Genomic DNA, 50,817 nt, shown 5'->3' on the forward strand with positions numbered 1-50,817 from the left:
CGTAGGTCGTCGCCCGACGGACCGCAGGCGGCCAGCGTCACAGTCAGGAGGGCGAGCCCGGCGAAGCGCAGTCGAAGTGCCATGTGCGGTCAGGCCCTTTGATCCCGGTGAGGCGCAGTGGCCAGCCGTGCCCATTGGGACGGCTGGCCACCGCTGACCGTCAAGAGTCGAGCAGCTGGTTCATGTGGTCGATCTCGGCCTGCTGTGAGGTCTCAATCGACTCGGCGAGCTTCTGAGCGGGTTCGAACACTCCGTCGGCCTGCACGTCCTTCGCCATCTCGATCGCGCCTTGATGGTGCTCGATCATCATCTTGAGCCACATGGTCTCGAACTCCTGACCCTGGGCGGCCTCGAGCTCGTCCATCTCCTCGTCGGTCATCATCCCCGGCATCTCCGTACCGTCCTCGCCCATGTCATGACCGCTCATGCCGTGGTCCTCAGCGTTGGCGTGATCCCGCAGCGTCTCGGGGACGGGCTCGTCCCAGTCGGTCAGCCAGTCGACCATCTGCTCGATCTCCGGTCCCTGCGCGGCCTGGATGTCGTCGGCCAGCTTCTGAACCTCAGGGGAGAGGTCGCGGCCGCGGGTCAGGTCGACCATCACCAACGCCTGAGCGTGGTGGGGGATCATCCCGGTCGCGAAGTCGATGTCGGCGTCGTTGAAGACGTCACCATTCGGAGCCGTCTGCTCGGCGCGTGCACCACCGGTCGAACCGTCGTCGCCGCACGCGCTGAGACCGAACATCAAGGTCGCGGCCGCAGCTGCAGCGGCCACCGTCTTCAGTTGCTTCATGGGGTTCCTCGTCGAATCTCGTTGTTGTGGGGGCAGGACCAATCGCCCCGTGTGTCACGGACGGCGACACCCGGCGCGCTCGCGCCTCAGCAACGCTGGATCGACAAGGCGAACAGGCAGGGCGGGTCTCGAGGCCGGCGTGCGCGGCTCGATCTCGCTCCTGCTGGTGCAGCCAGGCTGCGGTCGCCCTCGATCGCCGATCCGCGTCCGAGTGCGACCGAAAGGACGACACCAACGAGTAGGACGGCCAGGCACAGCGCACTCAGACGCAGTAGGCGGGGGTCGTGCTCGGGAGCGTCAAGCCTGCTCGAGGCCGCGGCTGTGAACCCATGGTCCATGGTCGGCGTCGCGGCATGGTGATCGGTGGCGACCTGAGGGTCCGCTTCCGAAGGGGGTGCATGATGCGCCGTTCCATGAGCAGAGAGGCCATGCATGGCAAACAGGCCAAGCAGCGCGGCCACGCCGAACACATTTCGGAGCAACGCGGCAGCGAGCTTGAGGGACCGTTCGCTTGACATTGGCTCGAGTCTAGGCAGGAGGTCCGGAGAACCTCTCGTGCCACATCATCGGTGAGCGCTCGCCGGATCACGCGGGCAATAGTCTGGGACTCCGCCGCTGGCTGGAACCGCGCGGAAGCAGATCACTGCCACGAGGATCCGTCAGCCGACGAGGACTGGTCGTTCAGGGCTTCGCGCATGCGCAGGTCGGCCGCCGGATCCGCTGGCGCACAGCAAGAACGGCCTCGAGTCCGTCGAGAGTTGAGTGCGGCAAGCAACGCCACGAAGGCCAGGAAGCCGAGCAGGGCCATCCACGCCATGATGTCAACATCCTCCGCCGTCTGCGCTTGTATGCTCGACCATCATTGTGCCCTCTCGGGCATGGGACACGCATCGGACTACTCGGGTGGGCGGCGTCGTAGGTCGATCCGTTCTCAGCACGTGTCCATCAATGGTCAGAACGACGCGGCACTTCGAGCCGGCGTGTCCATCGTAGGCGCGCGTGCTTGAAGGCGGCGCGACTCGCGGTCGGGTTCGTCGATCAGGGCGTCAGCTGTCCGGGTCCGGCTGCCCAGGGGCAGGCTTGGGGATCCGGTCGAGGGCCGCGAGGTTCTTGTGGTCCGCGTCGGGGAGGGTGTGCAGGTACTTCTGGGTGGTGGTGATCTGGGCGTGGCCCATGCGGTCCATCACGGACTTCAGGTCGGACCCGCCGGCCAGCAGCAAGGAGGCGTGGGCGTGGCGGAGGTCGTGCACGCGGACGTCGAAGTCGATCCCGGACGCGGCCACGGCGGGCCGCCAGACGCGGGTGCGGAAGGTGTGCGCGAGATGGGGGTGCCGTCGCGGGTAGCGAACAGCAGGTCACCAGGCCCAAGGCGGCGGTCGGCGATCCAGTCGGCGAGCTGGGCGACGAGGTCGGCGGGGAGGCCCATGGTGCGGGGTTCGTTGTCCTTGGGGTAGGGCATGGTGAGCATCCGGGCTCCGGTGGGGGAGTTCTTGATCGAGACCTCCACGACTGTCTCTTCGACGCTCAGCGTGCGCTTGATGAGGTCGAGGTGGCGGGGCTTCAGCGCGATCAGCTCACCCCAGCGCTGGCCGGTGTTGATGTCGGTCTCGATCATCAGCCGATGCTGGGCCGGGAGGGAGGCGAGGATGGCGGAGTACTCCTCGGGGGTCAGGGTCCGGGCCCTCTTCTTGACCACCTTCGGGAGCTCGCTGTGGGCGCAGGGGTTGAACGTGACGACCCGGTCGCGCAGGGCTCGTTCGAAGACCGAACCCAGCATGGTGTGGTAATTGCGCACCGATGCGGCCGAGAGGCCTTGTTCGCTGGCGGTGGTGACCCAGCCTTGGACCTCGCTGGTCAGGATCTTGCCCATCGGCCTGGGTCCGAAGGTGGGGCTGCCAGGCACCCTCGCGGACTTTGGACTCTTCTCGGTGGGCGGCGCGTTCGGCGGCGCGGCGCGAGGGGTAGGTGCCGGCGGAGCGTGGCCGTCCCTCGGGGCTGCGGTAGCAGGCCACGAACCGTGTGTCTCCGTCGTCGGTGACCCGGGTCTTGATCCACGCCAGGGCTGCCTCCCGCCAGACTCGAAGATGGTGATGTCCGCACAGTGTCCGCAAACGTTGCCCCGAAAGGCAGCGAACCTCGGGGGAAGGTCGAACAAGGCGACCGCTTTGCCGATGACCCAGAGGTCAGCGACGGGAGGTGGGGAGGCGCCAAGAGGACGGCCGACCTGTGGGCAATCGTGCTCCAGACCCACATGCAGGTCGCTGACGAGAAGCAGAGCCGGCCGCGGACAAGGACTCCACGTGCGTGGTCAGAGGTCGTTGCCTGCGTAGGACTGGTTGAAGCTCTTGTTGGCCAGGGGAAAGTCGGGGACGATCGTGTCCGACAGCGCCACCGGGAGGGCCGGCCAGTTGAAGAACGACGGGTCGACGATCTTGACCCGGCCCAGGCTCCCGGACCCGTCGAGGTCCACCCGGGTCACCAGGGTGCCGCGCCAGGCCTCGACCACGCCCGCGCCGGAGCAGGACGCCGGCTCGGCGGGGCCGGCATCGGGCGACGCCGCGGCCAGGAGTTCAGCGAGCTCTCGTGCCATGGCCACGGAGACCGCTATCTCCTCCGCGCGCACCCGGAACCGGGTCAGTACGTCGCCGGTGCCGTGCAGCACCGGAGCCCAGGACGCCGGCGGGGCAAGGAAGGGGTGGTCGCGCCGGGCGTCGCTGTCGATGCCGGAGGCGCGGGCGACGTAGCCGAGCACGTCGAGCTGGCGGGCGGAGTCCTCGTCGAGGACCGCGGTGCCGGTGAGGCGGTCGCGGACGGTGGGGTGGTCGAGACTGATGTCGACGAGCTCGGCGACCTCGGCGGCGACGGCGTCGAGGAGGTCGAGGTCCGGCGAGGCCCGCAGCGTCGCGCCGCCGAGGGTGATGCCCCCGCGCAGCAGCCGGTGGCCGGTGAGTTGCTCGTGGTGGCGCAGGAGGCTCTCGCGGAGACGCTGGGTGTGGGCGTGGACGATCCCGAAGCCGACGTCGTTGACGATCGCGCCGAGGTCGGCGACGTGGTTGTGGATCCGCTCCAGCTCCAGCAGCAGGGCCCGGGTCGCGCGGGCGCGCGCGGCCACGGGTACGCCGGCCGCCTGCTCGACGGCCATGGCGTAGGCGAGCGCATGTCCCACGGCGGTGTCGCCGCTGATCCGCTCGGCCAGGGCGATCCCGTCGGCGGGGGAGCGGCCCTCGAAGTGCTTCTCCACGCCGCGGTGCACGAACCACAGTCGGGCCTTCATCCGGACGATGGTCTCCCCGACCACGGAGAACCGGAAGTGGCCAGGTTCGATCAGTCCGGCATGCACCGGCCCGACGGGGATTTCATAGACCCCGGGTCCCTCAACGTGCACGAAGGGGTAGGAGCCGACGTCCTCGGGGAAGTCGGGGACCTCGCCGGCGTCACGGCGCATGGGGTACCAACCGGCGGGCCAGTGTCCGTGCCGGACCATGCGCCGGGGGAGCGGATGGTGGCGGGGCTCCACGCCGAACAGGTCGCGGATCTCGCGGTCGAAGCGGCCACCTGCCCAGGAGACCCCGGCCAGGGTGGGCACCCAGGCGTCATGGGTCGAGATGTCGACCTCGATCTCGAGCCGTTGGTTGACCGGGCGCAGCAGCAGGTGGGTGATCCGGATCCGGTCGTCCACCTCACGGGCTGACGTCAGAGCGAGCCGCCAGCCCTCGCCGAGCCGGGCGGCGAGAGTGTCGACCAGGTCGTCCCGCTCGACGAGGACCCGGCTGGTGGCGACATCGGTGGTCACCGCACACCCGCCAGGGCGGTCAGGGCGCTCTCGAGCACGGGTTGGACGGCTGGTGCGAAGCCCACTGCGGAGGCGGCGACCAGGGCCGCTGCCAGGGGCAGGGTTGCGGCCCACCTGCCGGCCTCGGCCACAGCCCGAGGTCCCTTGGCCGCCCTCGTACCACCGCCCAGCGTCATCACCAGCGTGTGCCGGGCGAGGACGGCGAAGATGACGACCAGGAGCCCGGCGGTGGTCAGCGAGACCCACCCCAGCCCCTGCTGCCACCCAGCGAACAGTATCGCCACCTCGGTGAAGAACAACGCGCCGGGCGGGAAGCCCAGCAGGGTGCCCATGCCGGCCAGGAACGGCCACGCCAGGGCCGGCCGGTCGGCCAGCAGACCCTGGACGTGGTCGATCCGCGTACTTCCTCGGTCGGCCAGGATCCGGCCGGCGACCACGAACAGGGTGGACTTGGCCAGACCGTGGCCGAGCATGTGGAGCAGCACCGCTGCCAGCGCAAGCGGGCCGCCGATCCCGGCACCGATCGCGAGGATGCCCATGTGCTCGGTGCTGGAGTAGGCCAGTAGCCGCTTGTAGTCGCGCTGCGCGACCATCAGCGCCGCGGCTACGGTCAGCGAGAGCAGGCCGCCGCCCACGAGCATCACCCGCATCAGCTCCGGCCCCAGCGCCAGGTCGCTGATCGCCTGTAGCCGCAGGATGCCGTAGAAGGCCACCGAGAGCAGCACGCCGGACATCAGCGCAGAAACCTGAGCCGGTGCCTGGCTGTGTGCGTCGGGTAGCCAGCTGTGCATGGGCGCCAGGCCAGCCTTGGTCGCCAGGCCGAGGACGGCCAGGGCAAGGGCCAGCCGCCCAAGCCCAGGGTCGATGAGGTCCGGGTGCGCCATCAACGTCCTCCACGACAGGGTGGGTTCTCCAGTGGCCGCCGTGGCGGCGTACAGGAGCACGAGCCCCAGGAAGGCGATGGCGATTCCGACCGAGCCGAGCACGACGTACTTCCAGGCCGCCTCGACCGCGGCCCGGCCGCCGTGGTGGCCGACCAGGAAGGCCGTCGCGATGGTCGTGCCCTCGATGCCGACCCACATCACACCCAGGTTGTCGGCCAGCAGGGTCAGGGTCATCGCACCCAGGAACAGCACCAGCAGTCCGGAGAACCGGACCTCGGTGTGCGGTTCCCGAGGTGGTCCGAGCCCGCCCCAGGTCGCGGTGAGGGCCACCGCGCCGACCACGAGGAGCAGGTACGCCGACAGCGCGTCGACACGGAGCAGCCCGCCGGCGGCCCAGAGCGTGCGGTCGCCACCGGTGGTGACGGCGACGAGCCCGACACCGGCCGCGAGCAGGGTCGTGGCCGTCGCGGTGGGCGCGATCCGGGCGAGGCGAGCGAGCAGATCCATCAGTCCGCCAGCTCCTGGAGGTCCACGAGGTCGGTGCCGCCGAAGGTGTCCTGGATGCGGTGCACCAGGATCCGCAGGATCAGCACGACCAGGACCACGTCGAGGGTCACCCCGAGCTCCACCACGAGCGGCACTCCGCCCGTGGTCAGGAAGGCGACGGTGGCGATCCCGTTGTCCACGACCACGAACCCGACCAGCTGGGCCAGCGCGTCGCGCCGGCCGAGCATGACCAGGAAGCCGATCAGCACCAGCGACAGGCCCACCGGCACGGCTCCGCCCGTCTCGCCGGATGCCGCGACAATGGGCCGCGACGCGACGAAGGCAACCGTGGTGAGCACGGCGGCCCAGAGCAGGCCCGCTCCCGGCGACCGCCCGGGTGTGGTGCCGGCCGGCAGCCGTGCGCTGGTGCTCGCGATCGCCCACGGCACCAGCAGCGCCTTGACCGCCAGCACCAGCCCAGCAACCGCCACCAGCTCGGCGTCGCCCTCGGCCAGACCCAGGGTCAGCACGAGCACGGCCAGGGCGGCGCCCTGCAGCGCCAACAGGCGGGCCGCGCTGCGCGCCGAGGGCCGCCAGACCAGCAGCACGGCGGTGAGCAGCAGGGCGCCGGCCCCGAGAGCCACCCCCTGAGCGGTTGCACCGGTCATGCCGCCACCACCAGATAGGACGCGGTCACCGCGAGGAACGCCAGCACGAACGACCCCGCCAGCAGCTCGGGCACCCGGAACAGCCGAACCTTGGCCAGGAACACCTCGATCACGGCGATCACCGTGCCCAGCGCCAGCACCTTGAGGACGAGCGCGGCAACCCCCAGAACGATTTCCGCGGCGGAGAACGAGAGGGCGATGCCCCAGGGCGCGGTCAGGTTGGCCAGCAGCCCGAGCAGGACGCTCAGCCGCAGCCACGAGCCCAGCTCGAGCCAGCCCAGGTCGCGTCCGGAGCTCTCCAGCACCATGGCCTCGTGCACCATGGTCAGCTCCAGGTGGGTGCTCGGGTTGTCGACCGGCAGCCGGCCGGTCTCGGCGATGATCACGATCGCCAGCGCGGCAAGGGCCAGGAGTGAGACGGGTGAGATCACGGTGGCCGGCTCCGCCACGCGCAGCTCGACGATGGCGGACAACGCGCTGGTCCCGGCGGGGATGGACAGGGCGTAGACAGCGAGCAGCACGGTGGGCTCGAGCAGGGCGGCGATGGTCATGTGTCGGCTCGACCCCATGCCACCGAAGGCGGTCCCGGCGTCCAGGCCGACCAGCGCAAGCGCGACGCTGCCGAGCAGCAGCACCGACACCACGACGAACAGGTCGTCGGGCACCATGTTGAGGTTGCCGGTGGCGACCAGGGGGAGCAGGGCGGCCAGCACCAGGCTGGAGACCATCAGGCCGATCGGCGCGAGGCGGGAGGCGCGGCCGGTCCCGGTCGCGGACAGCGGCTCCTTGCCGAGCAGCTTGCGGAGGTCCCGCCAGGGCTGCAGCACCCGCCCGCCGGCGCGGCCCTCGGCTCTGGCCCGGACCTCGCGCATCACGCCCACCAGCAGCGGGGTGAGGGTGACGACGACCACGACCTGCACCGTCGCCAGCACTGCCGAGGTCAGCACGTCGCGGGTCACCATGACGCCGCCAGGAGGACGACAACCAGGGCTGTGAACGAGTAGGCCAGGTAGCGGTGGATGCTGCCGTTCTGCAGCCCTCGGGCCCGCTGGCCGACCCAGGCGAGCCCGTCCAGGACGCGGGCGTACAACCGGTCCTCCACGATGTCGGAAACTTCATGGGTGTAGGCGATGCCGTGGATCAGATGCTGCGACTCCTCGTAGTGCTGCACCTCCAGGTCGCGCTTGGGCTCCAGGGCGTGCCCGAAGACGCGCACCAGCGGCTCGGCGTACGACGTGGCGGTGTACTGCATGCGCGGACTCACCCTGGCTCCACCGCAGCCCCAGCCGAGGTCCACCGCGCGCCTTGGGGCACGCCGGCCCAGCAACCGGGCCACCACCAGGACCGGCGCCGCGCACGCGAGCGCAACGAGGCCGAGCGCGGCCGGGTCGAGGGTGGCGTCGACGCCGGGGAGCCCCAGCCCCTGCAGCGTCGTGGACTGCGCGGCCCGCACCGGCAGTGCAGGGGCGATGAGCCCGGCCAGGGAGCCCGGGGCCAGGCCCAGGGTCAGCACCGCGGCGGCTGACACCACCAGGGACACCCGCATCGACAGGGAAACCTCGTGGGCTGCCGCCGCGCCCTGACTTCGGGGCCGGGCCAGGAAGCCGATCCCGAACGCCTTGACGAAGGTCAGCAGGGCCAGGCCGGCGGTCAGCGCGACGACCCCCATCGCGGCCGGCAGCAGCACGGCCAGCACGCGGTCGGTGCTGGCCTCGCCATGGATGAGGGCCTGGAGCAGGACCCACTCCGCCACGAACCCGACCGACAGCGGCAACGCGGCCGCACCCAGCGCGCCGACCCCGAAGGAGGCCGAGGTGACCGGCATCCGAGGTCCGAGGCCACCCAGCCGGTCGAGGTCGCGCTCCCCGCTGGCGTGCAGAATCGCACCGGCGCCGAGGAAGAGGACGGTCTTGAAGGCCGCGTGGCTGACCACGAGCAGCGCGGCGGCGAGCGCCGCGATCGCCCCGATCTCCGGCCGCCCCGACCCGGTGAAGAGCTGAGCGAGGGCGATCGAGGTCACGATCAGCCCGACGTTCTCCGTGGTCGAGTAGGCGAGCAGCCGCTTGAGGTCGCTGGCGACCGAGGCCTGCAGGATGCCGTACAGCGCAGAGGCCAGGCCGATCACCAGCAGCGTGATCGCCCACCACTGGGGTCCCCCGGGCAGCAGACGCCAGCTGACCAGGAGCACGCCGTACACGCCGGTCTTCACCATGGCCGCGCTCATCACGGCGGAGACATGGCTGGGCGCCTCGGGGTGGGCTCGCGGCAGCCAGACGTGGAAAGGGACCGCGCCGGCCTTGGTGAGGAACCCAGCGACCAGGAGCATCCAGGCCACGCTAGCCAGACCACCGGTCGGGGGGTCTGCCCTGATGGCGCCGAGCTCGACCGAGCCCGCATGGGCGGCCAGCACGCCGAAGCCGGAGACGAGAAGCAGGAAGCTGAGGTGGGTCATCGCGGCGTACCAGAGTCCCGCGCCCCGCACCTCCAGTCGCTCGCGATGGTCGGCCAGCACCAGCGCGGTGGACCCCAGGGCCATCACCTCCCACGCCAGCAGGAGGCTCACGACGTCGCCGGCCTGGGGGACCAGCTGCAGCCCCAGTACGAAGAGCGCAAACGCCACCCAGCCTGTGCGCGAGGCCGCCGCTCCGTGGGCATAGCCGATCCCGAAGACGGCCGCGACCAGCGCCACCGCGCTCACCACCAGGAGGAACAGGGCGCCCAGCGCGTCCGGGTCCAGGCTGAGCGAGCCCAGCGGAGCCAGCGGGAGGCCCCCCGGTGCGAGCTCGACGAGTCCGGAGCCTCCGTCGAGCACCAGTACGCCGGTGACCACACCCGCCGCGGCCTGCAGGGCGACCGCGGAGCCTGCGACCGCGGAACGCCACCGCGCCGGCACGGAGACGGCCAGGATGGCCGCGACGCCCGAAAGCGCCACCTGCGCCCAGATCCAGGTCGAGGTCACCGCCTGGTCACCCCACGGAGGGCCTCGACGATCTGCTCGGGCCGAGGGGGGCAGCCGGGCACGGTCATGTCCACGTCGACCACGTCCGCGGCGGCACCCGCCACCCCGTAGGCGCCGCGGAAGACCCCGCAGTCGGCCGCACAGTCACCCAGGGCCAGGACCACCCGGGGTCGTGGCGTGGCCTCCACGGTGCGGCGCAGCGGCTCGGCCATGTTGTGGGTCACCACGCCGGTGACCAGCACGGCGTCGGCGTGCCGCGGCGAGGCGACCAGGCGGGCGCCGTAGCGCTCCGCGTCGTACACCGGTCCGAAGGCCGCAGCCACCTCGATCTCACAGCCGTTGCAGGACCCAGCGTCCACATGCCTCACCTGCACACTCCCAGCGAGTGCCGCCGGAGGCTCGAATCCGGGGTCGGCCGCGGGACCGGGTGCCTCGGGCGCCGCCTCGGCGACCCGTCCCGTGCGCCGAATCAGTCCGGCCAGACTCCACAGACTCACGCCGTGTCCGCCTTCCCGGGCGACTCGGATGCGGCCCTGGTGAGCTCCTCGCCGAGCCCAACCTCCTCCTGGATCCGGTCCCGCAGCACCGCGCGGCCGGCCACCAGCAGCTCCCGCACCGCCGGGACCAGCAGCGAGTAGACGACCTCGCCCCCCGTGCGGGTCTGCCGGACCAGACCCGCCCTGCGCAACACGGCCAGCTGCTGGGAGAGGTTGCTCTGCTCAGCATCGACCTGCGCGAGCAGCTCGTGCACCGCATGATCCCGCTCGGCCAGCAGCTCCAGCACCCGGATGCGCACCGGATGAGCCAACGTGCGGAACAGCTCGGCCTTGGCCGAGTACAGAGTGGGCACGGCATTCCCCTCGCGGTCACCGATGCATACGTGAAAAGATTCGCATATACCCAACTGATAAGGCAACTCGAGACGGGACCGCGAGCCAGCGCCAGGCAAGGGCGCCGACCCACAGCTCGTAGCCGAGGGTGCTCAGTGCGAGGACGGGGAACAGGGCGTCGCTGATCAGGGTCGCGCTGCCGAGAAGGCTGACCGGGAGCAGTACGAGTCCCGCCTTCTGCAGCCATGGTGAGGTCCCCGCCATCCTCAGGCCGAGCACCAGGGCGCCGATGAAGAACACGCGCGGGAGCACCGAGAAGGCCAGCGAGTACGGCGCGATCGAGTCCCACCCGGCCAGGAGTCGTACGTCGGTGCCGCCGGCCGCGGCGTCGAGCGCGACGTCGTGCAGGACGGCGGCGAAGGGCCACACCAGGGCGAGGACGGTGCCCGCCGCCACGGCGACCGTCGAGAGTACGCCGCTGACGTCGACACGTCGGAGACGGACCTGGACGACGCCGAGGAACCCGAACAGCAACGTCCCGGAGAGCATGAAGGCGTAGTTGCTCAGCCGGTACGCCGTGTCGGTGTCGAGGATCGCGCGCCCGCGTTCGAGCGCAGGGTCGCCCGGGGATCCGACGTGGGGCAGGACGAGCACGGCCATCGCGATCATCACGCCGAGCTGGCCCGCAGCGAACGCGATGCCGAACCGGGCACTGAGCCGGGCCACAGCAGTGTCCTCCGCAGGCGCGTCCGTCACCACGTCGTCCTGGGTGACCGTCATGACCGGGTCCGCGTCTGTCGCAAGAGCCCGAGGGCAGCCAGGGTGAGCCACAGTGGACCGAACATGCCGCCCAGGTACTGAAGGGGGCTGACGCCGAGGAGCGTGGTCAGGGTGCCCAGCACGAGGCTCGTCCAGGCCAACCAGGCCGGTACGACGCCGTACCGTCGGCCCGCACGTCCCAGTGCCAGCGCGGCGACTCCCGCGCCGACCCAGAGCCAGGGCACGGTGCCGATCCAGTGGCCGAAGAAGACCGCGCTCTCGGGAACCATCTTGTCGGGATCGGCCAGCCCGAAGACGAACTCGGTGGTCAGTGCGGAGCCCATGAGCTGGGCGGCGGCCACCAGCATGAGCCCGCCGCCGGCGATGTCGGGAAGCAGACTGCCCGCCGGGACGCGTGCCGCGACGTAGCGTCGCAGGCCGGGGGCGAAGACCAGGAGCAGGACGGCCGAGATCACCGCAGCCGTGTGCATCACGAGGATCTGGGGGATCTGGTCGCCCATCTTCTCGACGATGCCGGGGGCATCACCCGCGACGCTCTCGTCGTAGACGCCGTCGGCGAGGCTGCTGGCAACGATGGTGACAAGACTCGCTACGCCGGCGCACAGGCCCGCGACGGCCCACCCCAGGCCGTGAGGCGATGTCTCTTCCGGTGTGCGTACAGCTTCGACGTGGTCGTGGATGGTCGTCATGGTGTCTCTCCTAGCTGTCGGTGCAGGTTGGCGGGTGTCAGGCGTAGCGGAAGGCGCGGCGCTCGCCGCGCTCGTGACGTCGTCGGAGCAGGCGCAGGAGCAGGCCGTAACCGGTCGGGGCGGTCTCCAGCAACCGGTCCCGGGCCTGGTCGGGAACCCCCTCCATGGCCCAGGGGAGCAGGAACGGGAGCATCCGCAGCGGGTAGCTCTTCTCGACGGCCTTCTCGAAGTCTCGGTTCTCCTGCTCGCTCAGCGTCCGCTGCAGCATCGGGAGCGCGTGGGTCTCCTCGTGGGCGAGGTGCTCGAGGAGGGCTTCGGTGGCGGCGCTGAGCCGGATCTCGAGCGCGTTCCGGTGATCGGCACAGGGGTGCTCGGCCATCGCTGCGAACGCCCCGCGGCCGGCCGCGAGGGCGGAGTCGAGCCGTTCGTGCTCCGCCTCCATGTCCGCGAGAGTGGTCAGGTCGTCGTGCGATCCGGCCCGCTCCGCGTGCCGCCGCAGCACCGGCCACAGCTCCTCGTCCTCGGCGCAGTGGTGGTGATGGAGCACGTCGGCCATCGCCAGCCAACGGGCGTGCAGTGCCGTCCACACCTCGTGCTCGGAGATCGGGGTGTTCTCGGTCGCGGACAGGAACGTGGCGAAGTCGCGACGCAGGGCGTGGTGCATGACGTACATCCCGGTCTGGTCGTGCGGGCCTTCAGCGGTGTGTGCCTGTCGGGGCAGGGTCAGCTGGGGGCGCTGCGGCCGGTTGTGGGATCCGGAGTGCTGGGTCATGGTGTGTCTCCCTGGAGAACTGGTGGTGCGACGACGATCGACTGCGGCTCTTGGGCCCGACTCCAGCGCGACTTGGGTGCGAGCCACGCCCGCCCGCCACTACCTTGGGCGCGTGTGGGTGCGCGTGCTCGGTTCGAGCCAGGTGGCGCTGGGGGACGATCCCGGAGCCGTCGCGGACGTCGGTGCCCGCAAACCCCGCTCGGTGCTCGCCGCACTGGCGCTCCGGCTCGGGAGTGACGTCGCGCCCGACTCGCTCGTGCGCCTGGTCTGGGGCGAGGACGCACCGCGCGGTGCCTACGCGAGCCTGCACTCCTACATCTCCGGTGTGAGGCGTGTGCTGGAGCCAGGGCTGGGCCCTCGTGAGAAGCCGCAGGTGCTGCTCACCAACGATCACGGGTATCGACTGGCGCTGGGCCGTGAGCAGGTCGACGCCCACCACTTCGGGGACGAGGTGCGCACCCGGCACCGGCTCCTCGCCCCGCTGAGCAGCCAGCTCACCACCGGTCCGGCGGCGGGCTGGCCGACCCGCGAGGAGATCTCGCGGCAGGTCGACGCGCTCGAGGGACTGCTGGGGCTGTGGACCGGTGAGGCGTACGCCGACCTGCCCGATGAACCCGAGGTCGCACTCGAGCGTGGCTCGTTGGCCCAGCTGCGGCTGAACGCCGAGGAGGCCAGGGTGCTCGGGCTCCTCGCGCTCGGTGACCACGCGGTCGTGGTGGCGGCCACCGAGCAGGCGACGGCGAGGTATCCGCTCCAGGAGCGCGTCTGGGCGCTGCACGCGCTCGCGCTGACGCGTTCGGGACGCCAGGCCGAGGCCCTGGAGGCGCTGCGCCACATCCGGTCGGTGCTTGCCGACGAGCTCGGGCTGGATCCCGGGCAGGAGCTGCGGGACCTCGAGCAGGCCGTGCTGGTGCAGGACCGCGCCCTGCAGGAGTGGTTGCGCCCGCCCGTCGAGGCCGGCTCCGGTGACCGGGGGCGCGTCGACGAGGTGAGCGCCCCGCCCAGCAGGACCACGGGGTGGACGACCGTCGGGCGCGAACGCGAGCAGTCCGCCCTCCTGGAGGTCCTCGACCGCGCCGAGTCAGGGACGCCGGCCACCGCCCTCCTGGTGGGCGAGCCGGGCATCGGCAAGTCTCGGCTGGTCGAGCGCGTCGCGTCCATCGCGGGTGAGCGGGGCTTCTGGGTGGCCAGGGGCCGCTGCTCCCAGGACGACGGCGCCCCGACCCTCTGGCCGTGGGGTCAGGCGCTGCGCGAGCTCGCCGCCCTCGACGGAGTGGCGCTGGACGCCGACGTGGAGCAGGTGCTGGCCGGCAGACCCTCCGGCAGCGATGAGGGCGCGGAGCGCCAAGCGTTCCGTGCCTGGGAGACCCTGGCGCACGAGGTCACGTCCAGGTCGCTCGACCGCCCGCTCCTCCTGGTCCTCGACGACGTGCACTGGGCGGACACGGCCACCCTGAAGGTGCTGCGTCACCTCGTTGCGACCGCGCGCGATGGCCACCACCTGGCGGTGATGGTCACCCGACGGTCGTCGCCCGAACCCACGGGCGCCCTGGCGGAGGTCGGGGAGGATCTGGCGCGCGCCCACGTCACCCGGCTCGACCTTTCCGGACTGACGCTGCAGGAGGCGAGGAATTTGGTGGAGGCCGTCGCGGGTCAGGCCCTGCCAGCGGAGGTGACCATGCAGTGGCACGTCCGGTCCGGCGGGAACCCCTACTTCCTGATCGAGCTCGCGCGGCTCGGTGCCCAGGAGCCCGACGGCAGTGGCGCGCTCCCGGAGACGGTGCGAGACGTCATCCTGCGCCGTCTTCAGGACCTTCCTGAGCAGACGCGCTCCCTCCTTCTCCTCGCGGCCGTGCTCGGGCGGCGGTTCTCCCTGGACCTGCTGGCCGCCGTGGCGGATGTCCCGGTGGAGGACGTCGATGATGCGCTGACGCCGGCACGAGAGGCCGGGCTGGTGCAGGACCCCGAGGCCGGGGTCGTGGCGTTCACGCATGCACTCACCCGCGATGCCGTGGCCACGACGACCAGCCCGTCGCGGTTGGCCCGGCTCCACGTCCAGGTGGCCCACACGCTCGCTGACGACGAGGCAGTCGCCGGTCTGGTCGGCCCGGAGGAGCGCACTGCCGAGCTGGCCAGGCACTGGCTCGCCGCGGGGCCCACCCATGCGAGTCGTGCCTGGCGAGCAGCGGCCGCCGCAGCCGAGCAGGCCCGTCGTACCTTCTCGTGGGTGGAGGCCGAACAGCTCGTCGGCGCGGCCATCGCGGCCCACCGCCGCGATCCCCAGGGCACGGCGGCGGAGCGGATCGACCTGCTGCTGACCCGTGCTCGCGACTGCCGTCCCAACTCCGAGTGGGACCAGGTGCTGCCCTGTGCGGCAGAGGCGATCGCGCTCGCGCGGCGAGAGGAGGACCTGGTCCGGCTGTCGGCTGCCGCTGCCGCCGCCACCGACAGCGCGGTCTGGCTTCCTCAGCAGTGGGACGAGGTGCCCGAGGACACCGTCGAGGACCTGCGCTGGGCGATGTCCGAGCTCCCCACAGGCGACTCGGCGCAGCGCTGCCGTGTCATGGTTGCGCTGGCGCTGATGCTCTACTACGAACCGTCGGCGCGCGCCGAGGTCGGCGCACTCGTCGACGAGGGTGTCGCCATGGCCCGGCGTCTCGGGGATCCAGCACTGATGGGTTGGGCTGCGCTCACCGCCTGGAAGGCGCTGTGGACCCCGGACCAGGCCCATGTCCGGCTCGACCTCGCCCAGGAGAGTCTCCGCGCCATCCGCGAAGCCGGCGACCCAGACGCCGAGACGGTGGCACTGGTCGTGCTGACCGGCAACCTGCTCGAGCTGGGCGACCTCCCGGCGTACGAGGAGGCGGCCCGCGCGACGGGGCGGCTCGCGGTCCGGCGCCGCAACACCTACGCCCAGATGGCACTGCACTGGCTGGACCTGAGCCTGGCCTCGCTGCGCGACGATGTCGACGCAACGAGCCGGCTGGCGGCCGAGCTGTATGAGCTGCGCCCGCGACTCAACCCCGCCATCGAGGGCCTGCACATCGCCGGCATCCATCTGGTCTCCCACATGTGGGACGAGCGGATCGGGGAGCTGATCGAGCCGTTGACCGAGGCCATCGCCGAATCGGGCACCGACATGGCCGACGACAACCTGGCCCTCGTGCTGGCACGGACCGGTGAGCTCGAGAGGTTGCGTGCCGAGCTCACCCACGTGGGGGAGCACCGGGTGCACAACTGGAGCAGCGTGTCCACGTGGTGCACCTTCGCGGAGGCCGCGGCGGTCGCCGGCGACGTACGCCTCGCCGAGCGGATGGCGACGCACCTGGAGCCACTGACCGGGCGGATCGCCGTGAGCGGGATCTCGAGCGTCATGGGTCCGGTCGACGGCTACCTCGCCCTGGCCCTGGCAGGTGCCGGCAGGATGGTCGAGGCATCGGCAGTGGCCGACCGGGCAGCCCGACAGGCAGACGAGTGGGGGTTCACGGCCTACGCGTCCTGGCTCACCGGACACCGGGCGCGCCTGGGCTGCTGAGGAGACCGGGTCGGTCGCCCACGTCGGGTCCCGGCCCGGTCCCAGCCCACCCGAGGTGCTAGGTGGAGCTCGGCGGTGACCTGCCGACACCGCAGGGGAGGCCTTCGGTGGCACCGGTGAGCTGGTCGGGATCGGCGTGGCCCTGTCCCTGACGGCCCTGCGTCGCTCATCGGTCCACTACGACGTGCACGCCTGGCTGTTCAGAGCCCAACCCGGAGGGGATCATGTCACCGTGGAACCCCACGTCACCTGTCCCTGAAGCTGCTGTCCCGTCCGACCCCCATGACTCCCGAGAAACGAGATTTGACATGTCTGACAACCCCTGGCTGCCCCAAGACTGGGAGCACCCACTGCGCGAGGAGCTCCCGACGGGCCACCACCTCAGGCCGATCAGTCCTGACGACACCGATAAGGACATGCCGGCGGTGATGGGTTCTCGCGAACGCCTGTGGTCCATCTACGGGGAGGCCTGGGGATGGCCCCCGGCGGACATGACCGCGGAACAGGACCGTGAGGACCTCCAGCACCACGCTGACGAGATCGAACGCCACGAGTCGTTCAACTACGCGCTCTTCGATGCAGCCGAGAGCGAGCTCATCGGCTGCGTCTACATCGACCCGACCGACAAGCCAGGAGCCGACGCGGACATCTCGTGGTGGGTCCGGGACGAGTACGTCGGTTCGGACGTCGAACATGCCCTGGACGAGTTCGTCCCCGCCTGGATCGCTGCCAAGTGGCCGCTGCAGCGACCGCGCTATGTGGGTGTCGACATCAGCTGGGAGTCCTGGCTCGCGATCCCGAGGCAGCGGTAGGCCGCCCCCGCCATCAGCACCTGACCACCTCCGGAGGGCAGCACGAATGCCCGGGCAGGGGTCACCGGATGCGTGCGGTGGCGATGTCGCTGACCGAGACCGGACGGACCGGGAACTGGCCGGTGAAGTGTCCGACGTCCTCCATCGTGGACTCACGGGCCGCGGCCAGGAGTCCGGAGGCGGTGAGTTCGCAGTAGCGTCCCTGGCACGGCCCCATCCCGGTCCGGCACTCAAGCTTCAACGCGTTGGCCCGGGTGAGGAAGGGGGTTGCTTCGATCACCTGCTCGACAGTGTGGCGTTCGATTCCCTCGCAACGGCACACCGGAGTGCTGGGCTTCGCGAGTGCGAGCAGGGCCTGGCGGTTCGGCTCGAACGCCTCTTGGACCATCGCTGCGAAGCGGCTTGCTCGGCGATGGTCCGCACGAGCCCGGGCGAGGTCACCCCGGGACGGTGGCGAGCCCGCGCCGAGATCGGCGACGATGTTCAACGCGGCCAGGTGACCTTCTGCCCGAGACTGTTCGGCCCCGCCGACGCCGGCCGGTTCGCCGGCGACGTAGACCCCGGGCACGCTGGTGGCGAAGTGGTCGTCGTGGCTGACCACCCAACCACCCTTGGGAGAATTCCACTGCAGGCGGCAGCCGACCTGACGAGCCAGCTCTGTCGAGGGCTGGAAGCCGTAGCCGATCACGAGTCCGTCGGCGGAGATCGCCCGGGTGGGCCCGAGTGGCTGCCAGTCGGGTCCGACGTCAGCGACGTCGACCTCCTCGACCCTGCCGTCTCCCCGGGCCGCGGTCACGATCGCGCCGCGCCTGATCGGCGTTCGGGACCTGAGCAGTCGACCGAACGCGGACCCTCCGTGCATGAGTACGCCGAGGTGCCCTGGGACCGCACCGAGGTGACTCAGCAGGCTCGAGGGGCGCAGGGACCGCTGTGCCAGCACCACCTCGGCGATGTGCGCCTGCTTCTCCAGCAGCAATTCGGCTACCAGGATCAGCAGTGGGTGAGCGCCCGCAAGGACCATGGTGCGGGCTGGGAGCAGGCCCTGCGCCTTGACCATGGTCTGGATCCCGCCGGCGGTGTAGACGCCGGGGAGGGTCCAGCCAGGAAAGGCGACGGGGAGGTCCATGGCGCCGGTGGCGATGAGCAGTCGCTTGACCGGTACGCCGTCGACGCCGTCGGGTCCCCGCATCAGCAAGGTCATCGATCCCGCGCGGTCCGGCGCCGCTGTGACACCGAGGGCCGTGTGGCCAAGCCGCCACGAAATCGCGGCCGATTCCTCGCACTCCTCGATCATGGGTCGTCCCCACCGGTACCCGACCGGCGTCCGGACCGGGGCCGCCCAAGCGGCGGGGGGCTGTCTGAAGATCTGCCCACCGGGGCGTTGTTGCTCATCGACGACGAGGACCGAGAGGCCCCGTCGGCTGGCGGTCAGAGCGGCGGACATGCCGGCGGGCCCGGCCCCGACGATGGCGAGATCGACCATGGCCGTCCTAGTCCTCCACCGTGTTGACGCGCATGCCGGCCCGGACCGGGATCAGGCAGGCGCGCTGGAGTGGTTGATCTTCCACGCTCACCTGGCACTCCAGGCAGGTCCCCATGTTGCAGAACGGGAGGCGCGGCGAGCTGTCGGGAGCCCGATGGAAGGCTGCGACTCCGTGGACCAGCAGCGCCGTGGCGACGGTCTCCCCGCCGTAGGCGATCACTGGCGACCCGTCCACGACTATGGTCAGCTGCGAACCTCGAGGGCACGGCAACCGGGAGCTGTGGGGCATCACTGGTTCTCCTTGCAGGTCATCGCGAGGGCGCGGGCACGGCGGACGCGAAGCGGTCGACGGCGTAGGGGGTGAGGTCCAGGGACGGGGATCGACCCTGGACCATTTCGCTGAGCAGTTCTGCGAAGGCGGGGCCGAGGGTGAACGCCGATCCACCGGTGGCGACGTACACGCCTGGCACCCCGGGGATCGGGCCGACCACCGGCAGCTGGTCCGGGGCGACCGTGGTGGTGCCGGCCCAGGTGCGCAGGATCGACAAGGAGCCGACGCGCGGAACCACTCGAGCCGCGGCATCGGCGTTGCCCACCAAGGACTCGACCAGGATCTCAGGGGCCTGGCTCAGGTCGGGAGCCCCGGCAACTGTGTGGGGTAGCCGTGCCGGCCAACCCCCACCGATGAGCACGTTGCCTTCCTCGGTCTGTTTCAGAGACAGTCGCGCACCGGCGTGCTGGATCAGGTAGGGGATGAACGACGTGGTCCGCGCGGTCACGGTCATGGAGAGCGCAATGGGTTCGACGGGCAGGCTGGCACCGAACATCGCCGCCAGCTCGTTGCACCACACACCTGCCGCGAGGATCACCGAATCGCAGCTGACGTGCCTGGCGGGAGCGGTGGCCCCGGGCAGGCTGACTTGCAGGCTCCACCGCGAACCCTGCCGCTCCACCGCGGTCACTGAGGAGTTCGTGCGCACCTCGGCGCCGGCGGCAGCGGCGGCACGGCCGATGGCGGCCGCGGCGGTTCGGGCGTTGGCTTTCCCTTCGATCGGGCAGAAGGCTGCGGCGACGACGGAGTCGGAGAGGTACGGGGCCAGGGCATGCGCCTCCGCGCCGTCCAGGAGCCGGACGTCCAGACCCCAGTCGCGCTCCACATCCCCCTTGGCTTCCAGGAGGCGTGCGCTGTCGGCGTCGTCGGCGAGCATCAGCCCGCCCTTCTGGGAGAGCCCGAGGTCGGGACCGATCTCGCGCGACATCAGCTGCCACAGCTCGGCCGCACGGAGGTGGAGCGGGATGGCCTCCGCGGCCCGACGGGCAGCCTCCAGGCCGGGTTGGATCATGCGGTACTCGAGCTGGAAGTGCAGACTTCCGGCGTTCCTCCCCGACGCGTGCTGGTTGATCTGGTCCCGCTCGAGGAGCAGCACGTCGATGTTGTCCGAGGCCAACTCCCAGGCGAGGCTGCAACCGAGCAGCCCCCCACCGATGACCACGACGTCGTAGCTCGACCTCATCGCAGGGGCACGGTTTCGATACCCAGCTCACGCATGGTCGCCTCGACCCGGGCGACCTCGGGGGGCTCGAGCTCCAGCAGCGGGCGGCGCACGTGGCCGGCGGGGACTCCGCGCAGCCGCAACGCGGTCTTCAAGATCGCCTGGGCGTTCCCGAACCGCGCCCCGTAGTCGGGGGTGAACCACCGGGACATGAGGATCCGATCACGCTCACCGAGTCGCAGCGCGGTCTCCCGGTCGCCCCGCTCGAGGGCACGCCAGAACTCCGGGTGGTCGGCACCGAGCACGGCCCCGGCCCCCATCAGGCCGTCGCCGTGCCCGAGGTCGACGAGGTCCGCGCCGAGTCGGCTCGTGGGGATTCCGAAGTACCTGACCTGGTCACCCAACTCGTAGAGTCCCTGGAGGAACCTGCCGAAGTCACCGGTGGAGTTCTTGATCGCGACGACGTTGCCGATCGAGGCGAGCTCTCCCAGGACCGGGATGTCCAGGTCGACGATGCAGCCCCGGGGCCAGTTGTAGACGCACACCGGCATCCCGGTCGCCGCGCACACCTCGGTGTAGAACGCCACCACCTCACGGTCGGTGGGCACGACGTACGGCGGGGGGGTGAGCAGGATCCCGTCGAGACCGGCGTTCTCGGCGGCCCGCGCATGCTCGATCGCCTCGTCGGCGGTGAAGGCGTTGCAGCCTGCGAGCACCGTGATCTGGCCCCCGATGATCTTGGCGGCCTCGGCGAACAGGGTGGCACGCTCGGCGGTCGACATGGCGAACCACTCACCGGAGGTGCCGGCCAGGATCACGCCGTGCATCCGCTGCTCGACGAGCCAGGTCAGCTGTCGCTCGAGCGCGGCCAGGTCGAGCTCGCCGGAGGCGTTGAACGGGGTGGTGATGGCCGGGATGTAGCCGGTCCAATCGACGTCGTTGCGGTCCATGTGGGTTCCCTTACGGAGTCGGTGGCGTGACCGAGAGGATGAAGCGGACTGTCTGGTCGCCGCGGTTGAGGTAGCGGTGCGGCCGGTTGGAGTCGAAGGACACCGCGGCGTCCGCCGGCACCTCGTGGGTGTCCTCGCCGACCTCGACGGTCAGGATGCCGGTGAGGACGTAGGCACACTCGATCGCGTCGTGGGCCCAGCACGCCTCGCTGGAGGATTCCCCCGGCTCGAGGGTGCCGTGAAGCACCTCCAGCTGGCCGTTGCCCGGGGTCAGCCGCTCGTACTGGATCTGTCCGGGCGGAGAGGAGATCCGAGAGCGGGAGCCCGGGCGACTCACGTGCACCGGAGCCGGGCTGGTCTCCTCGAACAAGGTGGCGACCGAGGTGCCGAAGTGGGCGCTCAGGCTGCGAAGCGTCTTCAGGCTCGGCTCGACCACTCCCCGCTCGACCTGGCTCAGCAGGGTCGGTGAGAGTCCGGTCTGCTCGGCCAAAGCCCTCAGGCTGAGGCCCTCTGCCGTGCGAAGTTCGCGCAGTCGCGGTCCGATCATGGCGGCAAGTATGCAGTGACACTGCACGCAAGTCCAGCGTTCCGCGAGCGCCTCGAGGATCGAGTTGGCCAGCGGATACCTCGATGACTGCAATTCTGTGCGGTCTGCTTGCGCGAAGTGCCGCAGATGTGCATACTCACCAAACACCCGCGGGTGATGCCCGACACACCTCGTTCGAAGGATCGTATGCATGAGCACTGCACAAGATGTGAGTCAGTCGAAGGGGTCTGAGCTCCTTGAGATGAGGGGCAGCTGGCTGTTGGCCTTCGTGCCGGTGGCCTGCTTCTTGGCCTGCTGCGTGGCACTGTTCGTCCACTACAAGGCCTTCGACATGGTCGGACTCGCCGCCTTCGGCTTCGTGTCGTTGCTGATCGGCGCGGTCTTCGCCCGCCGCTACGCCTCGTACTGGGAGGCGGTGATGCGCGGGATCGCCAGCCCGACCGCGGTCTCGATCGTGGTGATCCTGTTCGTGATCGGGATCTTCTCCGAGCTGGTGAAGGTCGCCGACCTGTCCAGCGGGTTCGTCTGGCTCGGTGACGCCCTCGGGCTCGGCGCCGGGCTGGTCCCGTTCTTCACCTTCCTGACCGTCTGCGTGGTCGCCATGTCGACAGGATCCTCGATCGGGACGATGTTCACCGCGTTCCCGATCTTCTACCCCGCAGGTGTGGCGCTCGGTGCCGATCCCGCCCTGATGGCCGGTGCCATTCTCTCCGGCGCCATCTTCGGCGACAACCTCGCCCCGATCTCGGACACCACGATCATCTCGGCCTCGACCCAGAGCTTCCGCAAGAAGGTCGGCCAGGCCGACATCGCGGGAGTCGTCCGGTCCCGGGCGAAGTACTCCCTGACCGCAGCCGGATTCAGCTCAATCCTGTTCATCGCCATCGGCGTGTTTTCCACCAGCACCACTGCCGGCGCCTCGCTGAGCATCCCGGACACCTCGCCGAAGACGCTGGTGATGCTCGTCCCGGTGGGTCTGATGATGCTGACCTCCTTCGTCACCCGAGACATCTTCAAGGCCATCTCGGTCGGACTGCTCGCCGGGACCCTGGTCGGCCTGGCAACCGGGATCCTCGTCCCGACCGACATCGTCTCGGTCCAGGACGGGGCCCTGACCGGGTTCGTCTCCGCTGGTGTGCACAACATCATCGGCACGGTGGCGCTGGTGATCGCGGTGTTCGGGATCATGGGCGTCCTCACCGAGGCCGGTGTCTTGACGCGCACCATCGGCGCACTGCAGCGCGCCCGGTGGGCCCACACCCCCGGGGGCTCGGAGGCCTCGATCGCGCTGGGTATCTCTCTGACCACCGTGATGTTCGGCGGAGTGAACTCGGCCTCGATGATGACCTTCGGTCCCGTGGCCGACCAGATCGGCGCCGACACCAACCTGCACCCCTACCGCAGGTGCAACGTGATGGACAGCTTCGCCATGGGAGCGGCCTGCGTCGTCCCGTTCCTGAGCGCCTTCCTGTTCATCGGAAGCCTGCTGACCTCCGGCTACGAGGGGGTACCCTCGCTGAGCGCAGTGGCGCTGTTCCCGACCGTCTTCTACCCACTCGCGCTCACCCTGGTCATGGTGTTCGCCATCGCCACCGGATGGGGCCGCCGATTCGAGGGCCCCGGTGGGGCCGAGGAACGTGACCCGGTCGTGGCTGCCCGGGTCGAGACCGCAGCCGCCAAGTGACCTTGGCACGCCGCTCACACCCACGGAACACCCTTCGCACCCCCGATCAAGCGAGGAGACTCCATGTCTCGAGTCCTGAACGACTCCGTGGGCCAGTACCCCGCCCCCGGCATCCGCCCCGAGGCCGTCGCCCAAGGACAGCCCGTCGTCCACCTCGCCGGGCAGGTGGCCCTCCGCCACCAGTGCAAGGCGGCTGGAGAAGCCCCGGATGGCCGGTCGTGACGGCCGGCGCAGTTCAAGGAGATGCCGTGGCGCGCTGGCCCGACTGGCTCGAGCCGCTGTACCGCAGCGCCGATGCCTTGGACGCAGCCGGATTCGCCCGGGGCTTCGCCCCCGAGGGGCGGCTGACTTTCGGCAACGGCGAACCCGCCATCGGTCCCGGCGCGATCGAGGCCGGGCTCAACGAGCTCTTCGCGGCGATCGCCGCGATGAGCCACCGGCTGGTGCGGGTCTGGGAGTCCGGCGACGAGACCATGTTCGAGTCCGCCGTCACCTACGGTCGCCTGGACGGCACGACCATCGTGATCCCGGCTGCCTCGGCATACACCCGCACCGGCGGGCTCGTCACCAGCGCCCGCGTCTACTGCGACATGAGCCCGGTCTTCTCGCCGTAGGATCCCCTCCCGGACTTCGTCCTGGAGTCGCTCTATCGTCGCGTCGCTGTGTGATGCCGTGACCGAACAAGTCCGCCTCGGAGAACCGGCGACCACAGCGCCGGTGACAACCCCTGCACCGGCTCAGCGCCCCACCCAAGCGGCGAACTCAGCGACTCCTTGAGGCCAGACGAAACGTCGAGGCTAGGCAGATGGCGCCGAACAGGACGGGGACTGCTGTGGGGTTCACGGTTGCTGCTGGGCGCGAACGGTTTCACGGTCCGGGCTGGTCGCCGCCGTTGCCGACGGCGCGGTGCGGGGCCAGGTCCAGGCGTACCGCAGGATGAGGGCGAGAACGATCAACTCCAGTGCGACGCCCAGGCCGTAGAAGTACAGCCAGGACTCGCCCACCGCGTTGAATGCCGAGACGGGGACGTAGAGCGCAGCCACGATCAGGTTCATGATGCGGTTCGCCCGGGCGGGCAACGTCATCGACAGCACGACCATGAGGATCGGGATGGCCACGAGGGTCAGCGCCGCGGTCGAGAAGGCCTGGGAGAGGTCGAACTCGAAGACCCTGCCGTCGAGGATGTCTTCGATGACGCCGGGCGTGAAGAAGTTGAGAATGTCCACGTAGACGTACAGGAACATGAAGCTCGTCCACGCTGCGGCGAGCTTGGCTCTCACCGGGATCGGCTGGTCGTCGAGTGTGGTGGTGGGTGGGGGCGTTCTCATCATGGGCTCCGTTGTCGTGGTGAGGATCGGTAGCTCTACGATCGCTGAGCCCGGTGGCGGGCACCTCGTCCCAGAGGCCGGAGTTCCCTGGCCGATGGCATGATCGGTCTCTCGTCCTTTCGGCGGGTACGCCGAGGCGCGCCGAACCCTCGCCTGGAGCCGTGATCACTTCGGCGCTCGGTCTGGCATGAGCCGCGCGCCCTGCTGAGTCGCGTCGATGTCCGAGTGCCACGACCAGGACGAGAAGGATGTTGTCGTTGGTCTCGTAGACGATGCGATAGCCACCTGTGCGGACGCGCCATTCGCCCTCACCGCCGACCAGCTTCTTCGCACCGCTGGGCCGGGGCTCAACCGCCGCCTGGACCCGGCGCTGCGCCGCCACATCGTGCGACGTTCCGGTGTCGCGGTCAACCTGGGACGATCCGAGGAGGGCTTGGTCGCCATCGGCCGGGCATTGATGCTCGACGGAGAGCCGGTCGCCGCGGTCTCGATCGCGATGCCGGCGTCGAGATACTTCGCGCAACGTCTGCCGGAGTACGACGCATCGGTGCGTCGGGCCGTCGCGGCGGTCGAGGCTGCTCTGGGGGCGAGTTGATGCGTTCATCGGTGAACCCGGCCGACAGGCGGCCCACATCTGACCGGTGGATGTTCACCGGGCGTATGGTCGCAATGCAGTTGATCGTTCCCTTGGACAGGAGATCAGCGTGAGCGCCGCCGAAGCAGTCAGGGTGGGCACCGGGATCGCCTTCGTCGTGATGCCGCTGGTGTTCGTGTTCGCGTTCGCGACGCATCCTGACCTGCTTCGGCCGAAGGTGCTGGGCCCGGAGCAGCTGATCGATCGATCGCGAGGCAGGCGCCTTCTGCACGCCGGCCACGGCCTTGTCACCATCAACACTGCACTGATGATCGTCGTTGCGATGCACCTCGGGGGACTCGTGTCGCGTGAGGGCGCCGGGTGGGCGGGCCTGGTCGGCACTGTGCTGGCCGTGCTTGGCACCGTGGCGCTTGCTGCCGACAAGGGCGCCCTGTGTCTGACGATGAGCGCTCTCGACGGCCTCAGCGATGAGGAGTTTGCGGCCGCGAGGCCTGCCCTCTCAGCGATCTTCGCGAAGAAGGGTTGGCTGTGGCTGCTGTGGGGCATTGTCCTGATCCCCATCGGGTTCGCTGTGCTGGCCATCGCGGCGCTTGCCACCGGAGCAACCTCCACGTGGGTGGCCGTGCTGCTGCTCGTGGGGGTGCTCCTCATCGGATTCCCTGACGGCGCCGAGATCGTCAACCTCAGCGCGGCCGTCATCATGGCCGCGGGCCTGGTGCCGTTCGGTCTGGAGATGATCGTCGAGTAGGCCGACGATCTCACCCGGAAGAGCCCCTTGACGAAGGCCTGAGCCGACTGGGTGAGCCGGGGGTAGGCCGCGCGCCGTGGGTGCGGAGCGCAGCGTCTCAGCGGACGGCACGGTGCAGAGCGATGGCCACCAACGTCGCAAGCACGCCTGCGGCGACCGCCCCAGCTGGTACGCCGCCACTGGCCCGCCGGGTGAGGAATCCGCGGTTGGCCTGGCTGGAGAGCACGGAGCCGTTGCTCTGGTGGGACAGGGCCGAGCCAGTGCTTTGGAATGACAGCAGCGCCGCGGCCGACATCGCCGACCCGATCGACCCAGCCGACGCGAAGGAGCCGACGCTCGCGAACGACGCGACAGAGGCAGCGCTGCCAATCGAGAGGACCGAATCCTGAGAGCAGACCGACAGGACCGAGTTCTCTGACCAGAGGGACCACACGCCGAGCAGCGTAACCCGCCGGACGCACCCATTCATCTGCCGTGTTCCCGCGGTCGAGAAGGTGCGTCCTGCCGCGCACCGCCTCGTCACCCATACCGAGAGCCACCCTTGACAAGAATTCTTGTCAAGGGCAGGGTGGCGATGTGCAGGACGTCGAGGTCATCGAGAGCGCGGAGGCAGCCGCCGCCGCGCTGGATCCGGTCCGGGCCCGGCTGCTCGGCGAGCTGGCCCGACCGGCCTCCGCCGCCGGGCTCGCCGCCCGAGTCGGCATCGCGCGCCAGAAGGTCAACTACCACCTCAAGGCGCTCGAGGCGCACGGCCTGGTGGAGCTGTCCGGAGAACGCCGGCACGGGGGCATCACCGAGCGGGTACTGCAGGCGTCGGCGGCGTCCTACGTCGTGTCGCCGGCGGCCCTCAGCGCGTCCGCGGCGGACCCGGACGCCAACGCCGACCACCTGTCGGCGGGCTACCTCGTCGCACTAGCCGGCCGGCTGGTGCGCGAGGTCGGCGCCCTGGCGCGCCGGGCCTCCGCGTCCGGCAAGCGCCTGCCGACGCTGACCATCGACACGCAGATCGGCTTCCGGTCGGCCTCCGACCGGGCTGCCTTCGCCGACGACCTCACCGCCGCGGTGCTCGATCTGGCCGCTCGCTACCACCACGACGACGGGCGCCCGCACCGGCTCCTCGTCGCCGCCCACCCACTTCCTGAGGAGAGCGCATGAGCAGGACTCCGAACGTCCCGTACCGCCTGGAGTTCAGCGTCGAGGTCCCGGGCACCCCGGAGCAGGTCTGGCAGGCCATCGCCACCGCCAAGGGCATGAGTGCCTGGTTCGCGCCGACCGAGATGGAGGAGCGCGAGGGCGGCTCCCTGCGCTTCACCATGGGCCCGGAGATGGGCTCGGACGGCCAGGTCACCGCATGGGAGCCACCGCGCCGCCTCGTTTACGAGGAGGACTGGGCCGCCCTCATGGGTAAGGACCCCGATGCGCTGAGCCCGCTGACGTCGGAGTTCCTCGTCGAGGCACAGTCCGGCGGCACCTGCGTCGTGCGCGTCACCAGCAGCGGCTTCGGGACCGGCGACGCCTGGGAGTCGGAGTTCTGGGACACCATGGGCCCCGGCTGGATGCCGTTCTTCGACAACCTGCGCGTCTACCTGTCGTACTTCCCCGGCCAGGAGGCCGCACACATGGAGGCCGCCGCTTCCCACCCCGGCGACGCGGACGCGCTCTGGTCAACACTGCACGACGCGCTCGGGCTGGGCGACGAGGGCGCGACGGTCGAGGTGCGCGGCGCCACCGGCACGGTCGAGCGCGTCGGTGAGCGGCAGACGCTGGTCCGGCTCACCGCACCGGTGCCCGGAATGCTCAGCGTCTTCACGTGGGACGAGGGCGACGGCAAGGCGACGGCAGGCGTACGGGCGTACCTGTTCTCCGCCGCCGCCGCGGACTACGTGCGGCGCGAGAAGCCGGCCTGGCAGACCTGGCTGCAGAGAATCTCCGTCCCGGCCTGATCTTCGCCGTGACCGAGGGCGGCCCTGTCGACCCAGGTACAGTGATGTCACGCGCGGCTGCTGGGGACGCTGATGAGGGTCTGCTGGCCCGCGGCGACGAGCTTGCGTTCGTCGCCGTTGACGGAGAACACGTCGAGCCGGCACACGGTCAGGGTGCGGCCGGACTTGAGGACCGTGCCGACTGCTTCGAGGTAGTCGCCGGTGGCGGGGGCGAGCAGGTTCAGCGTGTACCCGACGGTGAGTACTTCCGAGGTCGGTGGCATCAGCGTGAGGGCGGCGTAACCGCCGGCGCTGTCGGCGATGGCGCTGGTCGCGCCGGCGTGGACGTAGCCGTGCTGCTGGGAGACCTCGGGGCGGCGCTCCAGGGCGACGTGCACCCGACCGGGTTCGACCAGGGTGAGCCGCGCTGCAAGGAGTCGCATCAGACCCTGGCTTTCGAAGCTGGCACGTACGCGTGCGGCCATCGCCGGATCACCGGCCACGACGCCCGCCGGGGTGGTGATCTGCTCTTCCGGCGTGTCCTCGTTCATGGACGTCTCCTATCGGTGCTGGCGCGTAGCGAGGGCTCAGGTGAGGACCGGCTCGATCACCTCCGTCCTGACGCTGGCGCTCAGCACCTGGGCGGCAATCGGTGGGCCTCTACTTCAGGCGGTGGCCCGGGGGCGGCGGCGCACCGGTCGGCGGATGACGGAGCCGGGCTTCGAGGCGAGGAGCGGGTCGAAGTCGTCGGTGATCGGCGTCAGGCGTGCCTCGTCCACGAACACGGCGCCGTCGCGCACCTCTTGGAAGAGATCGCGGCCGAGTACGGCGCCTGCGGTGCCCATGCCGCCGTAGATCGTGGCGTTGATGCCGAACATGTACTCCGTGCTGCCCCCGGCGAGGAACAGGCCCGGGATGTGAGTGGTCACCCGCGGCCGGAACGGGCCGAGGTTCTTCAGCAGCGGGGCGATGCCGTAGCAGGAGCCCCCGGTACTGAGAGTGAAGCGCTCCTGGGTGATCGGGGTGGACGCTTCACAGAAGACCATCCGCTTACGGATGTCCGGGATCAGCAGCTCGGCGGTGTCGAGCACGCGCTGGGTGAGCTCCTCCTTGAGCTGACGGTAACTCTCGTCGCGGCCGTAGCCGGCACCGTCCGCGGGGCTGGTCTCGACGTTCCAGAACGCATGCTCCTTGGGCGCCCAGCTCACGAGCTCGAGCGTCGAGTAGCCGGCGGGCGCCGAGTGGGTCCCCTCGGGGTCCTTGGCCGTGGGGCAGCTGACGCCCACCGGCATCCGCTCGGGACAGCGACCGGCGGCGACCTCGCGGTAGTAGCCGTCGACGTCGTTGGTCGGCCACACCCAGGCGAGCGGGGGAGTGCCTCGTTCGCGCAGGTCGACGTCGAGCGCGACGTACACCGCGAACATCGGCAGCGTCATCTCCAGGTCCTTCAGCCTCCGCCGCAGCCGCCGGGTCAGGTGCTCGTCGCCGACCAGCTCCGCCCAGGTCTTCTTGAAGTCGGCCGCCGAGACGACGACCTCGGCCCGGATCTCCTCGCCACCGCGGAGGCGGACGCCGACGGCCCGCCCGTCCTCGATCAGGATCTGCTCGACCCTGGCCTTGGTGCGGACCTGACCGCCGTGCGTCTGGATGACGTCGGTGAGGTGAGCGCCGATCACCTGGCCGCCGCCGCGGGGGTAGTAGGCACCGGCCTGGAGGTAGTGGTGGAGGAAGCCCGCGTGCATGGCGGTAGGCGTCCGGTGCGGGGGCCACGTGTAGTCCCCGTTCTCCGCAAGGATCACCGCCTGGGCGTCAGCGCTGAGGCCGCACGCGGCCATCAGTGTCGTGACAGGCCGCACCCCCCAGCGCAGCAGTGCGAACGGGCGCAGGAGCGGCCGTTCGCCGGCAGCGATGGTGCGCATGATCCTGACGCAGCGACGAAGCCCCGCCTCCTCCTCGGGGAACGCCGCGACCAAGCGGTCGAGGTAGGTGTCCCAGCCGGTCGGCGTCTGGAACGTCGTGCCCGGGATCATGATCTGGCAGTGGCCCTCAGGGCGCTGGCGCAGCCACTTGATGCGCTCGGTCAGGGCCAGCCCGGAGAGCGCGGTCTGCATCCGGCCCCCGGGGCCGCACTCGCCGACGTAGTGGGTGCCGACGTCGAACTCGAACTTGTTGCCGGCGCGGCGGAAGACCTGGGTGCTGCCGCCAACCACCTGGTTGGCCTCCAGCACCAGCACCCTCGTGCCGTTGGCCGCGAGGTACGCCCCGCAGGTCAGGCCGCCCGGGCCCGCCCCCACTACCACGGCGTCCCAGGTTTCCTGGCCGGCCTCCGGGGCCATGGTCAGGGGCATCGTGGTCTGCGTCATGGGCCATCGCTTTCACAAGGGAGGAATCTGGAGAGGGGTCCAGTAAACCCGCGATCCGCTCGGGACACCTCACCAGGTGCCACGACGGTACGCGGTGTGACGTGGCCGCCTTCGCGGGGGACGGACGCGGGTACGGCGGAAAGGCCAAGGCCAGCCGTGGCCGATGCGGTAGCCGGCTCGAGGACGGGCCCAGGGAGGGCAGCGGGGCAACGACTCTGACTCCAGCGCGGCCGGCTCACAGCCCCACACCAGCTCTTCGGACAAGCCACTTCCCGGACCCGCCACCACCGATCCGAAACCCCGCACCCGGTGCTTCTTGACGCAGAGGGCAGCCATGTCCGGTAGCTGGCCGTCAGCCATGGTTGGTGAGGAAGTCGCGGACGATGTCGTTGAACGCCCGCGGCGCCTCGAGGTTGCTGGCATGTCCGCAGTGAGGGATCACTGTCAGGACCGCTCCTGGAATCCTGCGCTCGAACTCGTGGGCCACCGCCAAGGGAGACCGAACGTCCAGAGCGCCCCATATGAGCTGCGTCGGCACTGCGATCGTCGGCAGGACGGAGGTGAGGTCGGCTTCCGCCATCGCAGTCAGGGAGGCCAATATGCTCCGGCGCCTCACGTCCGCCGCCATCGCCCTCAGCAGCGGCACGGACTGTGTGGGCGGGGCACCCGCGAAGAGCCCGGGCAGGGTCGGGTCGTCCCCTTCGTCCGGCTCAGCGAGCGCGGCCCGCACGCCGGCGAAGCGCGCCTCGGCCTCCTCACCACCCAGAGACCCGCGCCAGCCGGCGTATCCGTCCGCCAGCACCATCCCGCGGACGACTTCAGGGTGTCGCCGATACAGCTCGAGGATGACGGTGGTGCCCCATGACAGTCCGACGACAGGCGCCGGCGAGATCTCGAGGGCACGGATCATCCCGGCGAGGCAGTCGGCGTAGCCGGACAGGCCAAACTCTGCGGGTACGTCGTCGGAACCGCCGGCGCCGGGCTCGTCCCAGGCGATCACTGAGAACTCGTCGGAGAGTGCCTCGATCTGAGGTGTCCAGGTGCGGCTGTCCTCAGCGCCACCATGCACGAACATCACTGATTGACCGTGACCGGCACGGCGGTACGCGAGCCGCAGGCCGTGCACGTCGACGGTGTCCACGGCTTCGACGGTATCCCGGGCACGACCGCGGCGCATGTGGTTCGGATCGTCGAGGAGGCCGGGAAGCCCATCGCGCAAGTAGCGCGTGACCTCGGTGTGAACGGGGGACGCTGGGCAACTGGGTGAATGGTGCACGCGAGGCGGGCTGTGGGACAACAACGTTGCACATTTGACAACACTGTGGCTAGGTTCGAGGTCGAGAAGCGCACGACTCGACGCGAAGGATCGGTGATGGTGACGAAGCAGCAGGGCTCGGACCGAGCGGCGCGGGCGCGTCTCGTCGCGTCTCCCGGCGGCCTGGACGCCGCCCTGGAGAACGGTGAGCTGCCGGCCCGGGTGGACGTCACCCTGTCCGAGGCGCTGGTCCTGGGACTGCTCCGCCAGGGCGTGCGGCGGTACGTCGTCGTGCTGGGGCACGGGTCCACCGAGCTCGGCGAGGTGCTGCGGGTCTACGAGGAGGCCGGGGCGGTGCGGACCCACTCGGTCCGCCACGAGGTGGAGGCGGCCCACGCCGCCACCGCGTTGCGCTGGGTGACCGGCGAGAAGGCCGCGGTGGTCACCTCCATCGGGCCGGGCGCCCTCCAGGCCCTCTCGGGCTCGTTGACAGCCAGCAGCAACGGGGTCGGGGTCTACCACATCTACGGGGACGAGACCACCGAGGACGAGGGCCCCAACATGCAGCAGATCCCCCGTCCCGAGCAGGGCCTGTTCCTCCGGCTCGCCTCGGTCATGGGGCCCGCCTACTCGCTGCACACCCCCGCGGCGCTCCCGACGGCGCTGCGTCGGTGCCTGAATGCCGTGGACCACCCGTACCGGGCGTCGCCGTTCTTCCTGCTGCTCCCGCTCAACACCCAGCCGCAGGTCATCCGCGGGCTCAACCTCCGGGAGCTCCCGAGCGGCGCTCCTCCCCGGCTCGGTGCGGCTGCGGGGGACCATGGCGCCGTGGCCCGCCGGCTGCTCGACGCGGAGCGGGTCGTGATCAAGGTCGGCGGCGGCGCGTTGGGCTGCCGGGCGGAGCTCGAGGCGCTCGCCGACCTGGTGGACGGGGTCTTCGTGATGTCGCCGGTGAGCCTCGGCTACGTGCCGTCGAGCCACCCCCGCCAGATGATGGTCGGCGGATCCAAGGGGTCGCTCAGCGGCAACTACGCCATGGACCATGCCGACCTCCTCCTCGCGGTCGGCACGAGGGCGGTGTGCCAGGCGGACTGCTCGCGCACCGGCTATCCCCAGGTGCGCCACGTCGTGAACGTCAACGCCGACCTCGACGCGGCCACGCACTACAACGACACGACGGCCCTGGTGGGGGATGCCCGGGCCACGCTGCGGCAGCTCGTCGAGGCGGTCCAGCAGGAGCTCGAGGCGCGAGAGAAGACCCCGGTTGCCGGGTCACCCTGGCTCCGCGAGTGCAGGGCACGGCGCCGTGAGTGGGAGGCCGTGAAGGAGGCACGCCTGGCCCGGCCCGCTGTCTTCGACCCGGTCTGGGGGCGCGAGGTCCTCACCCAGCCGGCGGCGGTGCGCACGGTCGCGCGCTGGGCCCGCCGGGTCGGAGCGGTCACCTTCTTCGACGCCGGCGATGTCCAGGCGGTGGGCTTCCAGATGTCGGAGCAGGAGACTCCGGAGGAGTCCTTCACCGACGGCGGTGCCAGCTACATGGGCTTCGCGTCCAGTGCGGTGCTGGCGACCGGGATGAGCGACGCCGACTGGTACGGCGTCGCCGTCACCGGGGACGGGTCGTTCACGATGAACCCACAGGTCCTCATCGACGGTGTCGCGCACGGAGCCCAAGGCTGTGTGGTGGTGCTGGACAACCGCCGGATGGCCGCGATCTCGAGCCTGCAGATCGCGCAGTACGGCGCCGACCACGCGACGTGGGACGGCGTACCGGTCGACTACGTGGCCTGGGCCGGCGCCGTCAAGGGAGTCAGCGCCCACCACGGCGGCTACACCGTCGACTCGCTGACCGAAGCCCTCGACATGGCCCGAGCGCAGGGGGGCCTTGCGTTGATTCACGTCCCGGTCTACTTCGGCGAGGACGAGGCGGGGGGACTGCCGTCGTACGGACGGTGGAACGTCGGTAACTGGGTCGAGGACACCCAAGCACGCCGCCACGAGATCGGACTGTGACATGACGACAAGCCAGGTCGGGGACCAGGACCGCAGCGAGCTGCTGCCCCGCACCGCGATGTTCATCGACGGCGAATGGTGCGCGGCGTCGGACGGCCGGACGCGCAGCGTGGACAACCCCGCCACCGAGGCGACGCTCGCATCGGTTCCGCTCGCCACCGCAGCCGACCTCGATCGAGCGCTGGCGGCCGCTGCCGACGGATTCGCCCGGTGGCGCAGGGCCTCCGCGTGGGAGCGGTCGGACGTGCTCAGGCGGATGGCCTTCGCCATCCGCGAGCAGGCGGACCGGTTCGCCCTCGTCATGACCCTCGAGCAGGGCAAACCCGTAGCGCAGGCGAGGGGCGAGGTGCTCGCGTCGGCCGACCAGTTCGACTGGTACGCCGACGAGGCTCGTCGCATCTACGGGCGGACCGTCGACGGGCACAGGACGGACACCCGGATCCTCGTCCGCCGGGAGCCGGTCGGTCCCGTCGCCGCCTTCGCGCCCTGGAACTTCCCCTCGCTGCTGTCCGCGCGCAAGATCGCGCCGGCCGTGGCCGCCGGCTGCTCGGTGGTGGTGATGGCGCCCATCGAGGCGCCGTTCAGCACCTTGCTGTTCGCCGAGGTCGCCGAACAGGTCGGACTCCCTGCCGGTGTGCTGAACATCGTCACGGGCGAGCCGCCGGCGGTCTCCCGGCACCTGATCGAGTCACCGGTCATCCGTAAGGTCAGCCTCACCGGCTCGGTTCCGGTCGGCGTCGAGCTGGCCAAGCTCGCCGCCACGGGCATGAAGACGGTTTCGATGGAGCTCGGCGGCCACGCGCCCGTGCTCGTCTTCCCCGACGCCGACGTCCGCAGGGCGGCGACTGTGGCGGCGCTGGGGAAGTTCCGCAACGCCGGTCAGGTCTGCATCGCCGCCAGTCGCTTCATCGTCCACGAGTCGGTCAGCGAGGAGTTCACGGAGGTCTTCGTCGAGGCGACCCGCAAGCTCCGGGTCGGCGACGGCCGGGCCGACGGCGTCGACGTCGGGCCGTTGAGCACCGCGGGACGACGCGCCGCCGTCCAGGAGCTCGTCGAGGACGCCGTCGGTCGCGGTGCCACCGTCCGCTTCGGCGGGTCGGCCCCCGAGGAGTTCCAGGTGGGCTACTTCTTCACGCCGACCGTGCTCACCGACGTTGAGCCCGACATGCGGGTGATGAACGAGGAACCGTTCGGTCCGATCGCGCCGATCACCACCTTCGTCGGCTTCGACGAGGCGATCGCGCTCGGCAACGCCACGCCGTACGGGCTCGGAGGCTTCGTGTTCACCGAGGACCTCACCACCGCCTTCCGCGCCTCCGAGGAGCTCGAGGTGGGGATGGTCGGGGTCAACCACCTCACCATCGCCACCGCGGAGGCCCCGTTCGGCGGCGTCAAAGTCTCCGGCTACGGCAGGGAGGGTGGCACCGAGGGCATCGACAGCTACACGGTCACGAAGTACACGAGCATGCTGCTCGGGGAGCGCCCATGAGCGGCGAGAGCCGCGGGGTCGACCGCGGACTCACCTCCTACGGCGACGAGGGGTTCAGCCGGTTCCTCCGGCGGGCCTTCCTGGCCTCGGCCGGCCTGGACGACACCGACCTCGACCGGCCGGTCGTGGGGATCGCCGACACGAGCAGCGACTACACCACCTGCCACCGGGAGATGCCCCAGCTCGTCGAGGCCGTCAAGCGGGGGGTCCTCGAGGCGGGGGGACTGCCCTTCGTGTTCCCGACGATGTCGCTGCCCGAGATCCTGGTGTCGCCGACGTCCATGCTGTTCCGCAACCTCATGGCGATGGAGACCGAGGAGCTGGTCACCGCCCAGCCGATGGACGCCGTCGTGCTGCTGGGCGGGTGCGACAAGACCGTCCCCGCCCAGATGATGGCGGCGGTCTCCGCGGACGTCCCGGCCGTGCAGCTGGTCACCGGACCGATGCTGACCAGCTCGTGGCGCGGCCAGCGACTCGGCGCCTGCACCGACTGCCGTGGCATGTGGGCCCGGCACCGCGCCGGGGAGCTCGACGAGAGCGAGATCGTGGACGTCCGCTCCGCGCTCGCCACCACCGGCGGGACGTGCATGGTGATGGGGACCGCGTCGACCATGGCCTGCCTGGCGGAGGCCATGGGGCTGAGCCCGGCGGGGAGCGCCACTGCCCCTGCGGCGAGCGGAGACCGGCTCCGCTCCGGCACGGTCGCCGGTCGGGTCGCGGTAGCCGCGGCTGCGGGGGAGCGTCGCCCTTCCCGGATCGTCACCCGCGCCGGGATCACGAACGCCGCAGCAGTGCTCGTCGCGCTCGGCGGGTCCACCAACGCCGTCATCCACCTGCTCGCCGTCGCCCGGCGCGCCGGCGTGGACTTCACCCTCGACCACTTCGACGCGATCGCCTCCCGGGTGCCACTGCTGGTGGACTGCAAGCCCTCCGGCTCGGGCTACCTGGAGGACCTGCACCGGGCCGGTGGCGTGCCCGTGCTGATGAGGACCATGGGCGACCTGCTGGACCTCGACGCGCCGGTGGTGGAGGGCGGCACCCTGGGCGACCGTCTGGCCGACGTCGCTCCTGCGGCGAAGTGGCAGACGGTGATCCGGAGCCTGGAGACCCCCCTGGGGCCGCCGCGGGCCCTGGCGGTGCTGCGCGGGAACCTGGCCCCCGACGGCGCGGTGATCAAGCTGTCCGCGGCCACCCCCGAGCTGACCCGGCACGAGGGCCCGGCCGTGGTCTTCGAGTCGGCGGAGGACGTAGCTCGTCGCGTCGACGACCCCGAGCTGCCGGTCACGGCCGATTCGGTGCTGGTGCTGCGCAACGCCGGCCCGGTTGGCTCGGGGATGCCCGAGGCCGGATCGTTCCCCATCCCGCGCAAGCTGGCCCAGGCCGGAGTCCGTGACATGGTCCGGGTGTCGGACGCCCGGATGAGTGGGACGTCGTACGGGACCGTCGTCCTCCACGTCGCACCCGAAGCGGCTGTGGGAGGGCCTCTGGCGCTGGTCGAGGACGGGGACCTGATCCGGCTGGACGCCGCGGCCGGTGAGCTGACGCTCCTGGTCCCGTCCGAGGAGCTGGAGCGCCGGCGGGCCCGCTGGTCCCCGCCGCCACGCCCAGCGCGGGGGTGGCGGCGGCTGCACGCCGAGCACGTGCTGCAGGCGTCCGAGGGTGCCGACTTCGACACGCTGGTCCCGGCACGTGCGGAGGTGGACCGGACGATGGCCGGCGAGGAGGCGGCGCCGTGACCCCGCAGGACACTCCCGGACCACACGAGCACGCGAACGACAAGAAGGTCGTGACGCGGGGGCGCGCAGCGGGCGCACTCGCCTCGGGTCTGGACATCCTGGAGCTGTTGGCCAAGGAGACCGACGGGCTCGGTGCGACCGCTGTGGCGCGTGCCCTGGGGTTGGACAAGGGCAACGCGCATCGGCTCCTCCGCATGCTCGAGGAGCGTGGGTACGTCGAGCAGGACCCCGCCACCAAGGCCTTCCGTGCCTCGGCGCAGCTGGTGTCGCTGGTCGGGAGCCTGCTGCGCAGCATGGACCTCGTGTCGGTCGCCCGGCCCGTGATGCGGCAGCTCTCCGACGAGACCGGCGAGGCGGTCCACCTGGCGCGCCGTACCCGCACCGGAGGTGTCTACGTCGCCCAGGAGCGGCAGAAGGGCGGGATCGTCACCGTCGAGACGGAGATCGGTGCGCAGCCCGTCATCCACGCGACCGCGACCGGGAAGGCCTTGTACTGCCTGGCCACCGACGCGGAGGTGCGCCGGGTCGTGCGCGAGCCGCTGCAGGCCTTCACCGCCAGGACGGTCACCAGCGTCGAGGAGCTCCTCGACGACCTGCGCAGTGTCCGCGAGCGCGGGTACGCCGTCGACGATGAGGAGCTCAACCTCGACGTCCGATGCGTGGCCGCACCCATCTTCGACCTCTACGGAATGCCCGTGGCCAGCATCGGCCTCTCGGGGCCGGCGGCACGCATCGCCCTCTCGCGGGTCGGCGATCTCGGGAACCAGGTCCGAGCCGCCGCTGAGCGGATCACGAGGGAAGGGGGTGGGCACCTCCCCGGCACGTTCGGTGCCTCCCCAGCATCCTCGGCAGCGAGACGCTGACCGACGAGCCGAACGACCTCAAGACCAAGCCGTGGGCCGAACGCGCGGCCACCGAGCTGCGGGCCTCGGGTGAGAAGCTCCGGCGCCACGACGGCGCTGCCCGTGAGTCCGTCTTGACCCCCAGGAACGGCAGGTCGCCCAGATGGTGAAGAAGGCATGTCGAACAAGGAGGTCGCCGCTCAGCTCTTCGTCTGCCGCGGCGACTGCCAGTCAGTCCGGCGGACACGGATCCGGCCATCATGCGGGCCACCGGTCCGCTCGGTGGGTCGACGGGTCGGATCAGTGAGTGGTTGCGGTGGCGGTCTGCGCCGCCCGCGGGCGAGCGGGCAGTTGAGGGTGGAGCACGAAGGGGGCGGTGACGATGGTGCCGTCGGCGAGCTCGAACTGCGCCCAGAGGCGGTGCGCGCCGGGCCGGTCGAACCGGACATGCAGGTCCAGGTCGGGCCCGAAGCGGGTGCCAGGAAGGGCCAGGACGGGCCGGCCTGAGCTGTCGAACGTCTCGGCGTGCCGGTGGGCGAAGGTCGAGCCGTCGGCAGCCATCACGACCACGTGGCCGGCCGCCCCGAGGTAGGGCTGGAGGTCGGTGACCGGGCCGGTGTTCTGGCCGGAGGCGTCGATGTGGGTGACGGTCAGGACGAGGTCGCTGGTGGCGCCCACGGTTGCGTGGCCGGTGAGCCGGATGCGGACACCGTGGTCCGTCCAGGAACGGACATCGCGGGCGGGCACGGGCGCTGCGGCCGGCTGACGGCCGGCGACGGTGACGGTGTGGGTGTCGAGGACGTCGCCCATCTGCCCGTTGCGTCGGAACTCGCTGTGAACCAGGTACTCACCGGGGGTCGGGAACTCCGCCTGGACCGTGAACACGCCGGGGGTGCCGGTCGGCTGCGGGTGGAGGTGGGCGAACGTGCCGAGGTCGGCACGGGTGATGATCAGGTGCATCCACACCTGGTGGGTGCGAACGAGGTCGTCGACGAGGTCGCCGGTATCGGCGTCGCGGACCTCCACGGTCATCCGGGTGGGCTGCCCGGGGTCAATCGCTGCGGGAGCGATGAGGTGCACGCTGACGCCGGCTTCGGATGGGGTGACCGGGGCGATGTCGGCTTCTTCCATGACGCTCATCGCAGGGCGCATCGGCATGCCCATGCCCTCGCTCCAGGACAGGACGCCGTTCATTCCGCGCTCGGCCTGGTCGGTGCGGCTGGCCCAGGTGAACACCGTGCCCAAGGCCAGTGCGACTACGGCGACCGCGACCAGGTGGGCGGAGTCGGCGACCCGGGTGCGCAGCGGACGGTGGGTGATGTCGTGGGCCGTGGCCGGCGCCCGGAAACGGCGCAGCCGCAGAGCATTGGTGACCACGCTGACCGAGCTCATCGCCATCGCGGCGGAGGCGAGGACGGGGTCAAGCAGCAGGTCGTGCCACCAGTACAGGACGCCGGCGGCGACGGGGATGAGGAGCACGTTGTAGGCGAACGCCCAGGCGAGCCCTTGCTTGATGGTGCTCACGGTGCGGCGCGACAGGGCGATGGCGTTGACGATGCCGTGCAGGCTGCCGCCGACGAGGGTGATGTCGGAGGCGGCGATGGCGACGTCGGTGCCGGTGCCGATGGCGATGCCGAGGTCGGCCTTGGCCAGGGCGGGGGCGTCGTTGATGCCGTCGCCGACCATCGCGACGACGAGTCCGTCGGCCTGGAGAGCGGCGATGCGGTCTACTTTTCCGGCCGGGAGGACCTCGGCGATGACGTGGTCGATGCCGACCTCGGCCGCCACGCTCGCGGCGGTGGCGGCGTTGTCGCCGGTCACCATCCAGATCTGCAGACCGAGGGCCCTCAGCTGGGCGACCGCCTCGGCTGCGTCCGGCCTGACCGTGTCAGCGACGGTGACCAGGCCGGTGAGGGCGCCGTCGACCGCGATGTACATCGGGGTACCGCCGGCCGCGGCGGCCCGGGCAGCGTCCCCGGCGAGACGGACGGTGTCGATGCCGAGAGTCGCCATGTGGGTCTGGTTCCCGACTGCGACCGCGTGTTCGTCCACCGTGCCAGTGATGCCGTGTCCGGGGTGGGCGGCGAAGTCTGTGACCGGCGGCAGGGTCAGGCCGCGGTTGCGTGCAGCGGTGACGACGGCCTCGCCGACCGGGTGCTCGCTGCCGACCTCGGCGGCAGCGACGAGGGCCAGCAGCTCGTCGGGGTCGAGGCCGGAGCCGACGAGGGTCTGGACATGCTCGAGGGTTGGTCGGCCGTAGGTGATGGTGCCGGTCTTGTCCAAGACCACGGCCGTCACCTTGCGGGCGGTCTCCAGTGCCGTGCCGTCGCTGATGAGGATGCCGAGCTCGGCGGCCTTGCCCGTGCCGACCATGACGGCGGTCGGCGTGGCCAGGCCCAAGGCGCAGGGGCAGGCGATGATGAGGACCGCGACCGTGGTTCCGATGGCCAGGACGAGCCGGTCGGTGTCCGGGCCGAACGTCATCCAGCCGATGAACGTGGCCAGGGCGGCGAGAAGGACAGCGGGCACGAACCAGGCGGAGACATGGTCGGCCAGCCGCTGCATCGGGGCCTGGGAGCCCTGGGCTTCCTCGACCAGGCGGATGATCTGGGCCAGGGTGCTGTCGGCGCCCACGGCGTCGGCGCGAACGACGAGGGTGCCGGTGCGGTTCACGGTGGCACCGATGACCTGGTCGCCGGGTCGCTTGTCGACCGGGGCGGACTCGCCGGTGAGCATCGACTCGTCGACCGAGGATGAGCCGTTCACGACGGTGCCGTCGACGGGGAGGTTCTCGCCGGGCCGGACGCGGACGAGGTCGCCGACGGCAACCCGCTCGAGGGGAACGTCGACCTCGATGGTGCGGTCCGGGCCGTCGCGAAGGACGCGGGCCTTGGTGGGTGCCAGGCCGACGAGGGTCCTGATGGAGGCGGCGGTCCGCTTCTTGGCCTTGAGCTCGAGCCAGCGACCCATGAGGACCAGGGCGACCACGATCAGGGCGGTCTCGAAGTACAGGTGGATGGGCAGACCCCAGGACTGGGCTTGGGCGGGCCAGAGGGTGACGAAGGCGCTGTAGCAGTAGGCGACACCGGTGCCGAGGGCGACGAGGGTGTCCATGGTGGTGGCCCGGTGCTTCGCTGCGTCCCAGGCCCGCCGGTAGATATCGGCCCCGGCCCACAACTGGACGCTGGTGGCGATGACGAAGATGACCGGCATCAGCCAGTCCATGGTGTCGATGTACAGGGGCAGGTACATGACCCCCATGAGCGCCAGGCCAGTGGTCAGAGCAACCTGCCAGCGACGCTCGAGGTGAGTGATCTCGGCGTCGCGGCGGGCGTCGAGCTCGTCGAAGGGCGAGGGCTCGACGGTGCCGTCCCCGCTGCTACCGCCCGGGACAGTCTGGTCGGAGGCGGGGTTGGTGCGTGGGGTCGCGGTGTACCCGGACCCTGCAACCGCGGCTGTAAGCGAGTCCAGGGAGGTGGCGGCGGGGTCGTAGGAGACGGTGGCGGTTTCGTTGGCGAGGTTGACCGAGGCCGCGACCACACCCTCGACGCGGGTGAGCGTCTTCTCGACCCGCCGCACGCAGGAGGCGCAGGTCATGCCGCCGATGTTGAGGCTGGTCTCGACACACTCAGTGTCGTGGGTCGGGCTGGGGGTGGTGGTCGCGGTCATCTCGGTTCCTCTGTCGCGTGGAGGTGCGTGGTCTGTTGATGGGCTTGCTGGTCAGGTGGCGAGCTCGTAGCCGGCCTCGTCGATGGCGGCGGCCATCTCGGCGGGGGTGATCTCGCGGTGGCTGGCCACGGTGACGCGGCCGGCGGCCAGGTCCACGGCTACATCGGTGACGTCGGCGATGGCGCCGACTTCCTCCTTGACGGCCGCCGCGCAATGGCCGCAGGTCATTCCGGTGACCTGGTACGTCTGCTGGAAGATGGACATCTGGTTCTCCTCGGTGCTGGTGCGTTGGCTGGTTGGCTGGGTTCAGCCTCGGCGCTGGGGTCGCCGGGTCGCGCCGGCGAAATCGCCGGGATGGGACACCGCGACCCGGGGACCACGGGGGGACCGTCACGTGGCGATGACGATGCGTCCTTGCGCCCGCTGCCCCTTCGCCAGCGCGTCACAGGGATGGCGACCGGGTGACATCCCGGCCATTTCGCCGGCGCGGCCTGGGCGCAGCCGTTCGTAGCGTCAGGGACGCCATCACCCGGCATCCGACCCTCTTCACCAGGAGCAGCATCCATGTCAGCCGCCACCGATCCCACCGCCCGCCGGCCCACACCTGAGACGCCCGGCTGCACGCCGCTCGACGCGCTCGTTATCGGGGCCGGCCAGGCGGGCCTTGCCGTCGGCTATCACCTGGCCAGGACCGGCATGCGGTTCCTCCTGGTCGACGCCGCGCCAGAGGTCGGGCACAGCTGGGCCACACGATGGGACTCGCTCCGCCTGTTCACTCCCGCCGAGTACTCCGCCCTGCCTGGGATGGCATTCCCCGCCCCGCCCGGCACCTACCCGGACAAGGACCAGGTCGCCGACTACCTGAAGGCGTACGCCAACCAGTTCGACCTCCCTGTCATGCCCAACACACGCGTCGAGCACGTCGACGCGCACGGTGGGGTCTTCCGGGTGGCCACGAGCCAGGGCACCCTGTGGGCCCGCCAGGTCATCGTGGCCACCGGACCGTTCCAGAAGCCCGGCATCCCTCGTGTGGCGTCCGGGCTCGCACCCGAGGTCATGCAGCTGCACAGCTCGGCGTACCGGAACCCCGCCGGCCTGCCCTGCTCGGACGCGGGGAAGGTCCTCGTCGTCGGGGCCGGGAACTCAGGGCTCCAGATTGCCCTCGAGGTCGCCCGCACCCACCAGGTCCACCTCGCCGTCGGGACCCGGCAGAAGGCGATTTCGCAGCGACCCCTAGGGCGTGACCTGTTCTGGTGGCTGACGAAGACCGGGGCCGTGACCCGGCCCGCGACCTCACCGATCGCCGCGTGGTTCCGCAAGCGCGGCGGCGACCTGGTCATCGGCACCACCTGGGGAGACATCGACGCCGCAGACATCCACGCCCGCCCCCGCCTCACGACCACCGACGGTCACACCGCCGGGTTCGCGGACCGGTCGCAGCTGGACGGGGTCGCTGCCGTGATCTGGGCCACCGGGTTCCGTCGCGACTACTCCTGGCTCGACGTGCCCGGCGTGTGGGACGGCCACCAGGTTACTCACCACCGCGGCGCCACCAGAGCCTCCGGCCTTTGGTTCATCGGGCTGCCCTGGCAGCACACCCGCGGCTCAGCCCTCCTGGGCTTCATCGGAGAAGACGCCGCCTGGGTCGCAGACCAAGTTGCCAGGCACGTCCGCACTCCTCCCACCCAAGGTACGCCGCTGTCACCGCACACCCACGCCCGTCCACACGTCAACCCGCGAAGAAGGAGACCAGCCATGTCCACCAACCCGACCCCCAACCCGGCCAGCGCGGGACCATCGGCCACCTCGTCGTGGGCACGATCCGCTCGGACTAGGCACGTGCGTGGTTCGGGTGGTGGTTCCGGTCGAATCGGCAGCGCGAACCACGCACCTGCGTAGTTCGCGTGAAGACCCCTCTTCCCACACAATCCGCCTTGCCGTGCCGTCTGGGCAAGGCGGAGAAGTCCTGCGCTGGCGGACCCTGTTGTGGGGCGTCTGGCAGCAGACTCCCAGGACCACCTGGAGGTCGCCGTCCTGGTTGTCCTTGACCGGCGGATGGTCAGCACGGCTACGCCGGGCTGATTCCGCAGGGGGTACGCATAGCCTTGGCCCATGGGTGCTCGGCAACCGGGCAGGACGGGGTTGGTCTTCGACCTGCTCCGCGCTTCGCGTCAAGGGGCCGCTGGGCTCGCCCGACGTCGCGCGCTACGCCTGGACGCCCTGGTTCGCACGGCCCGGACAGCGTCGCCGTTCTACGGTGAGCACTACGCGGGACTGCCGCCTCGGGTCCGGCTCGAGGAGCTGCCGCCGGTGACCAAGCCGGAGCTGATGGCCCGGTTCGACGAGTGGGTGGGCGACCCGGCAGTCACCCGGGCCGACGTCGAGCGGTTCGTCGCAGACCCGGATCGGGCCGGTGAGCCGTTCCTCGGCCGCTACTACGTGTGCTCCACCTCAGGCACCACCGGGGAGCCGGCGCTCTTCGTGCACGATCCGGCGGCAATGGCCGTCTACCGATCCTTCAGCATTCGCGCGGACCTGATGTGGCTCTCCCGGTCCGACTGGCTGTCGCTGACCCGTCGCGGGTTCCGCTGGGCCGCGGTCGTGGGAACCGGCGGTCACTTCGGTGGCGAGGCATGGATCGAGTACGAGCGGCGGCGGAGCTGGTGGCGGCGACGCACCTACCGGATCTTCTCGGTTCAGCAGCCACTCGACGCTCTGACGAAGCAGCTGGAGGAGTTCGACCCGGCGATCGTGACCAGCTATCCCAGCGCAGCGGCCCTGCTCGCCGAGCAGCAGTCGGCTGGTCGGCTCCACGTGCGACCGGCCGTGTTCGAGACCAGTGGCGAGTCCATGGCGCCACCGGTTCGGGACCTGCTCCGGGCGACGTGGGGCAGGGCCGTACGCAACGTCTACGCCACCTCCGAGTTCAACCCACTGGCGTTCGAGTGCGACCAGGGGTGGCTCCACGTCAACAGCGACTGGGCGGTACTCGAGCCGGTGGAGGCCGACCACAGCCCAACCCCGGCAGGCACGGCGTCGTACACCGTGCTGCTGACCAACCTCGCCAACAGGGTGCAGCCGATCATCCGCTACGACCTCGGCGACTCGGTTCTGGAGCGGCCGGACCCCTGCCCGTGCGGCAACGCGCTGCAGGCCGTCCGGGTGGTGGGTCGGCGTGACGACCTTCTCGTGCTCCAGACTCCGGAGGGAACAGAGGTCACCTTGATACCGCTTGCCGTCGGGTCGGTCGTCGAAGGGTCACCCGGCGTGCACCGCAGCCAGCTGATCCGAACGGGCCCCACGTCACTGCGGCTGCGGATCGAAGTGCGGCCGGGAGCCGACCCCGAGCCAACGTGGCAGCAGGTGACCGCCCGGCTGCGCGACTACCTGGACCGACAGGGACTGCCCACCACCCGCATCGAGCGCGCCACCGAACCACCCGAGCCCAGCGCTCGCAGCGGGAAGTTCCGTCAGGTGATCGCCGCGGGGCCGGGCCCCAGCACGCTCGGATCGGCACGGGGAGGCGGCTGACGGCCGGTGCGGGCGCGAACCTGGGTGTTCCCGACTACGGCACCGACGAGGAACGTTCCGCCACCACCACGGCGCCGACCGTGCCGCTCACCGTCACGACCAGCAACGTCACCAGCTGCGCCGAGCTGGGCCATCCGGTGTAGGGCGAGCCGAACGCCCAGAACAGCGACAAGCGGTTCAGCCAGTCCGGCCACCCGAACAAAGGGACCAGGTAGCTGAGCAGGTAGGACGCTCCGACCACCAGCGCCAGGGCGATCACCGCGGCGGAGCTGCGAACGACTGCAGTGACGAGTGCAGCGAGGGCGCCCAGCGCTGCGGCGAAGAGCAGAGAGGCTGACCGTGGCGAACTTGCGCCATGGCGGAGGTCCGCCACGCGCCGTGCGCCTCGCTCGGGGTGGGGTGCCGGTAGACATCCGACATGACCCTCTCGTCCCGCTCGTCGCGCCCCTTGGGCCGGCGCCGTCTCGCGCTTGCCGCCGCTGTCGTGATCCCCCTGGTGGTGGGCGTGCTCCAGCTGCCGGCCGGGGCCGTCCCGGGACGACCCCCGGTCCCGCAGGACCCCTCCGGGTCGCACCGGGTCACCCTGGTCACGGGCGACGTCGTCACGGTCACCACGGGTCCCGACGGTGCGCAGGTCGCGGACGTGGACCGTCCGGATGGCGCCGTGGGCGGGGTGCGCCTGCAGGAGCTCGACGGTGACCTGTACGTCGTTCCGGACGAGGCAGTCTCGCTGCTCGGGGCGGACAAGGTCGATCCCCGGCTCTTCAACGTCACCGACCTGATCGCGATGGGGTACGACGACAAGGCCGCGGCCACCGTACCGACGATCGCCACCTACACCCGGGCCGCGGCCCGGGCCGCGCGGGCGCCGGTGGCTCCGCGCGGCAGCCGGGTCGTGCGCGAGCTGCCGACGATCCGGGGCGCGGCGATCGCGGCCCCCAAGCGGACCGCCCGCACCTTCTGGGAGTCGGTCGCCCCCGACGCGAGCGCCACCGACCCGACCCCGTCGCTCGCCGGCGGCGTCACCCGGCTCTGGCTCGACGGCAAGGTCGTGGCCTCGCTCAAGGAGAGCGTCCCGCAGATCGGCGCCCCCGAGGCGTGGGCAGCGGGTCTCGACGGCACCGGTGCCACCGTCGCCGTGCTCGACACCGGCATCGACGACACCCACCCCGACCTCGCCACGCAGGTCGCCGACGGGGCCAGCTTCGTCCCCGGCGAGAGCGTCGACGACATCAACGGCCACGGCACCCACGTGGCGTCCACGATCGCAGGCACCGGCGCCGGGTCGGCCGGTGACTACACCGGCGTCGCGCCGGGCGCCGACCTCATCGTCGGCAAGGTGCTCGGCGGTCTCTCCGGTGAGGGCCAGGACTCCTGGGTCATCGCCGGCATGGAGTGGGCGGTCGCGCAGGGCGCCGACGTCGTGAACATGAGCCTGGGTGACACGGCCCCCTCCGACGGCAGCGACCCGATGTCGATGGCCGTCGACACGCTCTCGCTGCAGTCCGGCACGCTCTTCGTGATCGCCGCGGGCAACGCCGGCGGTGAGCTGATCTCGGCCCCGGGGGCCGCCTCCTCCGCCCTCACCGTCGGTGCCGTCGACAAGCAGGACCAGCTCGCCTGGTTCTCCAGCACCGGCCCCCTGTCCGGCACCGCGGGCCTCAAGCCGGATCTGGTCGCGCCGGGCGTCGACATCACCGCGGCCCGCTCCCAGGACATGACCGACGGCGGCACGGGGCTCTACCAGACGCTCAGCGGCACCTCCATGGCCACGCCGCACGTCGCCGGCGCGGCGGCCATCGTCGCCCAGCAGCACCCCGGCTGGACCGGCGAGCAGATCAAGGAACTGCTGATGAGCAGCGCGCTCGGGCTCGACGCAGGGGGCTACTCGCCGTACCAGGTCGGCGCAGGCCGGGTCGACGTCGCCGCCGCGGTGGAGCGCACCGTCCGGGCCACGGGCTCGCTGCTGTTCGGCAACTACGACTGGCCGCACGAGCCGACCGACGTCGCGGTCGTCAAGGACCTCACCTTCACCAACGGCGGCGACGCCGACGTCACCCTCGACCTGGCCCTGGTCGGTGGCAGCGGCGCCTTCACCCTCGGGGACGACACCGTCACCGTGCCGGCCGGCGGCAAGCAGACCGTCACCGTCACCGGCGACCCCCAGGCGGTCGGCCCCGGCCGCCACGTCGGCTACGTGGTCGGCACCGACGCCTCCACGGGCGACCCGGTCACCCGCTCCGCCCTCGGGATGGTCAAGGAGGACGAGCGCTACGACCTCACCCTCACGCTGACCGACCGCGACGGCCGGCCCGCCAGCGGCTGGGTGGGGCTGAGCCTCGCGGGCGACTCCTGGCCGTGGGCGGAGTACGTCGAGGGTGAGAGGACCCTGCGCCTGCCACCGGGCACCTACGCGGCCAGCGCCTACCTCGACGTGTCGGGCGAGGGCCCGGACCGGTCGGGTCTCGCGGTGCTGCTCGACCCGGAGACGGTGCTGGACGGACCGGCTGCGGTGACGCTGGACGCCCGTGACGCCCGGCTGCTGCAGACCGAGGCGCCGGGGATCACCGAGGACCGCCAGCGCAAGGTGGACTTCAGCGTCACCGACGACTCCGGCACCGAGTACCGCAACGCCTACGCCGTACCCGCCACCGTCGACGACGTCTACGTCTTGCCGACCGAGCCGGTGACGGGCGGCGACTTCGTGCTCACGACCCGGTGGCGCAAGGGCCGGCCGATGTTCAGCCTGGGCACGCCCGACGGCGCGACCACGTTCGACGCGATCCTCCAGGCCGGGAGCGCCATCCAGACCGGCACCGACACCGTGCCGACCGTCTACGCCGGCACCGGCTCCGCCGCGGAGTACGCCGGGCTCGACGCCGACGGTGCGATCGCCGTGGTTGAGCGGAGCGACGCGGTGACCCCGGTGGCGCGGAGCGAGGCCGCGGTCGCGGCCGGGGCCCTGGCGCTGGTCGTGGTCAACGACGGCGTCGGCGGCCTGTCGGAGTACGTCGGGGAGACCCCCATCCCGGTGGCGACCGTGCACCGCGACGCCGGCGCCGAGCTGATCGAGCTGGCCCGGACCGGGACCGAGCTCACGGCCGAGCGGGTGGCGCACACCCCGGTCATCTACGACCTGACCCGCGACTACCCGGGCTCCGTGCCGGACGAGCCGCTGGTCTACACGCCGCGCCACCGCGACCTGGCCCGGATCGCCGCGAGCTACTACGCGGTCCGACCGGGGCCCGCGTCGGGCTACCGGTACGACCTCACCCTGACGCCGTCCTTCGGCTCCGAGGAGCTGGAGCGGCACCCGAGCCGACGCGTCGAGTGGGTGACGCCCGGCCAGGTCTGGGTGGAGTCGCACACGCAGAACATCGAGGGTGCGCTGCCGTGGTCGATGATGTCCGGGGTGAACGCGTACGACGGGGCGTCCACCACGCGTCTCGACTGGTTCCGTCCGACGGTCCGCCCGGGCTTCAGCGACTCCTTCGGGGTCTACAACTCGCGCTGGCGGAACCTGATGACCTGGAACGTGCAGGTGTGGAGCTCCTTCAGCCACGTGATGCGGCTGGGCGGGTACCTGCCCTGGGGTGAGACCCCGACCCACCTGCGCGTCTTCCAGGGCGACGACAGGATCTTCGACAACCGCCTCGGCGCGGACATGCAGTGGGTCCAGGTGCCCCGAGGCGACCGTGCCTACCGGGTGGTCCTCGACGCCGCGCGGCCGGCGGGGGTCTTCCGGCTCTCGACGCGGACCCACACCCAGTGGCGGTTCAGGTCGGCCACCGTGCCCGGTGACCTCGCCAAGCCGTTCTCGGTGATGAAGCTGGACTACCGGGTCGGCACCGACCTGCGGGGAGACCTGAAGGCCGGGAAGACCCACCGGATCGCGGTGCGCCCGTCCTCGTCCGACTTCGGGAAGATACCCGGGCGGGTCACCAGCGTGACGCTCGAGGTCTCCTACAACGGGGGCGGCTCGTGGCGGAGCGTGCGGCTCACCCGCCATACGGGCGGATGGTGGGGCGGACGGTTCACCGCACCCGACCGGCGGGGCTTCGTCTCGGTCCGCGCTAGCGCCCGGACGAGCGCCGGCTACGCCATCGACCAGGAGGTCGTCCGCGCCTACGGGTTGCGATGAACCCGCTCGCCGGGCGGCGCGAGGATCGCTGCCCGGTGCCCGCGGGTGCCCCTGACCAGCAGACCGCCGCCCGTGGCGGGCTCCCGCCACCGGGGTGGATACTCGTCCCGCAGCGGCCGAGGAGCTGGAAAGAGGTGCCGATGCTGGAGGCACTGGGCATCGACCCGGGCGTGGAGCTCGTCTACCGGGCGCTGCTGGGGCGCCCGAGCGTCACCGCCGCCGTGCTGGCCGAGCAGCTCGGACGGCCGGACGAGACGATCGCGGAGGCCCTCGGTGGGCTCGTCGCGTCCGGCTTGGCCAACCGGACACCCGCCGGCGAGTACGTCGCGGCCCCGCCCGCCGTGGCGCTCGGAGCGCTGATCACTGAACGGCGCGACGGGCTGCGTGTCGCCGAGCAGGCGCTGGCCGGCCTCGCCGAGGAGCACCGCGCCACGGTGGCCGGGCACGACATCGGTGCCCTGATCGAGGTGGTGAGCGGTGTCGACCCGATCCGTCACCGGTTCCAGCAGGTGCAGCAGGCCGCCCGTACCGAGCTCCGGATGTTCGTGACGGCTCCGTTCGTGGCCGTGCCGATGGGGGAGAACACCGCAGAGACGGCCGCCATCACCCGCGGCACGCGGGTGCGCGTGCTGCTCGAGCGCTCCGTGCTCGAGGAGCCGAGCGCCACCGAGGAGATCGCCGACTCGTTGCAGACGGGCGTCGAGCTGCGCGTGGCCGACCACCTGCCGGTCAAGCTGGTGCTGGCCGATGCCGACCTCGCCCTCGTCTCGCTCGTCGCCGGGCCCGAGGGCGACCCCGGCGCCGTCCTGCTCCAGCGCAGCGGGCTGGTGGACGCGCTGGCCGCCCTGTTCGAGAGCCTGTGGCGCCAGGCCTACCCACTCGACCTCTCCAACCTCGCCGTGCCGGTGGCTGACCCGAGCGACGCGTCTGCGCCGAACGGCCTGGAGCGCCAGATCCTCGGCCTGCTGCTGGCCGGACTGAGCGACCAGGCCGTGGCGAGCCAGCTGGACCTGTCACTGCGCACGGTGCAGCGGGTGCTGCGTCGGCTCCAGGACCTCGCCGGCGTCAACTCCCGCATGCAGCTGGGCTGGTACGCCGCGCGGCACGACTGGGCCTGAGCCGTGACCGGACCGTTGGGTCCGGGTCGTTCAGGGTGTCAGCCGTGTCCGAGCAGCTCGGCCAGGCCGTGCACCTCATCGGTCAACGGTGATGGCGACCTTGCCGCGGACGTGTCCCGCCTCGAGCTGCCGTACGGCGAGCGGCGCGTCCTCGAGCGGGTAGGTGCGGTCGATGCTCGGGACGAGCCGGCCGGCCTCGATCAGGTCGGTGAGGCGGTCGTAGTCGCTGGCGCGCTCCTTGGCGGCCAGAAGGGTCAGGCGCTGCCGGACGACGATGGAGAGCAGCACGCCCCGCAGCTGCCTTCCCATGCCGAGGAGCACGCCGGCGTCCTCGCCCCCGACGAACACCGCCGTCCCCGTGGGTCGGAGGGCTCGCCGGAGCCGCGTGAGTGAGGGGTTGCCGGCGATGTCGAGCACGAGGTCGTACCGGCGGGATCCGTCTGCGAAGTCGTCGCGGGTGTAGTCGATGACGTGGTCGGCCCCGAGCGAGGTGACCAGGTCCGCCTTCGCGGTGCTGCAGACGCCGGTGACCTCGGCCCCGAATGCCTTCGCGAGCTGGACGGCGTAGCTCCCGACCCCACCGGAGGCACCGATCACCAGGACTGACTGGCCGGTCCGGACGCGACCGACGTCGACGAGTGCGCGCAGCGCGGTGGCTGCCGACACGGGGAGGACGGCAGCCTGGGTGAACGAGAGGTTGGCGGGCTTGCGGGCGAGCCGGGACTCTCGGGCCACGGCGTACTCGGCGAACGACCCTGGAGCGACGCCGTAGACCTCGTCCCCGACAGCGAACCGCGTGACTGCCGCGCCGACGGCGACGACGGTGCCGGCGACGTCGCGGCCGGGGACCGGGTTCTTCGGGCGCCTCAGGCCGAACGCGAGCCGCATGGCGTAGGGCTTGCCGGTGATCAGGTG

General features: G+C 70.9%; 45 protein-coding genes. 18 read left to right on the top strand and 27 right to left on the bottom strand.

Features of this window, described 5'->3' with window-relative positions; genetic code table 11:
- Nucleotides 1–160 precede the first annotated feature (160 nt).
- From PLP61_RS00570 to PLP61_RS00630, 14 genes are all read right to left on the bottom strand, one after another.
- Nucleotides 161–790 (bottom strand): DUF305 domain-containing protein, encoded by a 630-nt coding sequence (locus PLP61_RS00570; protein ID WP_324499323.1) that lies wholly within the window; start codon nucleotides 788–790, stop codon nucleotides 161–163.
- Between the two features lie 86 nt (nucleotides 791–876).
- A complete protein-coding gene (locus PLP61_RS17105) occupies nucleotides 877–1,308 on the bottom strand; it encodes a DUF6153 family protein (RefSeq protein ID WP_502888908.1) in 432 nt (143 codons plus the stop codon).
- Nucleotides 1,309–1,836: 528 nt separating this feature from the next.
- A complete protein-coding gene (locus PLP61_RS00575; RefSeq protein ID WP_324499325.1) occupies nucleotides 1,837–2,073 on the bottom strand; it encodes a tyrosine-type recombinase/integrase in 237 nt (78 codons plus the stop codon).
- Nucleotides 1,983–2,660 (bottom strand): tyrosine-type recombinase/integrase, encoded by a 678-nt coding sequence (locus PLP61_RS00580; protein ID WP_324499327.1) that lies wholly within the window; start codon nucleotides 2,658–2,660, stop codon nucleotides 1,983–1,985. Before PLP61_RS00580 ends, PLP61_RS00575 begins: the two co-directional genes overlap by 91 nt.
- 438 nt (nucleotides 2,661–3,098) lie before the next feature.
- On the bottom strand, nucleotides 3,099–4,583 hold the full coding sequence (locus PLP61_RS00585) for a hydrogenase large subunit (RefSeq protein WP_324499328.1): 1,485 nt from the start codon (nucleotides 4,581–4,583) through the stop codon (nucleotides 3,099–3,101).
- Nucleotides 4,580–5,974 carry a proton-conducting transporter transmembrane domain-containing protein gene (locus PLP61_RS00590; protein ID WP_324499329.1) on the bottom strand — a complete coding sequence of 465 codons (1,395 nt, stop codon included), beginning with the start codon at nucleotides 5,972–5,974 and terminating at the stop codon, nucleotides 4,580–4,582. The genes PLP61_RS00585 and PLP61_RS00590 overlap by 4 nt, the downstream gene beginning before the upstream one ends.
- Nucleotides 5,974–6,621, bottom strand: a complete 648-nt coding sequence (locus PLP61_RS00595) for a hypothetical protein (protein ID WP_324499330.1) — start codon at nucleotides 6,619–6,621, stop codon at nucleotides 5,974–5,976. Before PLP61_RS00595 ends, PLP61_RS00590 begins: the two co-directional genes overlap by 1 nt.
- Entirely contained in the window at nucleotides 6,618–7,583 is a 966-nt protein-coding gene (locus PLP61_RS00600) for a respiratory chain complex I subunit 1 family protein (RefSeq protein ID WP_324499331.1), read from the bottom strand. The genes PLP61_RS00595 and PLP61_RS00600 overlap by 4 nt, the downstream gene beginning before the upstream one ends.
- Nucleotides 7,577–9,580 carry a proton-conducting transporter transmembrane domain-containing protein gene (locus PLP61_RS00605; protein WP_324499332.1) on the bottom strand — a complete coding sequence of 668 codons (2,004 nt, stop codon included), beginning with the start codon at nucleotides 9,578–9,580 and terminating at the stop codon, nucleotides 7,577–7,579. The genes PLP61_RS00600 and PLP61_RS00605 overlap by 7 nt, the downstream gene beginning before the upstream one ends.
- Nucleotides 9,577–9,939, bottom strand: coding sequence for an NADH-quinone oxidoreductase subunit B family protein (locus tag PLP61_RS00610; protein ID WP_324499334.1), 363 nt, complete (start codon nucleotides 9,937–9,939; stop codon nucleotides 9,577–9,579). Before PLP61_RS00610 ends, PLP61_RS00605 begins: the two co-directional genes overlap by 4 nt.
- Before the next feature lie 134 nt (nucleotides 9,940–10,073).
- Nucleotides 10,074–10,430, bottom strand: a complete 357-nt coding sequence (locus tag PLP61_RS00615; protein WP_324499336.1) for an ArsR/SmtB family transcription factor — start codon at nucleotides 10,428–10,430, stop codon at nucleotides 10,074–10,076.
- A gap of 16 nt (nucleotides 10,431–10,446) precedes the next feature.
- Complete coding sequence (locus PLP61_RS00620) at nucleotides 10,447–11,190, bottom strand: hypothetical protein (RefSeq protein WP_324499338.1); 744 nt, start codon at nucleotides 11,188–11,190, stop codon at nucleotides 10,447–10,449.
- Nucleotides 11,187–11,879: a hypothetical protein gene (locus PLP61_RS00625; protein ID WP_324499339.1), complete on the bottom strand. Its 693-nt coding sequence runs from the start codon at nucleotides 11,877–11,879 to the stop codon at nucleotides 11,187–11,189. The genes PLP61_RS00620 and PLP61_RS00625 overlap by 4 nt, the downstream gene beginning before the upstream one ends.
- A gap of 37 nt (nucleotides 11,880–11,916) precedes the next feature.
- Nucleotides 11,917–12,651, bottom strand: coding sequence for a hemerythrin domain-containing protein (locus tag PLP61_RS00630; protein WP_324499341.1), 735 nt, complete (start codon nucleotides 12,649–12,651; stop codon nucleotides 11,917–11,919).
- Between the two features lie 112 nt (nucleotides 12,652–12,763).
- Here PLP61_RS00630 and PLP61_RS00635 point away from each other — a divergent pair, with 112 nt between their 5' ends.
- Nucleotides 12,764–16,186 (top strand): ATP-binding protein, encoded by a 3,423-nt coding sequence (locus PLP61_RS00635; RefSeq protein WP_324499343.1) that lies wholly within the window; start codon nucleotides 12,764–12,766, stop codon nucleotides 16,184–16,186.
- A 308-nt stretch (nucleotides 16,187–16,494) separates the two neighbouring features.
- Nucleotides 16,495–16,998, top strand: a complete 504-nt coding sequence (locus tag PLP61_RS00640) for a GNAT family N-acetyltransferase (protein WP_324499345.1) — start codon at nucleotides 16,495–16,497, stop codon at nucleotides 16,996–16,998.
- A 61-nt stretch (nucleotides 16,999–17,059) separates the two neighbouring features.
- On the opposite strand, the gene PLP61_RS00645 is transcribed toward PLP61_RS00640, so the two are convergent.
- From PLP61_RS00645 to PLP61_RS00665, 5 genes are read right to left on the bottom strand one after another with little or no spacing between them, the layout of a single operon-like run.
- Nucleotides 17,060–18,481 (bottom strand): FAD-dependent oxidoreductase, encoded by a 1,422-nt coding sequence (locus tag PLP61_RS00645; RefSeq protein ID WP_324499347.1) that lies wholly within the window; start codon nucleotides 18,479–18,481, stop codon nucleotides 17,060–17,062.
- Nucleotides 18,482–18,488: 7 nt separating this feature from the next.
- Complete coding sequence (locus PLP61_RS00650; protein ID WP_324499349.1) at nucleotides 18,489–18,770, bottom strand: (2Fe-2S)-binding protein; 282 nt, start codon at nucleotides 18,768–18,770, stop codon at nucleotides 18,489–18,491.
- A 19-nt stretch (nucleotides 18,771–18,789) separates the two neighbouring features.
- On the bottom strand, nucleotides 18,790–19,995 hold the full coding sequence (locus tag PLP61_RS00655; protein ID WP_324499351.1) for an NAD(P)/FAD-dependent oxidoreductase: 1,206 nt from the start codon (nucleotides 19,993–19,995) through the stop codon (nucleotides 18,790–18,792).
- Entirely contained in the window at nucleotides 19,992–20,924 is a 933-nt protein-coding gene (locus tag PLP61_RS00660) for a dihydrodipicolinate synthase family protein (protein WP_324499353.1), read from the bottom strand. Before PLP61_RS00660 ends, PLP61_RS00655 begins: the two co-directional genes overlap by 4 nt.
- Nucleotides 20,925–20,934: 10 nt before the next feature.
- Nucleotides 20,935–21,663, bottom strand: coding sequence for a helix-turn-helix domain-containing protein (locus PLP61_RS00665; protein WP_324499355.1), 729 nt, complete (start codon nucleotides 21,661–21,663; stop codon nucleotides 20,935–20,937).
- Between the two features lie 49 nt (nucleotides 21,664–21,712).
- On the opposite strand from PLP61_RS00665, the gene PLP61_RS00670 reads away from it, so the two are divergent.
- The 3 genes from PLP61_RS00670 (at nucleotide 21,713) to PLP61_RS00680 (ending at nucleotide 23,769) form a co-directional block, all read left to right on the top strand.
- Entirely contained in the window at nucleotides 21,713–23,155 is a 1,443-nt protein-coding gene (locus PLP61_RS00670; protein WP_324499357.1) for a Na+/H+ antiporter NhaC family protein, read from the top strand.
- A 63-nt stretch (nucleotides 23,156–23,218) separates the two neighbouring features.
- Nucleotides 23,219–23,377 (top strand): hypothetical protein, encoded by a 159-nt coding sequence (locus PLP61_RS00675; RefSeq protein WP_324499359.1) that lies wholly within the window; start codon nucleotides 23,219–23,221, stop codon nucleotides 23,375–23,377.
- 26 nt (nucleotides 23,378–23,403) lie between these two features.
- The gene (locus PLP61_RS00680) at nucleotides 23,404–23,769 is read left to right on the top strand and encodes a nuclear transport factor 2 family protein (RefSeq protein WP_324499361.1); all 366 of its coding nucleotides are present in this window, start codon (nucleotides 23,404–23,406) and stop codon (nucleotides 23,767–23,769) included.
- Nucleotides 23,770–24,022: 253 nt separating this feature from the next.
- Here PLP61_RS00680 and PLP61_RS17110 read toward each other — a convergent pair whose 3' ends face one another.
- Nucleotides 24,023–24,805 carry a type II toxin-antitoxin system RelE family toxin gene (locus PLP61_RS17110; protein WP_502888911.1) on the bottom strand — a complete coding sequence of 261 codons (783 nt, stop codon included), beginning with the start codon at nucleotides 24,803–24,805 and terminating at the stop codon, nucleotides 24,023–24,025.
- Between PLP61_RS17110 and PLP61_RS00690 the strand changes: the two genes are divergently transcribed.
- The 5 genes from PLP61_RS00690 to PLP61_RS00710 all read left to right on the top strand — a co-directional run bounded on the left by PLP61_RS00690 (nucleotide 24,701) and on the right by PLP61_RS00710 (nucleotide 27,769).
- Nucleotides 24,701–25,078 carry an IclR family transcriptional regulator domain-containing protein gene (locus tag PLP61_RS00690; protein WP_324499363.1) on the top strand — a complete coding sequence of 126 codons (378 nt, stop codon included), beginning with the start codon at nucleotides 24,701–24,703 and terminating at the stop codon, nucleotides 25,076–25,078. The genes PLP61_RS17110 and PLP61_RS00690 overlap by 105 nt on opposite strands.
- 109 nt (nucleotides 25,079–25,187) lie before the next feature.
- Complete coding sequence (locus PLP61_RS00695) at nucleotides 25,188–25,826, top strand: hypothetical protein (RefSeq protein WP_324499364.1); 639 nt, start codon at nucleotides 25,188–25,190, stop codon at nucleotides 25,824–25,826.
- Nucleotides 25,827–25,948: 122 nt separating this feature from the next.
- Nucleotides 25,949–26,215 (top strand): hypothetical protein, encoded by a 267-nt coding sequence (locus PLP61_RS00700; RefSeq protein ID WP_324499366.1) that lies wholly within the window; start codon nucleotides 25,949–25,951, stop codon nucleotides 26,213–26,215.
- 187 nt (nucleotides 26,216–26,402) lie between these two features.
- Nucleotides 26,403–26,981, top strand: coding sequence for an ArsR/SmtB family transcription factor (locus PLP61_RS00705; RefSeq protein ID WP_324499368.1), 579 nt, complete (start codon nucleotides 26,403–26,405; stop codon nucleotides 26,979–26,981).
- Nucleotides 26,978–27,769, top strand: coding sequence for an SRPBCC family protein (locus PLP61_RS00710; RefSeq protein ID WP_324499370.1), 792 nt, complete (start codon nucleotides 26,978–26,980; stop codon nucleotides 27,767–27,769). The genes PLP61_RS00705 and PLP61_RS00710 overlap by 4 nt, the downstream gene beginning before the upstream one ends.
- A 47-nt stretch (nucleotides 27,770–27,816) precedes the next feature.
- On the opposite strand, the gene PLP61_RS00715 is transcribed toward PLP61_RS00710, so the two are convergent.
- The 3 genes from PLP61_RS00715 to PLP61_RS00725 form a co-directional block, all read right to left on the bottom strand.
- A complete protein-coding gene (locus PLP61_RS00715) occupies nucleotides 27,817–28,299 on the bottom strand; it encodes a PaaI family thioesterase (protein ID WP_324499372.1) in 483 nt (160 codons plus the stop codon).
- 114 nt (nucleotides 28,300–28,413) lie between these two features.
- Nucleotides 28,414–30,111: a phytoene desaturase family protein gene (locus PLP61_RS00720; protein ID WP_324499374.1), complete on the bottom strand. Its 1,698-nt coding sequence runs from the start codon at nucleotides 30,109–30,111 to the stop codon at nucleotides 28,414–28,416.
- Nucleotides 30,112–30,463: 352 nt separating this feature from the next.
- On the bottom strand, nucleotides 30,464–31,252 hold the full coding sequence (locus PLP61_RS00725; protein ID WP_324499376.1) for an alpha/beta fold hydrolase: 789 nt from the start codon (nucleotides 31,250–31,252) through the stop codon (nucleotides 30,464–30,466).
- Nucleotides 31,253–31,483: 231 nt separating this feature from the next.
- On the opposite strand from PLP61_RS00725, the gene PLP61_RS00730 reads away from it, so the two are divergent.
- The 4 genes from PLP61_RS00730 to PLP61_RS00745 are packed head-to-tail and all read left to right on the top strand — an operon-like array spanning nucleotide 31,484 to nucleotide 37,464.
- Nucleotides 31,484–33,376 (top strand): thiamine pyrophosphate-dependent enzyme, encoded by a 1,893-nt coding sequence (locus PLP61_RS00730; protein WP_324499378.1) that lies wholly within the window; start codon nucleotides 31,484–31,486, stop codon nucleotides 33,374–33,376.
- A gap of 1 nt (nucleotide 33,377) precedes the next feature.
- A complete protein-coding gene (locus PLP61_RS00735; RefSeq protein ID WP_324499380.1) occupies nucleotides 33,378–34,865 on the top strand; it encodes an NAD-dependent succinate-semialdehyde dehydrogenase in 1,488 nt (495 codons plus the stop codon).
- Nucleotides 34,862–36,601 carry a dihydroxy-acid dehydratase gene (locus PLP61_RS00740; protein ID WP_324499382.1) on the top strand — a complete coding sequence of 580 codons (1,740 nt, stop codon included), beginning with the start codon at nucleotides 34,862–34,864 and terminating at the stop codon, nucleotides 36,599–36,601. Before PLP61_RS00735 ends, PLP61_RS00740 begins: the two co-directional genes overlap by 4 nt.
- Nucleotides 36,598–37,464, top strand: coding sequence for an IclR family transcriptional regulator (locus tag PLP61_RS00745; protein WP_324499384.1), 867 nt, complete (start codon nucleotides 36,598–36,600; stop codon nucleotides 37,462–37,464). Before PLP61_RS00740 ends, PLP61_RS00745 begins: the two co-directional genes overlap by 4 nt.
- A gap of 279 nt (nucleotides 37,465–37,743) precedes the next feature.
- Here the strand turns inward: PLP61_RS00745 and PLP61_RS00750 are convergent, their stop codons facing one another.
- Nucleotides 37,744–41,112, bottom strand: a complete 3,369-nt coding sequence (locus tag PLP61_RS00750; protein WP_324499386.1) for a heavy metal translocating P-type ATPase — start codon at nucleotides 41,110–41,112, stop codon at nucleotides 37,744–37,746.
- Between the two features lie 51 nt (nucleotides 41,113–41,163).
- Nucleotides 41,164–41,376, bottom strand: a complete 213-nt coding sequence (locus PLP61_RS00755) for a heavy-metal-associated domain-containing protein (protein ID WP_324499388.1) — start codon at nucleotides 41,374–41,376, stop codon at nucleotides 41,164–41,166.
- A 417-nt stretch (nucleotides 41,377–41,793) separates the two neighbouring features.
- Here PLP61_RS00755 and PLP61_RS00760 point away from each other — a divergent pair, with 417 nt between their 5' ends.
- Both PLP61_RS00760 and PLP61_RS00765 read left to right on the top strand, forming a co-directional pair.
- A complete protein-coding gene (locus tag PLP61_RS00760) occupies nucleotides 41,794–43,011 on the top strand; it encodes a flavin-containing monooxygenase (RefSeq protein WP_502888912.1) in 1,218 nt (405 codons plus the stop codon).
- A 411-nt stretch (nucleotides 43,012–43,422) separates the two neighbouring features.
- Nucleotides 43,423–44,643, top strand: a complete 1,221-nt coding sequence (locus tag PLP61_RS00765; protein WP_324499392.1) for a phenylacetate--CoA ligase family protein — start codon at nucleotides 43,423–43,425, stop codon at nucleotides 44,641–44,643.
- A 34-nt stretch (nucleotides 44,644–44,677) separates the two neighbouring features.
- Here the strand turns inward: PLP61_RS00765 and PLP61_RS00770 are convergent, their stop codons facing one another.
- Nucleotides 44,678–44,902, bottom strand: a complete 225-nt coding sequence (locus PLP61_RS00770; RefSeq protein WP_324499394.1) for a hypothetical protein — start codon at nucleotides 44,900–44,902, stop codon at nucleotides 44,678–44,680.
- A 159-nt stretch (nucleotides 44,903–45,061) separates the two neighbouring features.
- Here PLP61_RS00770 and PLP61_RS00775 point away from each other — a divergent pair, with 159 nt between their 5' ends.
- Nucleotides 45,062–48,784 carry a S8 family peptidase gene (locus PLP61_RS00775; RefSeq protein ID WP_324499396.1) on the top strand — a complete coding sequence of 1,241 codons (3,723 nt, stop codon included), beginning with the start codon at nucleotides 45,062–45,064 and terminating at the stop codon, nucleotides 48,782–48,784.
- A gap of 140 nt (nucleotides 48,785–48,924) precedes the next feature.
- Entirely contained in the window at nucleotides 48,925–49,902 is a 978-nt protein-coding gene (locus PLP61_RS00780; RefSeq protein WP_324499398.1) for a helix-turn-helix domain-containing protein, read from the top strand.
- Nucleotides 49,903–49,977: 75 nt separating this feature from the next.
- Here PLP61_RS00780 and PLP61_RS00785 read toward each other — a convergent pair.
- A partial coding sequence (locus PLP61_RS00785; protein ID WP_324499400.1) for an NAD(P)-dependent alcohol dehydrogenase occupies nucleotides 49,978–50,817 on the bottom strand: 840 nt, incomplete at its 5' end.

It is taken from the genome of Nocardioides sp., from assembly GCF_035429765.1.
GTDB lineage: Bacteria > Actinomycetota > Actinomycetes > Propionibacteriales > Nocardioidaceae > Nocardioides.

Coding starts and splice junctions, on each gene's coding strand:
- PLP61_RS00735 (WP_324499380.1), top strand. CDS start 33,378: ATGACGACAAGCCAGGTCGGGGACCAGGACCGCAGCGAGCTGCTGCCC.
- PLP61_RS00700 (WP_324499366.1), top strand. CDS start 25,949: ATGGCCACCAACGTCGCAAGCACGCCTGCGGCGACCGCCCCAGCTGGT.
- PLP61_RS00750 (WP_324499386.1), bottom strand. CDS start 41,112: ATGACCGCGACCACCACCCCCAGCCCGACCCACGACACTGAGTGTGTC.
- PLP61_RS00675 (WP_324499359.1), top strand. CDS start 23,219: ATGTCTCGAGTCCTGAACGACTCCGTGGGCCAGTACCCCGCCCCCGGC.
- PLP61_RS00630 (WP_324499341.1), bottom strand. CDS start 12,651: ATGACCCAGCACTCCGGATCCCACAACCGGCCGCAGCGCCCCCAGCTG.
- PLP61_RS00690 (WP_324499363.1), top strand. CDS start 24,701: ATGTCCGAGTGCCACGACCAGGACGAGAAGGATGTTGTCGTTGGTCTC.
- PLP61_RS00580 (WP_324499327.1), bottom strand. CDS start 2,660: ATGGGCAAGATCCTGACCAGCGAGGTCCAAGGCTGGGTCACCACCGCC.
- PLP61_RS00710 (WP_324499370.1), top strand. CDS start 26,978: ATGAGCAGGACTCCGAACGTCCCGTACCGCCTGGAGTTCAGCGTCGAG.
- PLP61_RS00755 (WP_324499388.1), bottom strand. CDS start 41,376: ATGTCCATCTTCCAGCAGACGTACCAGGTCACCGGAATGACCTGCGGC.
- PLP61_RS00660 (WP_324499353.1), bottom strand. CDS start 20,924: ATGGACCGCAACGACGTCGATTGGACCGGCTACATCCCGGCCATCACC.
- PLP61_RS00645 (WP_324499347.1), bottom strand. CDS start 18,481: ATGGTCGATCTCGCCATCGTCGGGGCCGGGCCCGCCGGCATGTCCGCC.
- PLP61_RS00740 (WP_324499382.1), top strand. CDS start 34,862: ATGAGCGGCGAGAGCCGCGGGGTCGACCGCGGACTCACCTCCTACGGC.
- PLP61_RS17105 (WP_502888908.1), bottom strand. CDS start 1,308: ATGTCAAGCGAACGGTCCCTCAAGCTCGCTGCCGCGTTGCTCCGAAAT.
- PLP61_RS00590 (WP_324499329.1), bottom strand. CDS start 5,974: ATGGATCTGCTCGCTCGCCTCGCCCGGATCGCGCCCACCGCGACGGCC.
- PLP61_RS00570 (WP_324499323.1), bottom strand. CDS start 790: ATGAAGCAACTGAAGACGGTGGCCGCTGCAGCTGCGGCCGCGACCTTG.
- PLP61_RS00730 (WP_324499378.1), top strand. CDS start 31,484: ATGGTGACGAAGCAGCAGGGCTCGGACCGAGCGGCGCGGGCGCGTCTC.
- PLP61_RS00670 (WP_324499357.1), top strand. CDS start 21,713: ATGAGGGGCAGCTGGCTGTTGGCCTTCGTGCCGGTGGCCTGCTTCTTG.
- PLP61_RS00665 (WP_324499355.1), bottom strand. CDS start 21,663: ATGCATACGATCCTTCGAACGAGGTGTGTCGGGCATCACCCGCGGGTG.
- PLP61_RS00655 (WP_324499351.1), bottom strand. CDS start 19,995: ATGAGGTCGAGCTACGACGTCGTGGTCATCGGTGGGGGGCTGCTCGGT.
- PLP61_RS00600 (WP_324499331.1), bottom strand. CDS start 7,583: ATGGTGACCCGCGACGTGCTGACCTCGGCAGTGCTGGCGACGGTGCAG.
- PLP61_RS00715 (WP_324499372.1), bottom strand. CDS start 28,299: ATGAACGAGGACACGCCGGAAGAGCAGATCACCACCCCGGCGGGCGTC.
- PLP61_RS00780 (WP_324499398.1), top strand. CDS start 48,925: ATGCTGGAGGCACTGGGCATCGACCCGGGCGTGGAGCTCGTCTACCGG.
- PLP61_RS00775 (WP_324499396.1), top strand. CDS start 45,062: ATGACCCTCTCGTCCCGCTCGTCGCGCCCCTTGGGCCGGCGCCGTCTC.
- PLP61_RS00595 (WP_324499330.1), bottom strand. CDS start 6,621: ATGACCGGTGCAACCGCTCAGGGGGTGGCTCTCGGGGCCGGCGCCCTG.
- PLP61_RS00620 (WP_324499338.1), bottom strand. CDS start 11,190: ATGACGGTCACCCAGGACGACGTGGTGACGGACGCGCCTGCGGAGGAC.
- PLP61_RS00625 (WP_324499339.1), bottom strand. CDS start 11,879: ATGACGACCATCCACGACCACGTCGAAGCTGTACGCACACCGGAAGAG.
- PLP61_RS00720 (WP_324499374.1), bottom strand. CDS start 30,111: ATGACGCAGACCACGATGCCCCTGACCATGGCCCCGGAGGCCGGCCAG.
- PLP61_RS00650 (WP_324499349.1), bottom strand. CDS start 18,770: ATGCCCCACAGCTCCCGGTTGCCGTGCCCTCGAGGTTCGCAGCTGACC.
- PLP61_RS00640 (WP_324499345.1), top strand. CDS start 16,495: ATGTCTGACAACCCCTGGCTGCCCCAAGACTGGGAGCACCCACTGCGC.